The sequence below is a fragment of the Reinekea marinisedimentorum genome (assembly GCF_004341165.1).
GTDB lineage: Bacteria > Pseudomonadota > Gammaproteobacteria > Pseudomonadales > Natronospirillaceae > Reinekea > Reinekea marinisedimentorum.
Window position 1 is genome coordinate 1 of sequence record NZ_SLZR01000022.1, and the last position, 51,962, is coordinate 51,962.

Here is a 51,962-nt window from a genome sequence, read left to right on the forward strand (position 1 = left end):
ACGAGCAAATGTATAACTGAGGAGCCCGGTGCGGTAGTTCCGCACGCCGGGATCTGTATGGGGGCGGTTCGGGTAACTGGCCGTCCTATCATGACCGTGTAGAGTATGAAAGAAATCTATAGGGATTTAATAGTTATCATTGTAGCTGCAATAAGCACTTTGATTTGGATGTTTGGATTTGGAAAAATTCACTACTTGCTATACATCGCAGTTGGTGCACCGGAGCAACCTACTAAATGGCTACATTTAATGTTACTTGCCCAATCCTGCTTAATGGGTTTTCTTCCTAGCATGGCAGTAGGCGGAATTATGCAATCATTAAGGTCTTTTTGGGTTTATGTTATAGCTGTGTTTTCGTGCGTACTTTTTGTTACAGCCTTCATGAATCCAAATGCTGTTTTAGGTCGGCTTTCAAGTTCTGGTTTTTGGTACTTTATTTTAGGTGGTTTGCTGGGTGGCGCTTTGCCACAGCTATGGCTAACTGCACGTAACAAAACGCTGTAGCAATACGGCTTTAGATACACCGCTTCGCGGCAGGCCGTAGGACTCGCATACGCTCGCCGCTAAGCTTGGCGTTAGGTTTTTCTTATGAGTAACCCCTTACAAGCTCTTAAAATTGATTATTGGTATAAAGCAGTCCTTGTAATATGTACCGCTCTACTAATTATTTGCCTGACAGTTCCATTACAAGGTGTCAGTAATCCTATTGCATCGTTGATTTGTATTGGCGGAATTTTTATTGGCTTGGGAGAGTGGATAAATCATCCACTGCAAACCAGTGTCGGAAATGGTTTTCAGATAACCGGTCACCCAAGGCGTTTTAACTTCCTTGGTTCTGTTTTCGTTTTGATCGGCCTAGGGTTAGTAGGTTACGGTGTATATTCTATTGTACCTTAAACCTAACAAACCAAGGCTACTCAGGCCACAACTCCGCTCCGCGGTTGGCCTTGGACTCAAACACGCTATGCGCGTTTTTGCCGTAGCTTAGGAACGTTAGCTCAAGGAAGTGGATAGCTAAATATGAACTCAAGTGATAGTAAGCTTCTAAAGAAAGTTAGCCAATTAGAGCGTAAGTTAGAGAGTGGGATTAGTGAAACTGAGAGAGAAGGATATGTACCCAATAAGTACGGAACATATGACTCACTACTTCTCAGGAATAAACTATTTGAAATGTATTCTGAATTAGTTAATAAGCATCCGTCCGAAGAATACTTTCAGTATCTGCAAGCTAGTTCTTATTGGCGAGCAAAATCCTATGCAGAAGCTCTGAAAATTTATGACCAGGTAATATTAGCAAATGGACTCTATAGAGTAGCCTCTTTGAAAATGCAATCCTGCATTTTGTTTGAAATGGAAGAGTTCGAAGTGGCAGAAGAAAAATATGAACTCTATAAACAAGAAGCCAGAGCTGCAGGTGAAAATGTGTGGCGAGAAAAAGTAAGTGATCTATATCCTGACAGCTAGCAAGCGCAGGCTGTCGGGCTAACGCGCGCCGCTTAGCTTTGCATTAATGCATGGAAATGAACCAGTGGAAATAAAACTCTTTTGGTCTGAATCCTCCGGGAAGACTATACCAGTTTGCCAAACTGATGTTTTTAGCGAAGACGGAACCGATATCTTAGGATGCCTGTTAATGGATGACGGTGGCCTTCCAGAAGAAAGTACTTTCAAATGGGTTGAAGAAGGGTTAATTAGAGTTAGTGCAGTTTTATCTAAAAGTGAGGACTCTCAAGATTGGAATCGAGAATCATGGGGTGCAATTATTAGCTCTACTAATGTTCAGGTTTATTCGCTCTTAGATAAATCGTGTAGCGTACTTTTAGATATCAACACTTTCAATACTGCGTTACAAGAGTGGCAAGGCTTTATTGAATCCAAAGAACGGACTAAAGAAGTAAAGCATGTTGTTTCTCACTAAAGCATTTAATAAGCGCAGTCTGGTATGGGCGAATTTTCCGCTAGCGCTACAAATTTAGGAAAGCTGCAGGCGTTATGGCTAAGGTCTAATTAAGATGTTAATTATCTTTAAAGTCGTAGTTGGTTTTTTGATTCTTTCAACTCTCTATTGGTTTTATCTCTGCAAAAAAATGTATGGCATGCTTGGAACCCGCCATGAGAGTGTATACGAGGAACTAGGAAAACCGACATTATTTCTAAATAATACGATTGAAAATGGACGTAAGTTTAATCGTTTCCTGTTTAAGCGCGAATGGTTAAGTCTCGATGATGTGGAATTGGAAAAGCATGGGGGGTTTATGTATTTCTATTTCTTTGTGCATGGCGCCATATTTGTTTTTCTAATCGTAGGAAATTTCTTTGGGTGGTTTAAGCCTTAGTATCAAGTTTGAATTGAGACACCTCTAGCTAACTTAACCAGAGGTGTTTACGCCAAGGCACAACAACCCACGAAAGACATGGAAATATTCAACTTGGAATTTCTTTTACTGGCATTTGTCATCCATATAGTAGGTTCCTCAATATGTATGTGGTTGGCTACAAAGTTTAGTTTTGTTGATTTAGAGCTTAAGCAAGTAGCTGTAATTGTTATCACCGTAAGCCTATTAGGTTTACTGCCTTATGTAGGCTTCATTCTATGCACAATACTTTTCATTGTATTAGTCATGCGGTTATCGGGTTGTTCCGCATTTGATGCAGCGGCTGTCGGTATATTCACAAATATTTTTGTGTTTTCTGTAGTGGCGATAACAGCTCTTTCTTTGGTTTCGTGAGCTCAACAAGCCAAGCTGTAATGGCCTAAAACGGTTTATCAGCGAATGCCGGGCCTGGGGAAAACCGCGACATCGGCACTGTTATTACCGGTGTGTAAAGAATCAAACTTCCTCTCTGACTATATTGCCAGCTTATCTTTCAGTATATATGATTCGTATATAGATCATATATTAGGGGTTGGCTGTGGGTATTGTTAAAATTGGCGACGAACTGCATGGGGAAATTCGTAAGGCGAGCACAGTGATGGTTCGCTCTATCAACGCCCAGGCTGAGTATTGGATAAAGATTGGCATGCTTGCCGAGGCAAACCCGACGATGTCTTTTTCAGACATTATGCGCGACCAAATGAAGTTGGCCGACGTTGACGTAAGGAAGGCTGTCGGTGGCTAGCGTAAAATTGAAAAGCTCTGAAGAATTGAGCGTAATGCGTGAGTCTGGTCGGCTTCTGGCCATGGTTTTTGATTACCTAGATCGCTCTATCGGCGTTGGCATCTCAACCATGGAGATCAACAACCTGGCGGAACGGTACATTACCGAAGAGCTGAACGCCCGGCCGGCGAGTAAAGGCCAGTATGGGTATCAATATGTTCTGAATAGCTCTGTAAACCGCGTTGTATGCCACGGCATTCCTTCAACCACACAAATGCTGAAATCCGGTGACATCATCAATGTTGATATCACACTAGAGCAGGGCGGTTTTATCGCTGATTCCAGCAAAATGTACATGATCGGTAACGTCACTCCAACCGCTAAGCGTTTGGTTGAAAAAACCTATGAGGCTATGTGGGAAGGAATACGGTGTGTAAAGCCCGGCGCGACCCTTGGTGATATTGGCCATGCCATTCAAAGCCATGCCCAGAAGCATGGCTACTCTGTTGTTCGCGAATATTGCGGGCATGGTATTGGGCGAGAAATGCATGAAGAGCCACAGGTGCTTCATTATGGTCAGGCAGGTAAAGGTTTAGCTTTGAAGGAAGGGATGGTGTTTACCATCGAACCGATGATTAATCAGGGTAAGGCCAAGGTTAAGCTGAAAAAGGATGGCTGGACCGTTGTTACCAGCGATAAGAAATTATCTGCGCAGTGGGAGCATACCATCGCCGTTACTTCCGATGGTTACGAGGTGCTGACGCTTCGGGCCGAAGAACGAACTTAACAGGCTGACAGGCATATCAAAAGGTGAACCTAAAACACAATAACTAGTGGGCCAATTTAGGGCATTGAGCCAAACTTTTTGGTCTATATCGTTATGGCTTTTTTTAATTTGTGTCGGCCTAAAGGCCGACCTACAGGTTGGCTAAATGTGCCGGTTTAATTGGGGTTTGTAGGTCGGGCTTTAGCCCGACAAGTATAAAACTCAATAACTAGTCGGCCAAGTTAGGGCATTGAGCCAAACTTTTTGTCTATATCGTTGTGACTCATTTTAATTTGTGTCGGCCTAAAGGCCGACCTACAGGTTGGCTAAATGTGCCGGTTTCGTTAGGGTTTGTAAGTTGGGCTTTAGCCCGACAAGTATAAAACTCAATAACTAGTCGGCCAAGTTAGGGTATTGAGCCAAACTTTTTGGTCTATATCGTTATGGCTTGTTTTGATTTGTGTCGGCCTAAAGGCCGACCTACAGGTTGGCTAAATGTGCCGGTTTAATTGGGGTTTGTAGGTCGGGCTTTAGCCCGACAATAGCACTCAAATAAACGAAAAACGGAGCCTGCCGGGGCTCCGTTTTTTTGTGCCTAAATAGACCGTAAATGAAACACCTGCTCATCATCCGCAATCGCATCCAGCACGGCTTGTGACGGGGCAGTTTCCAAATCCAGAATATTGTATGCAATGTTATCGCGGCTCTTGTTGAGCATATCCACCACGTTCAGGTTTTGCTCCGCCAGCAGGTTCAGTACATGGCTGAGTACCTTGGGTACGTTCTGGTTGGCAAAACATAGGCGGTGCGCGGTGGTTCGTTCCAGTTCGCAGTTAGGAAAGTTCACCGAGTTGCGAATGTTGCCATGCTCAATAAACTCCACGAGCTGCTGTGCACCCATGATCGCGCAGTTGGCTTCCGCTTCCGAGGTGCTGGCGCCAATGTGTGGCATGGCCAGAACATCGGTACGGTTGATCAGCCCCGGTTCCGGGAAGTCGGTGACGTAACAGGCAACGGTGCCGGCATCCAGTGCTTCAATCATATCGGCGCTGTTCACAATACTGCCGCGGGCAAAGTTGAGCACGCGGGCACCCTGTTTCAGGGTGGCGAGCGTGTCTTTGTTGAGCAGGTTTTGCGTAGCGGGAATGGCCGGCACATGCAGGGTGACATAATCGGAACGGCCCAGCAGCTGCTGAATGTTTTCGGCTTTTTGCACCTGTGAAGGTAGGCGCCAGGCTGCGTCTACGGAAATGGCCGGGTCAAAGCCAATCACGTTCATGCCCATATTCAGCGCCATGTTGGCAACGTTAGAGCCAATCGCGCCCAGGCCAATGACGCCCAGTGTTTTGCCCATCAGCTCCTGACCTTTGAACTGCTTCTTCTGCGCTTCCATCATTGGGCCCATCTCATCAGAGCTGATGTTGGCCATGCCAGCAGCGAAGTTCATTCCGGCATAGATGCCCCGTGATGACAGCAGTAGCCCGGCCATCACCAGTTCTTTAACCGCATTGGCATTCGCACCGGGGCTGTTAAATACCACGATGCCCTGTTCGGTGCAGCGCTGAACCGGCACATTATTGACGCCGGCACCGGCGCGGGCGATGGCTTTTAACCCTTTGGGGAATTCCAGTTCGTGCAGGCTGGCACTGCGCAGCAGAATGCCATCGGGCTCGGCAATTTCGCTGGCCACTTCGTAGCGGTCACGCGGGAACTGATCCAGCCCTTCAATGGCAATGGTGTTATAGGTTCTGATTTTATACATGAGTCTTTCCTGTAGCTTTACCGGCGTGTCCCCGGCATTTTTGTTTTTGTTGGGTACAGTAAAAAAGCGTTCTGTTTTCAGTGCCGCCAGCGCTGGTTCTGGCGGCTTTGTACTAAGGCGTTTTAGGCCACTTCGTTATAGGCCCACTCCAGCCATGGCAGCAGGGCTTCCAGGTCGGCGGCTTCAACCGTCGCGCCAGCCCAGATGCGCATACCGGCCGGTGCATCTTTGTAAGAGCCAATATCGAAGGCTACTTCTTCATCGGCCAGCAGTTTGATCATGGCTTTGACTTTGGCGGCGTCTAAATCGAGGCTGAAGCACACGCTGGTGTTGGAGCGGTTGGCTTCGTTTTCGGCCAGGAAGCTGATCCACGGTGTTTTCTCAACAAAGGCGCTCAATACCGCCAGGTTTTGTTCCGATTTAGTAATGGCCGCTTTGACACCACCGATTTCTTCCACCCAGTTCAGGGCATCCAGATAATCGGCCACACACAGCATGGAAGGTGTGTTGATGGTGGCACCTTCAAAGATACCTTCTATCAGCTTGCCTTTGGCTGTTAAGCGGAAGATTTTTGGCAGGGCGCGATCCGGCACGTAGCTTTCCAGGCGCTCAACGGCACGCGGTGACAGAATCAGCATGCCGTGGCCACCTTCGCCGCCCAGCACTTTTTGCCAGGAGTAGGTGATCACATCGAGTTTTTCCCATGGCATATCCATGGCGAATACCGCCGAGGTGGCATCGCAAATGGTCAGGCCAGTGCGGTCATCGGCGATCCAGTCGGCGTTATCCAGCTTAACGCCCGAGGTGGTGCCGTTCCAGGTGAACACAACGTCGTGCTCCGGGTTCGCCTGGCTCATATCCGGCAACTGGCCGTATTCAGCGGTGACGGAGGTTACGTTTTCCAGCTTCAGCTGTTTGGTGATGTCGGTGATCCAGCCCTGACCAAAGGATTCCCAGCCGAAAACATCGACCGGGCGCTGGCCCAACAGGCTCCACATCGCCATTTCCATCGCACCGGTATCGGAGCCGGGCACCACACCCACGCGGTAACCTTCAGGAAGACCAAGAACCTCAGCGGTTTTGGTGCACGCCAGAGACAATGCGGCCTTGCCAATAGCCGAGCGGTGGGAGCGTCCAAGCAGGCTCAGATCCAGCTTGGAAACATCATAGCCCGGGCGCTTGCTGCATGGTCCTGATGAAAAGTTCGGATTATTGGGTTTAACGCTTGGTTTCATCTTGGCTTTCTTCCTGTTGTAGGTTGATAACGTGATTTGCTGTTTTTGTAACTACTTATGCTAAGTGTTTGATGGGAAATTGAACACTGATGTCGGTGCTATTTTTAGCATATCTATGATGCGAATAGTGCATATATAAGTTGTGATTATTGCCTTGCTGAAAAGAACAACCCCGCACACGGCTGCGGGGTTGTTGTGGGTTTGGCAATGACCGGCTTTTCAAGGCCGGTCGCACCGGTGCAAACCGCTTACTCGTACATCGGCTGGAAGTCTTTTGCCTGCCGCGTTGCCATTTGCTCGTAGTTATCCCAGCGCAGTTGCAGCGCCTCGTTAGCCAGCGCTGTTAAGCGCTCGGCCTCCTCGGGGTGGGAGCGCAGCAGCTGCAGATACCGACCTTCATTCATCCGGTAATCCTTCAGGCTGATGCTTGGCCGCAGGCTATCCAGCGTAAACGGGTTGGTGCCGGATTTGCGCAGCAGCGGGTTGTAGCGCAGCAATGGCCAGTGGCCGCTGTGAACCGCCAGCTTTTGCTGTTTCAGGCCATCGGTCATGTTGATGCCGTGCGCAATGCAGTGGCTGTAAGCGAGGATCAGCGATGGGCCAGGGTAGGCCTCGGCCTCGCGCAGCGCCTGCAAGGTTTGCTGCGGGTTGGCACCCAGAGCGATGCGCGCGACATAAACGTTGCCGTAGGCAATGGCCTGCATGGCCAGATCCTTTTTACCGACCGGCTTGCCACCGGCCGAGAACTTGGCGACTGCACCCAATGGCGTGGCTTTAGACATCTGACCGCCGGTATTGGAGTACACCTCGGTATCCATCACCAGAATGTTGACATCACGGCCGCTGGAAAGAACGTGGTCAAGGCCGCCATAGCCGATATCGTACGCCCAGCCGTCACCCCCGATAATCCAGATGCTGCGGCGCAGCAGGTGGTCGGCAATGGATTCGAGCTGACGTGCCTGTTCGCTGTCGATCTTTTCCAGCTGTTTCTTCAGGCATTGAATGCGGCTGCGCTGCTTGCGCAGTTCCGACTCCAGTGCCTGGGGTGCGTTGAGAATTTCCTCGGCGCTGATGTTGACCAGCTGGTTTTCAATTTCCAGCAGCGATTGAGCGGCATCCTGACGGTGTTGATCCGCCGTTAAACGGAAGCCCAGGCCGAATTCCGCGTTGTCTTCAAACAGCGAGTTCGACCAGGCCGGGCCACGGCCTTCGGTGTTTACACTCCACGGTGTGGTTGGCAGGTTGCCGCCGTAAATGGAGGAACAGCCGGTGGCGTTGGCTACCATCATGCGATCACCAAACAGCGAGGAAATCAGTTTAAGGTAAGGCGTTTCACCACAACCGGCACAGGCACCGCTGAATTCAAATAGAGGCTGTAAGTACTGCGTGCCGCGAACGGTCGAGAAATCAACGCGTGAGCGATCCGGGTAGGGCAGTTTTTCAAAGAATTCGAGGTTAACCTTTTTCTCTTCCAGAACATCGAGCACCGGCACCATGTTAATGGCTTTCTTACCGTTTTCATCCACCGCCGGGCAGGCCTGCACGCAAAGCTGACAGCCGGTGCAATCTTCAGCGTACACCTGCAGGCTGTAGCGCGTTTCCGGGAAGCCTCGGGCTGTGGTTTCGCACGATTTAAACGATTCTGGCGCGCCCTGCAGTTCGCTTTCGTGATAGATCTTGGCGCGAATGGCCGCATGCGGGCAAACGAAAGAACAGTTGCCGCATTGAATGCAGGTTTCCGCGACCCACTCCGGTACTTCCTGCGCAACTAAGCGCTTCTCCCATTGGGTGGTGCCGTTTGGGTAAGTACCGTCGACCGGAATTTGACTGACCGGAATTAAATCACCAAAGCCTGCGAGCATTTTGGCGGTCACATTGCGAACAAAATCCGGCGCTTTTTCAATACGTTTGTCGGTCTGGTTTTCTTTTTGGATAACCTTGCCGGGTTCTACTTTAAACAGTTCGGCCAGGCTGGCATCCACGGCGAGAAAGTTTTGTTCAACCACCTTCTGGCCTTTCTTCGCGTAGGTCTTTTCAATGTACGCTTTGATTTTTTCGATGGCTTTGTCTTTGGGCATGATACCGGAAAGCGCAAAGAAGCAGGTTTGCATTACTGTATTAATGCGGTTGCGCATATTGGCACTGCGCGCCACTTTATAGGCATCAATGACATGCAGCTGAATGTTTTTATCAACAATCTGCTGCTGTACTTCGGTGGGCAGTTTTTCCCAAACGTCTTCAGCGCCGTAGGGCGAGTTTAGAAGTAATACGGCGTCTTGCGCGGCAACATTTAGAATGCCCGGCTGATGAATAAATTTAAACTGATGAATACCAATAAAGTTGGCAGACTGAATCAGGTACGGCAAATCAATTTTGTGTGGGCCAAAGCGTAAATGCGAGACGGTTTGCGAGCCGGATTTTTTCGAGTCATAAACAAAATAAGCCTGCGAAAAATACTCCGGGTCTTCGCCGATAATTTTAATGCTGTTTTTGTTGGCGCCCACGGTGCCATCCGAGCCTAAGCCAAAGAATAATGAGCGAACGATTTCTGACTGTTCAATAACAAAGTTTTTATCAAACGGCAGGTGCGTGAAGGTCACGTCATCTTCAATGCCCACCGTGAAGTGGTTCTTCGGTTTTTTCGCTGCAAGGTTATCGTAAACCGCTTTTACCATCGCCGGAGTAAACTCTTTTGATGATAAACCATAGCGGCCGGCAACAAACTTCGGCAACGTTTCAATCTCACCGTCGTTATAGGCTTCGGTAAAGGCGGTGACCACATCCAGATAAAGTGGCTCACCTAAACTGCCCGGCTCTTTGGTGCGATCGAGTACGGCAATTTTCTGTACGGTTTTTGGAATCGCGTTAATGAAGTGCTCTGCAGAAAACGGCCGGTACAGGTGTACTGCCAGTACGCCGAGTTTTTCGCCCTGAGCATTCAGGTAATCCACGGTTTGCTGCACGGTGGCGACGGCCGAACCCATCAGAATAATGATCTTTTCGGCATCTTCAGCGCCGTAGTAATCGTACAGGCGGTACTGACGGCCGGTTAAGCGCGCGAATTCATCCATGCTGTTCTGAACGATATCCGGTGTTTGTAGGTAGAAGCTGTTTGAGGCTTCACGGCCCTGGAAGTAAACATCCGGGTTTTGTGCGGTACCGCGAATGATTGGGTTTTCCGGTGCCAGCGCGCGGGCGCGGTGTTCGCGAACCCATTCGTCTTTGATCAGTTCACGCAGGGTGGCATCCGGGATCATTGCAATCTTGTTGACCTCGTGTGAGGTACGGAAACCATCGAAGAAGTGCACAAATGGCACTCGTGCTTGCAGTGTGCTGGCGTGAGCGATGGCGGCTAAATCGTGCGCCTGCTGCACCGAGTTGGAGGCCAGCAAGGCAAAGCCGGTGTTGCGTACCGCCATCACATCCTGATGATCACCAAAGATCGAAAGCGCCTGCGCCGCCAGCGAACGAGCAGCAACATGAAATACCGAGGCAGAAAGCTCGCCGGCAATCTTGTGCATGTTCGGGATCATCAGCATCAGGCCCTGCGATGCGGTAAAGGTGGTCGAGAGCGAGCCGGATTGCAGCGCACCGTGAACCGTTCCTGCGGCACCGCCTTCACTTTGCATTTCCATAATGCACGGGGATTGGTTCCACAGGTTTTTGCGGCCTTCGTCTTTCCACTGGTCGGCCAGCTCGGCCATGGTGGAAGACGGCGTAATCGGGTAAATAGCGCACACTTCACTGAGGCGGAAGGCGACATCGGCGGCGGCTTCATTGCCATCCATACTGGCCATAACCGGCGCTGTTTGTTGGTTTTTGCTCATGCTTTTTCCTCCACGTCGGTTCGGTCCATCAGCGAGATGGCGTGTGTCGGGCACTGTGAAATACAGGCACCGCAACCGGTACAGAGTTCATAGTTAATGCGGTAGCCGCGGCCTTTGCCGAGAATCTCAATGGCATCTTCCGGGCAGGCCCCAAAGCAGCTGTCGCACTCAAAACAGTTACCGCACGAATAGCAGCGGCTGGCTTCGTAGCGGGCTTCTTTTTCATCAAAGCCACGCAACACCTCATCGAAGCTGGCGGCGCGCTGATCGGCTGGCAGGGCTTCCTGTTCAAATGATTTTGAATCGGTTTTGTACCACAGCTGCAGTTCTTCAAACGGAATCAGTGGCGGGCTGGGTGGCTTTTGCCAGGTGCGGTCGTTCAGCCAGGCATGAATGCACTGGGCGGCCTTGCGGCCATGGCCGGTGGCGTAGGTGACCGAGCGCGTGCCCGGTGTCATGTCACCGCCGGCAAACAAACCGTTGTAGCCGGTCATGAACTGATCGTTTACCCGAATGGAGCCGTCTTCGGCAAGTTCGATATCCGGTATGTCTTTAAACAGGTCGGCCTCGATCTTCTGGCCCAATGCCAGAATTAAAGAGTCGGCCGCCAGGTATTCGAACTCGCCGGTGGGCTGCGGCTTGCCGTGTTCATCCAGCTGCATTTTTTCCACCTGAATCTGATCCTGTTCAACACCTTTAATGGTGCGCAGCCAGTTGATCTTAATGCCTTCCTGTTCGGCTTCGGTGGCTTCAAAATCGTGCGCCGGCATGTGGGCGCGGTCGCGGCGATAGATGATCAAGGCTTCTTCCGCACCCAATCGTTTGGCTGTACGGGCTGCATCCATTGCGGTATTGCCGCCGCCATAAACCGCAACACGGCGGCCGAGTAACGGCTGAGTGTCGCCGTTTTCCACATCACGCAGATAGGTCACAGCATCGAGCACCTTGCCGGCATCGCGTGAGGGAATATCCACCTGGCTGCCAATATGCGCACCAATGGCCACGAAGACGGCGTCGAAGTAGCCGTTTTTCTTTTCTTCCAGCACGTTTTCGACGCGCCGGTTCAGGTGAATTTTCACACCCAGGCGTTCAATGCGGGCGATCTCTTTATCCAGTACGTTGCGCGGCAAGCGGTACGAGGGAATGCCGAAGCGCATCATACCGCCGGGCTTTTCTGCCGCTTCGTAGATTTCCACGCTGTGGCCCTTTCTGGCCAGATGATAGGCGGCAGAAAGGCCGGCCGGCCCGGAGCCGATAATCAGTACGCGGCGCCCGGAAGGGCCACGGTCGGGTTTGAAATCCCAATTATTTTTAATGGCTTCATCACCCAGAAAACGCTCAATGGCATGCACGCGAACCGGTTCATCGGCCTGAGTCCGGTTACAGCCTACTTCACAGGGGTGGTAGCAAACCCGGCCGTGAATGGCGGGCATTGGGTTTACTTCGGTGAGCGATTGCCACGCCTTGTAGCTGTCGCCTTCCTGAACCAGGGCGATCCATTGCTGAATGTTTTCTCCGGCCGGGCAGGCGGCATTGCAGGGTGGCAGCAGATTTTTGTAACGCGGGCGCAGGTTAGACACCAAGCCAGAGCCTTTTCGGCCGATCAGATCGGGCGGCAGGGTCATATCGAACGACTTCATATGTAGATCCTTTATTTTTTTTATGGGTGGCATAGCTTTAAGGGCTATCAGAACCTAATTAAGTCGATGCTAATTTTTGGAGGGGGGCGTCTAGTTGTTGCAAGTCAAAAAGGGGGGCGGATGAGCACTGTTTGTCAGCGGATATTTACATATTGTATGACAAATACCCGCTTAGGCTTAATTCATGTCACCAACTACTGTTTGCGGGTCGAGCCGCACATCAAACCAGTTGATGCGCCAGTCCAGATGCGGGCCGGTGGATCGCCCGGTGGAACCCACCCGTGCGATCGATTGCCCCTGACTGACCTGTTCACCCGGCTCCACCAGTGCGCCGCTGAGATGAATAAAGGTAGAGCTGACACCAAAGCCGTGATCAATAATCAGTGTACCGCCGGAATAGAACATATCGGGCACCCACAGCGAGACGACACCACTGGCCGGTGCTACAACCTCGGTGCCTTCAGCGGCGGCGATATCGATACCAAAGTGCGGCGTGCGTGGCTCGCCATTGTAGTAACGCTGACTGCCGTAGACGCCGGTAATGGGGCCACGCAGCGGCCAGATAAAATCACTCAGGTAATCCATGCGTTCGGAATCGGTTGCTCTGGCCTCCCAGACCATGGCCGCATCTTTTTTCGCCCGAGCGACATTTTCCGCGCTGGGCTGCATGATTTCCCGGGCAATGCCGTTAACGTACTGAATATCGTAGTCGCGCTTGGTCAGATTGAGGGTCTCTGTTGCTGTGGAGCCATCTGCCTGCGTGACGCTCAGTTCATGCGCCAGCTCGGCATCCCGACTGAAGCCGATGACAAAATCACCTGCCGGGCTAACCCGAATGGGCTCGCCGTTGAGTTCCACTGTTGCGCCGGCTTCCGTTTTGCCGCGCAGTAAACTGCCCTGAGTGAATTCACCAGTCAGCTCCAGTGCATTGGCATGCATTGCTGCCAGTAATACAGGCAGTAACAGTTTTGCACTTAGTTTCATGTCATCCCTTAATGTGGCTTTACAGAATCAGAGTATACGACAGCGAGTGACCTTTTCTGTTCCCGGCTATTTCGGTTTGGCCGTCGCTTGAGTTTAAATCAGGGAGGCGATTTTTGCCGAAGCAAGATAAAATGCGGCCTTTGCCTGTTTAGCGGAAGCCCGTTGTTTTGAATAGTCAGCTTACCTTTACCCGAATCGAGAAGATTCTTGACCACATTCACCAGCATATTCGCGAGCCTCTGTCGCTGGAAGGCTTGGCCGAGCACAGCTGTTGGTCGCGTTGGCAGTTGCAGCGGGTATTTCAGGATTACACCGGCTTCAGCGTAGCCCAGTATGTGCGCGAAATTAAATTGAGCTGCGCGGCCGAAGCCTTGCTGGACAGTAACCGGCGCATCATGGATATCGCCATGGAGTACGGCTTTAGCTCCGAGATTACCTTTTCCCGTTCGTTTAAAAACCAGTTTCAGGTATCGCCTAAAAAGTATCGCGCGAACGGTATTCGCGAGGGCATCACAACACCATTGACGCGCCCGGTGGCAACGCATCAGCAGGTTTGTTTTCCCAGTGAGGCGCTGTATCAGGTGCGACTGGAGCGTAAAAAAACATTCCGCTTTTGTGGAACCTCGGCCGTGGTGAAAGGGCTGTTATCAGAAACTCCGGATTTTACAGCCAGTGTGCCCAAAGCCTGGCAGGCCTTTTTTAGTAAGGTGCCGGTTGAGACGGTGCTGGATGTGCCGCACGTTGCCCTGATTGATGGCTATTCAGAAGCTAACCCCGGTGAGCTGATTTACTGGACCGGGCTGGAAACGAAGCAGGCGCAGCCGTTAAGCCCGGACCTTCATTGCCAGCAAGTACCGGAGCAGGACTATGCCGTGCTGCCGTATCAGGGCCCGGTGGCTGATTTTCATAAATCCATTATCTGGTTGTTAGGCAGCTGGTTACCGGATTCCGGCTATCAGGGTGCAGAGAATGCCTTCGAGGCCGAGGTGTACTACCCGCCGTTCGACCCCTCCCATCAGCGCATTCGCGCCGAGTACTGGCTGCCGATTGTCAGCAATTAATCGTTATATTTCGCAATGTTGCACCAAATTGTTAATTTTTAGGGTAGGGTTGCCTGTATTATCCAAATAATAATGATTCTCATTATTTATTGGGGCGGATTTCCGATCCGCCATGTTAATTTGGCAGGAACCTTATGAACCCTATTTTTAGCACTGGCGTGTTCAAGCGCTCAACCGTGTCGATTGCCGTGGCATTGGCTTCATTCTCAGTCTATTCCGATGCGTTTGCAGAAGAAGTGGAAACCATTGTTGTTCAATCTGAGGGTTACCGGAACACCGCAACCAAAACTGCACTGCAACCGGAAGAAACACCTCAGGGGATAACCATCATTGAAGGTGAGGCCATTGAACAGCGCGATGCAGAGTCGCTCAGCCAGGCACTGCGTTATGCGCCGGGTGTGGTCACCGAGGTGCGCGGTGGCGCAGTGACGCTGTACGACACCTTCACCATTCGTGGCTTTGGGGTCGATAAAAGCTATTACGATGGCCTGGTGCTGAGTTACCTGAACGGCTGGAACCTGCAGGCGCAGATTGACCCAGTCGCCATTGAGCAGATTGAAGTTTTTAAAGGGCCTACGTCGGTACTCTATGGCTCGATGCCACCGGGCGGCATGGTCAACATTATTGCCAAGGCACCGGAAGATGTTGCCTCTACCGAGGTCTCTGTTGCCACCGGCTCGCACAGTCTTGTTGAGGCGTCGGTGGATTCCACCGGGCCACTGGGCGATACCGGGCTGAATTACCGCTTTATTGCCAAGGCCAGTCAGCAGGATGGGCAGGTGGATACCACGGAAGAAGAAACGCTGTTGCTGGCACCTTCTATCGATTGGCATATCAGCGATAAAACACTGGTGAACTTTAACCTTTACTATCAGAACGACCCGGAAATGGGCATGAACTCCTCCCTGCCGGCTTCGGGCATGATTTATGACAACGACGCCGGCTCGACCAGCGCTTCGACCTTTGTCGGTGATAAAAACTGGAGCGAGTTTGAGCGCGAAGTGTTTATGGCGGGTTATAAGATTAACCACGAGCTTTCCGACAGCTGGACCTTCCTGCAGAACTTCCGCTACACCGATGCCAGCCTGTCGCAGAAGAACACCTACCACCTGGCCAGTAACTTCGATGAAGAAACCGGTACGTTGGTTCGCAACATCTACAGCACGGAAGAAGAGGTTAGCGCTGTCGCCATCGATAACCAGCTCTCGGGTGTGATCATAACCGGCGACCTGGAGCACAACGTACTGCTGGGTGTGGATTACCAGAATCTGGAAGGCGATTCTGCCTACAGCGAGTATTACACCACCGATAATGCCTTCTACGAGTTCAACATCTTCAGCCCGGATAACGATCTGCTGGATACCGATACCCTGGTCGAAAGCTACGCGGCTACCGATGATATCGACGTTGAACAGTTGGGCTTCTATGTACAGGATCAGCTGCGCTGGAACCAGCTGGTGCTGATCAGCGGGGGCCGGTTCGATCACTACAAGAGCACCAGTTATTACGAAGATAACTATGCCTACACGGCAGAATCCGACGCCGAGCACAGTCAGTTCTCGTACCGCGTAGGTGCACTGTACGAGCTGAGTAACGGGCTTTCCCCATTCGTCAGTTATGCCACCAGCTTTGAGCCGGTGACCGGTGTCGATGCCGATGGTAACAGTTTCGATCCGGAGCTGGGCAGTCAGGTGGAAGCCGGTGTGAAGTATGTTTCTCTGGATGGCGGCTTGGCTGTTGCCGGCTCGGTTTTTCATATTGTGAAGAGCGATGCCTTGGTTTCCGACCCGGACAGTACCTACGGAGATCAGCTGCAGATTGGTGAGCTGGTTTCTCAGGGTGTTGAAATTGAACTGGCGGCGGCAATTACGCCGGCCTGGCAGCTGAACGCCAGCTACACCTACACCGATATGGAAATCACCGAAGATACCGACAGCGATCTTGAAGGCACCACGCCGATCTGGGTACCGGAGCACAGCTCTAACCTGTGGTCAGACTACTACATTCTGGAGGGCCTGCTCACAGGTGCACGCATCAGTGGCGGTGTTCGCTATGTGGGTGAAATGCAAATGGATGCCTACAACACCGATACCGTGCCGGGCTATACGCTGGTCGATTTCTCCATTGGCTATGATGTGCAGCGTTTCCTGCCGGGTGTTGACAGCGCCTCGCTGAATCTGGCGGTTAATAATGCCTTCAATGAAGAGTATTACAGCTGCTACGACTCGGCCAACTGCTGGTACGGCGCAGAGCGAACCGCAACGGTGAGCTTCAATGCAACCTTCTAAGTTTTAACCTGAAACCCAAACAGCCGGCAAGGTGTAACCCTGCTGGCTGTTTTTATGTAGCAGGAACGATGTGACTAAAGCACCTAACGAAGAGCTGTTTGATCAATTGATGGCGATGTGCCAATCGGTAACGCCTTACCTGAAGGGTGAGCTGGGGTGTTCGAACGATGCCATGATTCGTGCCGAGCCCGCCGATAGTGCTGTTGTTCAGCAATTGTTGGCTGCACTCAAAGCTGCCCACCCGGAGGCAGGCGAAGCCTACTGGCTCACCCGTACCTGGGATTTACTGTGTTGGCAGCCTTTGTACATCAGCATGATCGGTATTTATGGCCTGGGCTGCCTGCCGCAATTCCATGGCTTTGCGCAGCAACGCGTTGAAAGCTACATCATGGGTTTTCGCTTTCAGCAACCGGTGATGCATCAGGGGCCGAGTGCAGAGTTGATCACTCTGGCGGGTGAATATTTAACCGGCCTGTTCGGTCATTACCGGCGGGTGGTTAATGAACTGGCCCGGTGCCCGAAGGGGTTCACCCAATTACTGCTGGCCGATGCGTTGATGGCAAACCTGATGCTGCTGCAAAAACTCAAACCGGAATTCACCGGCGACAGGGTGGCAGAGCAGGCCAAAGCCTGGATGCAGGCATTCCATTTGCCGGAAAAACATCTGTCGGCATTGCAGCTGCAGAACAACGGCAACATCAAATTTGTTCGCCGCAGTTGCTGCCTTGTTTATAAAACCGAGAGCGGGCAGTTGTGCTCCGATTGCCCGCGTTTACACAGGAATGAAAAACGTGCATCGATTAACTGATATCGCAGTCGTCCGCGATGGCCGCACGGTTTTGCAAATAGATGAAATGGCGATCGCGCCTGACCGGCTGACCGTTGTGCTCGGTCACAATGGTTCCGGCAAATCGACGCTGGTGAAGCTGCTGGCGCATCAGATTGCGCCCAGCCGCGGCCAGGTCAGCTGGAAAGGGCGCGCGGTTTCGGACTATTCAAAAAAAGCCCTGGCCAGAGAAATAGCCTATTTGCCGCAAACGCTGCCGGAAGTCGCCGGGCTGAATGTTGAAGAGCTGGTGCGGCTTGGCCGGTTTCCGTGGCGAGGTACGCTGGCCCCCTGGACGGCCGACGATGAGCGCCAGATCAATGCCGCGCTGCAGCAAACCAATATGCAGACACTGGCCAAAGCTATGGCCGATGAGTTATCCGGCGGTGAACGGCAGCGCGCCTGGATCGCCATGCTGATCGCTCAGCAATCTGATTTGCTGATTCTCGATGAGCCCACCTCTGCGTTAGACGTGCAGTACCAGATTCAGGTGATGGAATTGCTCAGCAAACTCAACCGTGAAACCGGCAAGGGCATCATCATTATTCTGCACGATCTAAACCTGGCGCTGCGCTATGCACAGCACATTATCGCCTTAAAAAAGGGCCGTGTTGTGCATCACGGAGACGCTGAAACTGTCTTGACCGAGCCGAATCTGTCATCGCTGTATGACACCGAAATTCGACTGATAAAACACCCGGATCAACCCCGTAAGGTAATCGTATTATGATGAAAACACTGATCACGCCACTCTTGTTTACACTTTCTGCAGCACTGCTGGCCGCGCCGGTTCAGGTTGAAGACAGCCGGGGCAGCCATAGCTTGCCCGATGTGCCGCAAAGGGTCGCGGCACTGAACTGGGATATCGCCGAACAGGTGATTGAGCTGGGTGTAACGCCGGTGGCTATGCCGAATATCGCCGACTATACCGCCTGGGTTGCGCAACCGGCGGTGCCGGAAGGCGTCGAGGATATCGGCACACGCATGGAGCCTAACCTGGAGCGACTGGCGCAGTTGCAGCCGGATGTCATCATCATTGCGTCACCGCAAATCGATCTGGTGCCCAAGCTGGAGCAGATTGCACCGGTGTTGCTGTATCACACCTACAATGAATCGCACGATAACGCTCAGGCCGCGATTGAAAACTTCCGGCGAATGGCTGCTGCCCTGGGAAAAGAAGCTGAGGCCGAGCAGCGGCTGACCGCTATGTCGCAGCGGCTGAATGAACTGAAAGCGCAGCTAAGCGAGGCTTATCTGGGGCAGCTGCCCAGGGTCGTTGCGTTCCGTTTCGCCAGCCTGACTTCCGTTTATGTGTATGGTGATAACTCCATTCCGCAATACGCGCTGGCGCAGCTGGGCGTTGCTCCGGCCTGGCCACAACCGGCAACCCAGTGGGGCGTAACCCAAAAACGCCTGAAAGCCTTAGGCCAGTTGCCGGCTGAAACCGTTGCGCTCTATTACCAGCCGTTTGATGAAGAAGCCAAACTGCAAACTTCGAAGATCTGGCAGGCACTGCCGTTTGTTCGCAATGGCGGGGTGAACTCGGTAGCCCCGGCCTGGAACTATGGCGGCGCGATGTCGATTTTGTACAACGCTGAGGTGCTGGCCGAGGCTCTGCTGGCTGTCGCACCGGAAAAATGAAACTAATCAGTCAATCCACCGCTGGCTTATTGCTGCTTCTTGCCGCCAGCCTGATCGCCCTGCAGGCCGGTGAAAGCCTGCCGCTGGCCGATCAGATCGGCCTGCTTGATCAGCTCTGGCACGGTGTAGCAACGAACCTTAATTACAACGCCATCCTGTTTGTTGAAGGCCGTATACCGAGGTTGTTGATGGCGATGCTTGTGGGCTCGGTGTTAGGGCTGGTGGGCAGCCTGATGCAGCAGCTCACGCAAAACCCGCTGGTCTCGCCGCTTACGCTCGGTACGGCATCCGGTGCTTGGCTGGCGCTGGTGGCGGGGAGCCTTTGGTTTCCGGTGCTGGCGGCGCAATTTGCTGCGCCATTGGCGATGACCGGTGCCATGCTGGCGCTGGCGTTAACGGTATTTATCGCTGGCCTGAGTAACCTCAGCGGTTTGCCGATGGTGCTGGCGGGGCTGGCGGTCAACATCCTGTTTGGCTCCATCGCCACGGCGATGATTCTGTTAAATGATCAGTACGCGCGCGATCTGTTTATCTGGGGAGCGGGCGATCTGGAGCAAAATGGCTGGCAGTTGCTGCACTGGCTGTTGCCAAACCTGCTTCCGGCGCTGTTGATTCCGGCGATAGCGCCTCGGGTGCTGATGTTGCTGCGGCTCGGGCAGGATAACGCCGCCGCGCGTGGCTTAACCCTGTTGCCGCTGTTTTTATTGTTGCTGTGTCTCGGTTTGTGGAGCCTTTCGGCCGCCATTGCGGCGGTGGGCGTGATCAGTTTTGTGGGCTTGCTGGCACCGAATATTGCCCGCCGCCTTGGTGCGCGCCTGCCATTACAAGAGCTGTTATTCAGCAGCCTGCTCGGCGCACTGTTACTGATAGCCACCGATGCCCTGGCCATTCTCATTACCGAGCTCAGCGTTAACCTGGTGCCGACCGGCGTTGCCACTGCACTGATCGGCGCGCCGGCGCTGATTTATTTTTCCCGCAGCCGCTTAAAGGCGAAAGATAATCTGCACCTTGAATTGCCCCTCAGCCGATTCCGTTATTCTTTGTACACGCCACTACTTTTGGTGGCGTTGCTCATCGCCTTATTGCTGCTGACCACGTTGCTCACGGTGGAAACCGCGCAGCTTTCGGACTGGCGCTTACAGTGGCCATCGGATTACAGCTGGTCATTGCGCTGGCCGCGTATGCTGGTGGCCATCGCCGCTGGTGGTGGTACGGCGGTCGCCGGGGTTTTGTTGCAGCGGCTGATTTATAACCCGCTGGCCAGCCCGGATGTCATCGGCGTTTCAGCCGGAGCAACGCTGGCGCTGGTGGCTGCCAGCTTATTTTTCGGTATCAACATTCATCAGGCAGGCCCGTGGCTGGCCTTTTTGGGCAGTGCCATTGCCCTGGTCATGCTTATTGCGCTGGCGAAGCGGCAACATTTTGCGCCATCGGTGGTGGTGCTGATCGGTATTTCGATGACGGCGATGATCGAGGCGCTGGTTCACTTCGCGATGGCGCGGGCGGATGAATCGGCCTTTGCAATTCTCGCCTGGCTGGCAGGCTCAACCTATCGGGTGTCTGCGCAGTCATCGGTGTTGCTCGCCGTGGCCGTGACCGTCATCGTGGCGCTGGTCTTTATGCTGCAGCGCTGGCTGGTGCTGATTTCCGCCGGGCGGGTTTTTGCTCAGGCGCGGGGTTTATCCGTTGGGTACGCCTTTGCCACCTTACTGGGCTGTGTTGCCTTGCTGGTGGCATTGGTGACCAGCCTGATGGGGCCGGTCGCGTTTGTCGGGCTGTTGGCACCGCATATTGGTGTCATGCTGGGCGCACGCAAAGCATCGCAGCAACTTTTGGTGGCCCTATTGACCGGCGCTAACCTGATGCTGTTTGCCGATTTGTTGGGGCAGTACATTGTGTATCCGGCACAAATAGCGGCCGGCATTATCGTCGCGGTTCTTGGCGGCGCTTATTTTATATTCCTTCTCATTCGTACCCGCATGAAAAGCTGAGTCTGCGCTTGTTATTCCAATAGGTAGAGCAAAATGAGTAATTTGTTATTTGAAAATGATAATGATTCGCATTAATGTAATGGTCTGAACAGAGGGAACAGCATGAAACTAGCACAACTAAACGCCGGATTATTTTTCGGAACCGATACCGGCAACACCGAAGAAGTGGGCGAGCGTATTCAAAAAGAATTAGCCAGTCACGGAATTGAAATTGAACTCATCAACATCAATGAATCCAGCCCGGAACTGCTCGAGAGTTTCGACTTCCTGATCTTTGGCATTCCAACCTGGGATTTCGGCGGCATTCAGCAAGACTGGGAAGAACTGGAAGCTGAATTCTTATCCTGCAACTTAAGTGGAAAATTAACCGCACTGTATGGCTTGGGTGATCAGTTCGGTTACGGCGATTACTTTCTGGATGCCATGGGCTGGCTGCACGAACGCGTGCTTAAAACCGGGGCTACCGTGATCGGTGCCTGGCCAACCGAAGGCTATGAATTTACCGAATCGCTGGCGCTGAACGAAGACCGTTCTGCGTTCTGTGGCTTGGCCATTGATGAAGACCAGCAATTTGAACTGACCGATGAGCGCATTAGCAAATGGGTAACACAACTCATTGATGAATGCTCGCAACTACTCGACGAGCAAAGTGCTTAACGGCCGATAACCAGGACGCCATTCATTGAAATTTTTATGCCCACAACACCGCTCAAAATTGAGCGGTTGCCCGCAGCGTGCCATGCAGTTTTGGCAGAAAACTTTTTTCGAAAGCCGGGCATTTATCAACGCAGGCGACTGGAATAAAGCGCTGATTTATTCTGGTAACGCGCTGGAAAGCGCAGAAATTATTTTACAAAACCAACCAACACAGATGAATGCCGAACGCTACCTGCAAACCGCCATAGACTTTGCACTCGTGCTGCGTAACAGCCGTCGTCCGGCAGACCTAATCGCAATGTATTCATTGGTTGCAGACCGCATGCAACCGGTTGGCGGCAGTGCAGAAAGGTTGCAGCCGTTAAAAGATGTGTTGTTTGAACCGCTGGAGCGCGTGAATGAATGGGTGCATCAGTGGCACCAGATGAACGAACTTCGCAGCAGCCCGTTGCACTAATCAGACCGCTGTAACTGCGCCTGATTTTCCTCCCCGTACGTGTACGTCTTTGCCCGGTTGAGCAGATGCGCCTCTCATATATGGAAAATTACTTCCTATCCCTGTAGCCAAAACCGCGAATCGCCCGCGATATACTCCACCCGCTCTTAAAAGCACTCTTTATCCAAAACAATAATTCAATAACAGGAAGAGAAGCGATGGATGCCTTTGATGCCCTGGAACAGCACGGTGTTACCCGACGTACCTTTATGAAATTTTGCGCCGGTTTGGCCGCGACGATGGGAATTTCTCACGCCAGTGCGGCACAAACCGTAGCCGATGCGCTGACCAAAAAGACCCGGCCACCCGTCATTTGGATTGGCGCACAGGAGTGTACCGGTTGCACCGAATCGCTGCTGCGTTCAACGCACCCGACTATTGAGAATCTGATCCTCGATATGATCTCGCTGGAATACCACGAGGTGCTTTCCGCAGCCGCCGGCCATCAGGTGGAAGCCAATAAACATCGCGCCATTGAACAGTATCACGGCCAGTATGTGCTGGTGGTGGATGGTTCCATTCCGGTGAAAGATGGCGGCATTTACTGCATGGTAGCGGGCAAGCCGATTATCGACCACATTAAAGAAGCGGCCGAAGGCGCAGCGGCAATTATTGCCATTGGCTCCTGTTCTTCCTGGGGTGGCGTTGCCTCTATCGGGGTTAACCCTACCGATGCCCGCTCGCTGCAGGATATTCTGCCGGGTAAAACGGTCGTCAATATTCCCGGTTGCCCGCCAAACCCGCATAACTTTTTAGCCACCGTTGCGCACCTGCTGACTTACAACAAGCTGCCGGCGCTGGATGACAAAAACCGGCCGAAGTTTGCGTATGGCCGCCTGATTCATGAGCACTGTGAACGCCGCCCGCACTTCGATGCCGGCCGCTTTGCCACAGAGTTTGGCGATGACGGTCATCGCCAGGGTTATTGCCTGTACAAGCTGGGCTGTAAAGGGCCGGAAACCTACGGCAACTGTTCAACGCTGGAGTTTTGCGATGTCGGTGGTGGCATTTGGCCCGTGGGTATTGGCCACCCCTGCATCGGCTGTAATGAAAAGGATGTGGGTTTCAGTAAGGGCATTCATCAGTTGGCCAACGTGACCCTGGCGCGCCCACCAGAGATGTTGCCCGAAGTGAACAAGGCGGTGGGTAACGATGGCTCTGCCGGGGCTGCGGCCTTGCTCGGTGGCATCGGTGGCCTGTTGGCGGGTGTCAGCCTGATGACCGTTCGTGAACTCTCCCGCGCGCAAACCCGTGAAACCAGCTCTTCTGTGCCTTCCTCTATTCGAACCCTTGAGGAGGACTCGTGAAGCGTCGTGATTTTATCAAACTGGCCGGCAGCAGCGCGGTGATCGCAACCAGCGGCACTGCGGTTGAAGCGCGGCAGTCGCACCCGGCCTCGCCCGATGCCATCGGCATGCTCTATGACTCAACGCTTTGCGTTGGCTGTCAGGCCTGCGTTGTGAAGTGCAAAGAGGTCAACCATATGGCACCAAACCCGGAGGGCGAAGCCCAATGGGAAATGAACAGCCAGCTGTCGCCCTATGCATTAAACGTAATCCGCCGTTACGACAGCGGTGATGGCAGTGTGAAAGACCGCGAGCAGGATGGCTTTGCCTACATCAAGCGCCAGTGTATGCACTGCGTTGATCCAAACTGCGTGTCAGTGTGCCCGGTATCGGCGATGACCAAAGACCCGGTCACCGGCATTGTGTCTAACGACCCGGATATCTGCACCGGTTGCCGCTACTGCATGGTGGCCTGCCCGTATAATGTGCCGAAATACGAGTATCACGACCCATTCGGCCAAATCCAGAAATGCGAGCTGTGTAATCAGCCCGGTGTTGAGCGCATCAGTAACGGGCTGCTGCCCGGTTGCGTAGAGGTGTGCCCGACCGGCGCGATCATTTTTGGCAAGCGTGACGAATTGCTCGCCGAGGCGAAGCGTCGTTTGGCGATGAACGCCGGCGATACCTACAACTACCCCAGAGAAACCCTGACCGCCGGTCGTGAACACGAGAAGGCGATTCCAGAGTACTTCCCCAAGGTTTATGGCGAGCACGAAGGTGGCGGCACGCAGGTGCTGGTGCTGGCCGGGCTACCGCATGAAAAATTGGGCCTGCCGGATTTACCGGATCAATCCTATGGCGCCCGCTCCGAGACCATTCAGCACACCCTCTATCAGGGCATGATTTTGCCGTTTGCTGCGCTGATGGGGCTGACCTACCTGACCCGTAAGAATATGTTTCAGGCCGACGATGCGGCTGAAGACGATAAGGACAATCGCCAGAACAGTCACCAGAACAAGCACCAGAACAAGCACCAGAACGACAAGGGCAACGGAGGTCATCATGAGTGATCATGCCAACATTCGGCCGCTTGGCGGAAGGCTGTTAACCAAGCCGGTTATTTTCTTCAGCTTCTTTGCACTGCTCTGTGTCATCGTTATTTTTAAGCGCCTGATCCTGGGGCTTGAAGATGTCACCAACCTCAACGGCGGTTACCCTTGGGGTATCTGGATCGGCTTCGATCTGCTGGTCGGAACCGGCTTTGCCTGTGGCGGCTGGGCGCTGGCCTGGCTGGTTTATGTGTTTAACAAGGGCGAATACCATCCGCTGGTGCGCCCGGCACTGCTGGCGAGCTTGTTTGGTTATGCGCTCGGTGGGCTTTCCATCATGATGGATATGGGCCGCTGGTGGAACCTGCCGTACTTCTACATTCCCGGTTACTTCAACGCCAACTCGGTGCTGTTTGAAACCGCCGCCTGTATGACCGTTTACATCCTGGTGCTGGTGATGGAGTTCGCACCGGCCATGCTGGAACGCTTCGGGCTGAAAATACCGCTACGCGTACTGAATAAATTTCTGTTTGCGGTGATTGCGCTGGGGGCCTTATTGCCCACGATGCACCAATCTTCGATGGGGTCATTGTTCGTTTCTGCCGGGCATAAGATTCACCCGTTGTGGCAGAGCTGGGAATTCCTGCCGGTGTTCTCGCTGCTGGGTGCTTTGATTATGGGCTGCTCCATCGTCATCTTTGAAGGCGCGCTGGTCACCGCCGGCCTGAAGCAGCGGGTGCCCGACGAACGCCCGCTGATGAACCGGCTGACCGCCTTTATTCAGGTGCTGGTGGGCATGTTTATTATTCTGCGCCTGCACGCCGTCAACATCAGTCACAAGTGGGCGTATGTGTTCGAAGGGGATATCTACAGCTGGCTGTTTATTGCCGAGCTGGCGCTGATTGCCTGGCCGGTGATCTTTATTAAGCGCATCCGTAAAAATGGCCCGCTGCTGTTTATGGCGGCCGTCAGCCTGCTGGTGGGTGCGGCCATGTACCGGATCGATCTGTCGATTGTCGCCTACCACCCGGGGGATGGTTATCAGTACTTCCCGTCGATTGAAGAGGTGCTGCTTTCGTTCGGCCTGGTGGCAATCGAAATCGTTGCTTACATCCTGCTGATTAAGCTGCTGCCTATTTTACCCGGCGCGGCAACGACCAACCGTATTAATGAATTCAATCGTGCTGAACAGGGCTGAGTGGCCTGAGCGAATAAAAATAATTAAGGGATATACCCATGACTCAACGTATTACTATTGATCCAGTCACCCGCATTGAAGGCCACTTACGCATCGATTGCGAAATTGAAGATGGCAAGGTCGTCAACGCCTGGTCTTCCGGCACCATGTGGCGTGGTATGGAAGAAATCTTGAAAGGGCGCGACCCGCGAGATGCCTGGGCCTTTGTACAACGCATCTGCGGTGTTTGTACCACGGTTCACGCCATTGCTTCGGTACGCGCGGTGGAACACGCACTGAATCTGAATATACCGGTCAACGCCCAGCATATCCGTAACCTGATTGCGGCGGCGCACAGCATTCATGATCACGTAGTGCACTTTTATCAGCTTTCGGCACTGGATTGGGTGGATGTAACCTCGGCACTGCAGGCCGACCCGGCCAAATGCGCCGAAATCACCGCGCCGCTTTCAACCTGGTCGCTCAACTCCGCGCAGGAATTCACCAAGGTGAAAGCTAAGCTGCAGGGGCTGGTCGACAGCGGCCAGCTGGGTATTTTCGCCAACGGCTATTGGGGCCATAAAGAGATGAAGCTGTCGCCGGAGGTGAACCTGATTGCCGTGGCGCACTACCTGCAGGCGCTGGAGTATCAACGCAATGCCAACCGCATTGTTGCCATTCTCGGTGGTAAAACACCGCACATTCAAAACCTGGCCGTTGGCGGCGTTGCCAACCCGATTAATCTGGATGGCATCGGGGTGCTCAACCATGAGCGCCTGATGTACGTTAAATCTTTTATTGATCAGCTCGATGAGTTTATTGAGCAGGTTTATAAGGTCGATGTTGCCATTGTGGCCGCGCACTACCCGGAATGGCTCAGCATTGGCGAAGGGGTGACGAATTATCTGTCGATCCCGGATCTGCCAACCGATGGCACCGGCGGCCGCTTTCGGATGCCGGGCGGCTATATTGAAAACGGCGATCTCTCTACCTTCAAGCCGATTACCCGCCACGATGATCCGTTCCTGGTGAACGGTGTCGCCGAGAGCAGCAAGCACGCCTGGTACAAAGAAGAGGGGCCGTTCCACCCCTGGGATGGCATGACCAACCCGGACTACACCGGCTTTGAAGACGACGGCAAGTATTCCTGGGTAAAAGCGCCGACCTTCAACGGTAAACCGATGCAGGTTGGGCCGTTGGCGCAGGTGTTGTGTGGCGTTGCCGCCGGTGATGAAAGTACCACCAAACACCTGAACGATGTGTTGGCCGCCTTTGAAGCCTTAACCGGCATTCAACCGGAGATTAAACACCTGCACTCAACGCTCGGGCGTCATGCCGCACGGGCGGTGCGCTGCGGGGTACTGAAGGATGTATTGCATCAGGAATGGCAGGCGCTGGTGGATAACATCGCCACGGGCGATACCACCACCTATGTGAAGCCGGAATTCCCTGACGGTATTGTCAAGGGTGTGGGCTTCCATGAAGCGCCGCGAGGACTGCTGTCGCACTGGATTGTGATTAAAGACGGCAAGATCGAGAACTATCAGGCGGTGGTGCCCTCCACCTGGAACTCTGGCCCGCGCAACAGCAATGATGAGCTGGGGCCGTATGAGCATTCACTGATCGGTACGCCAATCGCCGACCCGGAGCGGCCGCTGGAGGTGATCCGCACCATTCACTCCTTCGACCCCTGTATGTCGTGTGCGGTGCACATTGTCGATACCCGGGGGACGGACGTCACACAGGTGAAGATTCTCTGATGAAACAGCCAGATATTCTCATCCTTGGCGTCGGCAATTTACTGCTCAGCGATGAATCTGTCGGTGTTCACATCGTCAATCAGCTGGAACGGGACTATGACTTTCCGCCCGGCGTTGAGCTGGTGGATGGCGGCACCGCAGGCATGGAGCTGCTCGATTTTATCGCCAGCCGCGAGCATGTATTGATTGTCGATGCAGTGCTCACCGGGGATGCGCCCGGTACGGTCGTTACGTTGCAAGATAACGAAGTTCCGGCGCTGTTTAATAACAAAGTCTCGCCGCATCAGCTCGGGCTCTGTGATTTGCTCGGTGCCCTGAAACTGACGGACGAATCGCCGCAGAATATTTTTCTCGTCGGTGTGGTTCCGGAATCGGTCGACCCCGGGCTGGATATGACCAGCACCGTCAGCCGTGCCGTTCCGGCAATGAAGCAAGCGCTGCTGGCGCACCTGGCGACACTGGCCGTAACGCCGCGAGCCAAAGCGGAGGCAACATGTGTATAGGTGTTCCGGTTAGGGTTATCAGCGTCAGTGAAGACGGGCTTACGGCACGGGTTTTGTCGCGCGGCGAAGAGCAGCAAATAAACCTGATGATGCTGGAAGAAACCGCCAGTATTAATGACTACCTGCTGGTGCAGGTCGGCGGTTTTGCGGTTGAAAAGATAGAGCCCGAACAGGCGCAAAAAGCATTGGCGCTGATTGCCGCCATCGAAGAGGGGGATTACCACCGTGCCGCAGAACTTTACTGAAAACCCCAGCGCGCTGATTGAGGCGACCTTTAACCAGATTCACGCAGAGCAGATGGTCGGTCTGCCCTTTATTAATGAAAGGCTCCGTGTTTCTGCCGTGGGTTTTACGCTGTTTGAAGGTGACTGGCTGGGTGTACTGCTGACCCCGTGGGCCTTAAACCTGATGCTGCTGCCCGGGCCAGACCGCCATTGGCAGGCGTTTACCGTGGGCGAGAAGATTGGCCTGAAGCTGCCATCCAACGACTATACTTTTATCGTGGGTGAGCATCAGGCGTTGGGCCAGTATCTGGCCTGCAGTGTGCGCTCACCGGTTAAAGATATTCCGGGCCAGAAAGCCGGGCTGCAACTGGCGGGAGATTTAAGCCGCCTGATGACGGCGCTTCCGGCCGTAAATGTGACTGAAGTCGATGAGTCTCGTCGCCGCCTGTTGGGTGGGATGATGAAGCAATCCGCACTGTAGGGGCTGGTTCATGTTAAATGAGGGTGGAGTGTTGTGAGTCTTTCTTCTAATGCCGAAACAACCTGTGCCCCTTCTGCAGGCCATATCCGTGTTCAGCTGGAGTTCGACCGTGACGGCGCTGTCTCGGCAGTGGCGGTTGAAAACCATCGGCCGAAAAATATAGGTGGCTTGTTCACCGGGCTTTCGCCGGAGCAAGCACTGGAGCGCATTCCGAAGCTTTTTCTTTTGTGCTCCCAGGCACAGCAGGTGGCTGCAGTGGGTGCCATTGCAAAACAAAAACAGCTTGAACCGTCCGCTCAGTTTCAGCGTGTTTGCGGCGAACGCTGCGCTCTGGAGTGGCTAAAAGAACACAGCTGGCAGCTATGGCAGATGGAGCGCGAATTATTTGGCGAGCAATTTGCGATGCAGCCCAGTTTAGATTTAACCCGGCTGTTGCTTAAACACCTGCACCAGCCCGCGCTCACGTTGGCGATGCTAAACGCCACGGAACTGCAACCGCTGGATGAAACCCTCTGGCCGGCAGTTTCGCAAAAACTTGCGCAGTTGTTTGGCATGGCTCCGGCGGAATTTCTTGCACTCAGTTGGCCGGGCTTGGTGGATTGGAGCCACAACCAATCGCCTTATGCTCAACTGCTGCAAGCGCTGTTGGCCGATGAGGTAAAAACCTTCGGTGCAAACGAGGCGTTGAGCACAACGGATGAAACCGGTGCGATGCTGCGCCAGCAGCACCCACTGTTGCAGCAGGCCAAAAAGCAATTGGGCGCGAGCATTGCCACTCGCACCCTTGCCCGGCTGCTTGAGCTGGCCTCGGTGTGCATTGAACCACATATCGCAGCAGCAAAAACGCAGGGCCGGGCAGAGGCATCACGCGGCGCTCTTAATCACAAAATAAGGTTAGATCGCCAGGGGGTTATTACTGACTATCAGCTGGATGCACCAACGGACCGTTTGTTCCGCCCGGGTGGGCTGGTTGAGCAAGCGCTGTTGGGCCAGAAGCTGCCGCAGGGCGATGTTAAATGGGTGCGCTTGCTGGTTTGGGCAATCGACCCCTGCGTCGAGTTTTCCGTTCATACAAAACACAAGAATAAGAATTAAGTTATGCACGAGATGTCTATTTGCGAAAGCCTGATCCAAGTGATTGAGGAGCAGGCAAAAACAAAAAAATTTAACCGGGTAAAAACCGTTTTTATTGAGGTGGGCCCGTTTGCCGGTATTGAAATCGACGCGCTGAAATTTTGCTTCGATATTGTTTGCCGCAACACCCTTATTGAATCCGCAAAGCTGGAGGTTCTTGAGTTGCCCGGTAAAGGCTGGTGTTTTGAATGCCAGCAAGAGGTGAATATTTCCGATCGATTCGACCCTTGCCCTATCTGCAACGGCTTTAGCGTGCAAAGCAGGGGTGGCGATGAATTAAGAATTAAAGAATTGGAGGTGTACTAATGTGTACCACATGCGGCTGCGCAGCCGGTAACGTAACCATTGAAGGGGGCGAGCGCGCCCACGATCATCATCACGACCATGACCATGACCATGACCATGACCATGACCATAACCATGAACACAATCACGCCAGTCATGAGCCGGTTGTTCACCATCATCATTACTATGGGCCGGTTCATATTCACTATCAGGCCGGGGTCGCAGAGGCGGGCCGCAGCCATTCACACGATCATGGCCACTCGCATGATCATGGGCACCGTCATTCGCACGACCCTTCCCATGAGCCTAGTCATGAGCACAGTCATCACCACGACCACGAAGCGGCCTTTAAGCCGGAACAGCAGGGCGAGGATTTGCACTTTGGTCAGGGGCCAGCGCGTGCTCATGCCCCGGGGATGACACAAAGCCGCATGGTACAGATTGAGCAAGATATTCTGGCAAAAAACGATGCCATTGCTGAGAAGAACCGTGAATTTCTCAGTGGCCGGAATATCAAAACTCTGAACCTGGTTTCAAGCCCGGGCTCCGGTAAAACCACGCTGTTAACCGAAACACTGAAGCTTCTTAATACCGACCACTGCGCGGTGATTGAAGGTGATCAGCAGACCAGTTTTGATGCCGACCGCATTCGGGAAACCGGCGCTAAAGCCATTCAGATTAATACCGGTAAGGGCTGTCACCTGGATGCGCAGATGATTGCCGAGGCTATCGGCCGCCTGATTCCGGAACAGGGCAGTACCCTGTTTATCGAAAACGTTGGCAACCTGGTTTGCCCGGCTGCATTTGATTTGGGTGAGAGCCATAAGGTGGCCATTCTTTCGGTCACCGAAGGCGAGGACAAACCGCTGAAGTACCCGGATATTTTTGCCGATGCCGACCTGATGATCCTCAATAAAATTGACCTGTTGCCGCACCTCAATTTTGATCTTGATGCCTGCGTTGCCAATGCCAAGCGTATTAATCCAAAGATTCAGCCACTGCTGGTTTCGGCCACCACGGGCGAGGGCATGCAGGCGTGGTTAGACTGGTTGGCGGAGCGATAGCTATGTGCTTAGGGGTGCCGGGAAAGGTCGTCGGAATAACCGATGCAGCAGGTTTGCTCGCCCATGTTGAGGTGAGCGGCATTAAGCGCGAGGTTAACCTGGGCTGTGTGGTCAATGGCGCAACTGATGAACTGGTGGGCAAATGGGTGCTGGTGCATGTCGGTTTTGCCATGTGCGTGATTGATGAAGCGCAGGCCAAAGAAACCCTGGCCGCACTGGAATCTATGCAGGCGCTGGAACACGAACTGGATGATTTCAGTCAGCGTAGCCACTTGGATGCTGGCAATGTTGACGCATCTGAAGGAGGCGCCTGATGCAGTATGTTGATGAGTTTCGCGATCCAACGCTCGCCAAAGCGCTGGTAGCTCAGATAGAAAAAACCCTGGCCGACGTGCCAGACGCACTTAAGCCATTGCAGGTGATGGAGGTCTGTGGCGGCCACACCCATACCCTGTTTAAGTACGGCATTTTGCAGCTGTTGCCTGATGATATTGAGTTTGTGCACGGGCCGGGCTGCCCGGTCTGCGTGTTGCCGAAATCGCGATTGGATCAATGCATTGCCATTGCCGAACAGCCCGAAACTATTTTTTGTACCTTTGGTGATGCCATGCGCGTGCCCGGGTCAAAAGGCTCTTTGCTCGATGCCAGAGCGCGCGGCTGTGATGTACGCATGGTCTATTCGCCGATGGATGCGCTGGAGCTGGCGCAAAAACACCCGGATAAACAGGTGGTCTTCTTTGCCCTCGGCTTTGAAACCACCATGCCGGCAACGGCCATGACCGTTCAGCAGGCACAGCGATTGGGGCTGACCAACTTTAAAATTTTCTGCCAGCACATCACCATCATGCCGACGCTCACCGCACTGCTGAATCAGGACGATGTGCGCATCGATGGCTTTTTGCTGCCCGGGCATTTGTCGATGATTATTGGCACCAAACCGTACCAGCCGCTGGTGGATGACTTTGCCAAGCCCTGCGTCGTTACCGGCTTTGAACCGCTCGATATGTTGCAGGCGTTGCTGATGTTGCTTGTGCAGTTCAAGGAACGCCGTTGTGAAATTGAAAACCAGTATTCGCGCGTGGTTGCTGATGATGGCAACCCTAATGCCTTGAAGGCGATGGCCGAAGTCTATAGCCGCAAACAACAGAGTGAATGGCGCGGGCTGGGCGTGATCGAAGGTTCCGGCATTGCACTGAGCGATGCCTATGCCGCCTTTGACGCCGAAGCCTATTTTCAGCCGCAACAGGTGAGTGCCTGTGACCCGGAAGGCAGCCGCTGCGGTGACGTTCTTTCCGGCCGCTGTAAACCGACCGACTGCCCGCTGTTTGGCAAGCCCTGTTCGCCGCAAAATGCAATAGGCGCGTTGATGGTTTCATCTGAAGGCGCTTGCGCTGCCTACTATCACTACCGAACTGTACCGACAGGAGAGGGCCAATGACTGACCCGGTGACTGAGAGAGTGACCCTGGCCCACGGCAGTGGCGGCCAGAGCATGCAGAAGCTGATCGATGAACTGTTCATGCGGCACTTCAAAAATGACACCCTGTGTCAGCAGGAAGATCAGGCACGGCTACCGCTTAAAGCACTCGCCGAAATGGGCGGCGAGCTGGCCTTTTCGACCGACTCCTTCGTGATTGACCCGATCGAATTTCCCGGCGGCGACATTGGCAAGCTTGCCGTCTATGGCACGGCTAATGACGTCGCCATGAGCGGCGCGAAACCGCTGTACTTGTCGTGCGGCTTTATTTTGGAAGAAGGTCTGGAGCTGGCAACGCTGGCGCGCATTGTCGTCTCGATGGCAAACGCTGCGAATGAAGCCGGCATCCAGATTGTCACCGGCGATACCAAGGTGGTGCCGAAAGGTGCGGCCGATAAAGTCTTTATTAATACCAGTGGCATAGGCGTAATCCCGCCGGGCATTCAGTGGGGGGCCAAACAGATTCAGCCGGGCGACCGCATTATTATTTCTGGCACGCTGGGCGATCACGGCGCCACCATTTTAAACCTGCGCGAAGGCCTGGGGCTGGATGGCACCATGCGCAGTGACTGTCAGCACCTGTACCCGCTGGTTGAGGCATTGCGGCCGATTGCCGGTGTACGTGCGTTGCGCGATGCAACCCGTGGCGGCGTCAATGCTGTGCTGCACGAGTTTGCCAAAAGCTCCGGCTGTGGCTTCCAGATTGATGAAGCCGCGTTACCGGTGACGCCAGAAGTGCGTGGCATCTGTGAGCTGCTGGGTCTGGAAGCGGTGAATTTCGCTAACGAAGGTAAGCTGGTGGCGGTGGTCGCCGAGCAGGCTGCTGAAGCCGCCCTGAGCGCCTTGCGCAAACTGCCCGGAGGCACGTCCGCCGCGTTGATGGGGGATGTGAACAGCAGCGGTCAGGTGACCATTAAAAATACCTTCGGTGGCAGCCGTTGGTTGGATCTGCCAACCAGCGAACCCATGCCCAGAATTTGCTGAGGTCTCACGGATGCAGGGTTTCGAGTTGCAGGTTAAGGGTAAGGTGCAGGGCGTTGGCTTTCGACCATTCGTCTGGCAACTGGCAGAGCGTCTGCAACTTAAAGGTGAGGTGTTGAACTGCGGCGAAGGTGTGATGATTCGCGTTGATCAGACGGCAAACCTGGCGCTGATCAAACAAGCACTGCAGCAACAGTTGCCGCCCTTAGCGCGTATCGATTCTATCGACGTGCGTTCTTATGATTGGCCGCAACCGCCGGCGGGCTTCAGCATTGCGGTGTCACAGTCGTCGAAGATGGATACCCAGGTGGTGCCCGATGCTGCCACCTGCCCGGAATGTTTGGCGGAACTGCTGGACAGCACCGACAGACGCCACCAATACCCCTTTATCAACTGCACACACTGCGGGCCACGCTTTACCCTTATTGAGGCGCTGCCGTATGACCGAGCCAACACGGTGATGAAAAATTTTCCGCTGTGCCCGGCGTGCGCCGCTGAATTTAAAAACCCGGCCGACCGCCGCTACCATGCCCAGCCGGTTGCCTGTGAAAACTGCGGGCCAATGGTCTGGATGGTGAATGCCGCGGGCGAAAAAATAACGGAAGATTGGCTAACGCAAACGTTAGCGGCTTTAGCACAAGGGCAAGTTGTTGCGATTAAATCGGTGGGCGGTTTTCATCTGGCATGTGATGCTACCAACGCCGCGGCCGTTCAGTTACTCAGAGAGCGCAAACGGCGTCAATACAAACCACTGGCGGTGATGGCGGCGAATATTGATGCGGTAAAACAATTCGCAGTTGTGCATGCCGGGCAACAGGCGTTACTGCAGAGCCGTATTGCCCCCATCGTGCTGCTAACGCCAAAAGCGAACAGCGACATCGCCCAAAACCTTGCGCCGAACCTGGCTGAAGTTGGAGTGATGTTACCATCGAACCCGTTGCAGCATTTGATTGCTCACTACTTTAAAAAGCCGGTGGTGATGACCTCGGGCAATGGCAGCGGCCTGCCGCCCGCGCTTGATAACAACACAGCGTTGAACCAGCTCAGTGCTATTGCCGACAGCTTCGTGCTGCACAACCGCTCCATTGTGCAGCGCTGTGATGATTCGCTGATGCGGGTCTCTGAACAGGGTCAGGTTGAGGTGCTGCGCCGCTCGCGTGGCTTAACGCCCGATGCCCTGAACCTGCCCGAAGACTTTCCCGACGCCGAAGGTTATTTAGCCTACGGTGGCGATTTGAAAAATGCCTTTGCCATCGGTAAGGGGCGGCAGATTATCGTCAGCCAGTACTTGGGTGATTTGGCGAATCTGGAAACCCAACAGCAATTTAAAGCGGCCATTGCGCACTATCTGAATTTGTATCAGTTGCCGGTACGTCAGCGCGTTGTCGATTGCCACCCCGGTTATTTCAGTCGCCAACGGGCGCTTCTGGATCATCAACACTCTGATAGCGCAGAGCAGCCAATTGTTGAGGTGCAGCACCATCACGCCCACATCGCCAGCTGTTTGGTTGAGAATGGCTGGCGGGCCGATCAGGGCCAGGTTTTGGCGCTGGCGCTCGATGGCCTCGGCTACGGTGATCATAACGAGCTTTGGGGCGGCGAACTGGTGGTTGCCGACTATCAGGGTTACCGGGTGCTGGGCGGTTTACCGGCGGTCACGTTGGTGGGCGGTGATACCGCGGCCAGACAGCCGTGGCGCAGCTTCTATGCCCACCTGCGCACCTTTATGCCACAACTTAGTGAAGCGAAACTCAACCTACTGTTGCCCGGCAAACCTCTGAAGCAGCTCGATATCTCGATGGCGCGTGGCCTGAATAGCCATAGCGTGCGTTCGGCTGGCCGTCTGTTTGATGCAGTCGCGGCCTCACTTGGCATTGCCGCTGAGCAGATTGAATATGAAGGGCAGGCAGCCTGCGAGCTGGAATCGCTCGCCAGTGCGGCTCAAAGGCGTTTGGCCACGGAGTTAACGATTCCTGTTGATGGGTTGAGCCTTAACCTTGCCGCCTTCTGGCCGGCCTGGTTACAGCACAAAGGCAGCAAAGCTGAGCGCGCCTACAATTTTCATCTGGCGTTAGCCGTTGCCCTGGCGGAACTGGTAAGGCGTGCAAAGCGCCAGACGCAAATTAATCACCTGGTGCTGACCGGCGGCGTTTTTCATAACGCGCTGCTGACCTCATTACTGAAAGCGCAGCTGGGGTCTGAATGTCAGTTGCTTGAACATCAATACTACTCTTGCGGCGATGGTGGTTTGGCTCTTGGGCAGATAGCCATCGCGCTCATTCAAAACGAAAAAACCAATAACAACAAAGCCAATAACATCAAAATTCAAAACAACAAAACCCAATAACAGTCAAAAACAAGGAAATTAAAATGAAGAAAATACTGCCTGCACTCACGCTGTTGCCAACGCTGGCCATGGCGCATACCGGGGTTGAAACGCACAGCAGTTTTATCACCGGCTTGCTGCATCCGTTAACCGGTTGGGATCATCTGGTTGCGCTGGTTCTGTTTGGTATCTTTCTGGCCACAGGTTCTGGCAAAGCAGCAGTGGCTAAGCTTTGCGTAGTTTGTTTGGCGCTGCTGCTGGGGTTTGTTGGCGGCGTTTTCTGGGTGCATGCCGCGATTGAGAATGTGGTGCTGGCGTCGCTGATCGCGCTACCACTGTGCTCAGTCATGTACCGAAAAGCGGGTGCCGTTAAAGCACTGGCCGTGATTGCTGCTGCCGTATTCAGTGCCTGCCATGGTGTCGTGCAGGGGGCAGAGGCCTTTGGCGCGTTGGTTCCTTATGCCGTGGGTACCCTGATATCGAGCCTGCTTACGATGCTTGTTGTGGCCTTGGTTGTGAAAGCATCGGGCTCACTGATTCAGCAGGGTTATAAATTTCAGTGAGCATCCGATTTGTTTGCGATGGCAGTGCGCCTGTTGGTTAGTCAGAAGAGCGCTGCGCTGCTGTTAATCGCTTCGGAACGATCCTTTTCAGGTTTCCGGTCATGGCGATAAGGACAGCGTCCTTTTTTATAAAGTGATGATGCAACGCTGCGGCGATATGAGCGGAAACCAAAAAGATTGCAGCGAAGGTGCCCAGCTCGTGCGCTGTTCTAATTTGGCTGAACAGCTGCTCATTTGCCATAAAGCTTAAATTAAACAGGCCAAAGGGTTTGGTTGGCAGGTGCGAGTACATCGCGGTTATCAGGCCGGTGACCGGCACATAAACCGCCAGAAAGTAGAGGCTGATCTGCGCCGAATTGGCGGCCAACTTCTGCAGCGGTTGCAGGTTGACAGCCGGGCGCGGATCACCGCGTAAGAAGCGTTTGACCAGCAGAATGACAGCACTGAGCAACACAACGAGACCGAGACTGGAATGGTACTGCAAGCCGGATATTTTATAGGCTTCGCTGAGGTTAAGGTTAAATTGCTGGCCGGCGATGAGCAGAGCGGCAAATCCCAGCCCCATAGCCCAGTGAAACAGGCGGTAAGACCGGCTGTAGACAGTATTCTGTTCTGTTTGCTTCAACGTGATGCTTCTCTCTTAATGTTGGTGATTTAAACCCTGTTCCGGGTTTCAGCGGGCGGGGGTTAATGGCTTCCACCGGCTACTGCTTTCGTTGTCTTTAATATTTTGCTCGATAAACCTGTACCAGGCGAACCTGACCCTGTCTTTAAGGCCGGCTCTCAGCGGCAGGTGATGTTGCTGAAAGATTGCAACGATCTGCTGGCTGCAGGTAAGCCGGGCATCAAACACCACTTCAATGCTGTTTTGAATCGGCATAAATGTAACGGAATGAATACCCAGAGCAGAATCCAGCGTCTGAGTGACATGGTTCATGTCATTCAGTGACGACCGATTCAGATAAAACGTTCGCTTAACCCAGGTTCGGCCGGGAATAGTAGCATTGCTTGCCCGATTCATGATTGATATTCCTTCCGTTTTTGCAATGGTTTATTCAGTGAGCAACGCTCAGGCTTTTAATGGCAATAGCCTTGTGCGCTGCTCCATTTGGCCTTTTGCTCTGCGTTCAGGCTGGCCTCAAACTGATCGAACAGGTCGTGATGCGTTTCCATCAGTTCGAAGTTTTCACTCATTACCGACATCATGCCCCGGTGGCTGAGTTCGCCATCGTTTTTGGTTGCTTCAGCGCGCATGAGCTCCTGCATGGCCAGGTGGCCCGACTGGATCTGTGACAGCAGTGTGATTTGCTCATCGTTCAGCTCAAGTTCGGCAGTTAGCTCCTCGACATTGAACATTTGCTGGCTGTAACCCATGCCGCCCATCATGCCGCCCTTGTTCATCATTTTGCCCATTGCGCCGTGGTGATAACCAAAGCCCCGGCCATCGTCAGCAGACGTGCTGTGACCAAAGGCGAATGCGCCTGCAATTAACCCGGCAGAAATCAGGCTTACGGCCATAATCGTTATTCTTTTCATGATCTGTTCCTCCTGTGTTTAAGAACAGCATAGGGCCTTAAGCCTTACCATGATGTTTCCGTAACCTTACCGTTTGTTAATCTTTGCCGGTAAGCTAAACCTTTATACTGGGGGCTGCGGTTAAACCATGAACCTGGCATCTTACGCCCTGTCAGACGATTAACCCGGCAATACCGCAAGCCGGATTAATCACAATTACCGCCGGATAGCGAATGAAAATACTGCTCATTGAAGACGATCAAATTTTGGCTGAGTTCATCAGTAAAGGCTTAAAGGAAGAGGGCTATACCGTTGAGCGGGTCGCCGATGGCCGGGATGCACTGTTTGTTGTGGCATCGGAGGTGTTTGATCTGATCATACTTGATCGCATGTTGCCTAATGTCGACGGCATGACCCTATTGCGAACCTTACGCGCAGCCGACAATGCAACTCCGGTGATTATCCTCAGTGCCTTAGCTGACGTTGATCAGCGTGTGGAAGGGCTGGCCGGCGGTGCGGATGATTACCTGACCAAACCCTTTGCATTTAAAGAATTACTGGCGCGAGTGCAGGTACTGCTTAAACGCCAGTCAGGCCAGGCACAGCCGGTGTCTGTGCTGGATGTCGCCAATGTGCGGCTGGACTTGCGTAAACAGAAGGTGTGGGTGGAGGGCAATGAAGTGTCTTTGCAGCCGCGTGAATTGCGGTTGCTGGAATACCTGATGCGCCATGAAGGGCAGGTGGTTTCCCGGACGATGCTGCTGGAAAACGTCTGGGATTATCACTTCGACCCGCAGACCAATGTCATCGATGTTCACATCAGTCGATTGCGGCAAAAGCTCGATACTCACAAGGGCAGCAGTTTAATTCGCACCGTACGTGGAGCCGGCTATGTCTTTGAAAGCTAATGCGGGTCTGCTGAAAAGCTCCAGCTTCCGGCATACGCTGTTGACTGCTTTTGCCATATGGCTGAGCACCTCCGTTGTTCTGATTCTGGTTTACTTTAATCTGGAAACAGCAATCTGGAACAGCATCAACCATCGGCTGGATGAACAGTCCGAAAGCATTCTTCAGCAGGCTTCAGAGCAGGCTGAGTATGACGCTCAGGCACTGATTGCTGAGATGCATGGCAGCGGTGCGATCAGCCTTCAGGTGACACCGCCTATGAGCCCGGAGATGATGTCGATGCATAACTCGCCGGCAATGCAGGAGATGCATCGCGCTATGGGGCTGGCCAGCCCTTCCCGGCAATTGCTGGGTGAAAACCAGTCTTTGGCTTCCGACCGGGGCCAGCTGGTGCTGTTGCGTAATATTGAGCTACCCGGTGGTGAAACCCTGACACTGAGTCACAATGTTGATTATCTGGCCGATATTCAGAACAGCCTGTGGCACAGCCTGGTATTTGGGTTGGTTATCACCCTGCTGATCGCAGCATTCAGTGCCGCATTGCTTACTCAGCGCAGTTTGCGCCGCATGCATCAGATCAATACTGGCTGTCATGCCATTATGGCGGGCAATCTGGATTATCGGATCCCCTATAAACACCGCGCATCAAAGTTTGATGACTACGACCGAATGGCTCAAACCATTAACCAAATGCTTGATGAGATTAATGAATTGGTGACTAAGGTGCGGCAGGTCTCAGACAACATCGCACACGATTTAAAGTCGCCCCTTGCGCGCTTGCGCACCCGCCTGGAGTCTCTCAATGGCGAGTTGGCCACGGCTGAGGTTGCAGATGGGATTCACGAGCTGGACCGGCTATTGGCCATGATTAACAGCCTGCTGGGTATCAGTCGTCTGGAGAGCGCTAACCGGAAAAGTTTCGGCCCGGTTGAACTGCAGCCATTGCTGACCGATGTTGCTGAAATGTATCAGCCGCTGTTTGAAGAAAAAGGCATTGAGTTTCAGGCTACGGTTTGTAAAGCCGCGTTAACTGCGGATAAAAACCTGCTGTTTCAGGCGCTGGTGAATGTCCTCGATAATGCCCTGAAGTTTACTCCGGAGGCCGGTCGGGTGTCGCTCATAGCTGAACAGCTGAGTGAGGGCTCGGTCAGCATTGAAATACGTGATAGCGGCCCTGGCGTGCAAAATACGGCAAAGATCCTTGAACGCTTTTACCGCGAAGATGCCGCGCGCGATGCCAGTGGCTTTGGCCTTGGGTTGAGCCTTGTACAGGCGATTGTGAAACTGCATGAAGGCCGTATTGAGCTGCAGAATGATAGCGGCCTTGTTGTGCGTCTGACGCTTCCGGTTGCCGGTGGTCGTGCTTTACGGCTCGGCTAACAGATAGATAGCCATGGCGCGGCGGTCTTCTTCGGTTAAGAACTGAGTCCCCCCGAGAATGACTTCTGCCATGCTGCCGCCGAGCACATCGCCCTGCGGGGTGATTCCGGTTTGCAATGCGTACGCCAAATCGGCGACTGTCCAGCCGTTAGCACTCAAGCTGCGGGCATCAATGGCGGGTGCGTTTTCGCCACCGGGTAACAGTGTGGTGCCGGCAAACCAGCTCTGTGTTTTCAGAGCGCCGGCCATGTTTCGGGGGGTGTGACAGGCGGCACAGTGTGCCGGGCCTTCAACGATAAACCGGCCCCGGTTGTAGTCGGCAGATTGGCCGCTGACCGGTGAAGCTGCCACCGGGGCTCCGAACAGCCGTTGCCACGGTTTTAAGCCAGCACGAATACTAAAGGGAAAGCGAATGTCGGTCGCCGGGTCTGGCGCATCGACTACCGGCACCCGTGGCAAAACGGACCACAGGTCGGCGATATCCTGATCGGAAAAGCCGCTGTAAAACTGGTAAGGAAACGCCGGGTAGTATGGGCGGCCCTGCGGTGAAATGCCCTGGCGCACGGCGGTCGCAAAATCATCAATACTCCAGCGACCAAGGCCATGTTCCGGGCTGAGCGTAATGTTCGGTGCGGCAAATACCCCAAAGGGTGATTCCAGCGCCGCGCCGCCAGCCAGGATGCCAGAGGCCTTTTCTTCGTTGGTGTGGCAGGCGATACAGCCGGACATTCTGGCCAGATAAGCGCCGCGTGCCGGGTCACCGGTTAGGGTGATGGCCGGCTGCGAGGCCTGTATTGGCATGAACATCCAGATCAGAAACGCCGCGCCTGTCGCAATAAAGAGTGCGAATACCCCCCAGGCTGAACGCACCGGGTTAGTCCTTTTCCATCCGGAATTTCTTATGGCAGCCAGAGCAGTTTTGGGTCATCTTACCGAAGACCTCCTGCGCGGGCATAGACGCCAGGGCTTCAACCGTCAGTGGCATGGTGGCAGCGGCTGGCGTACCGGGTGCGGCAGTAAGACCAAGCAGGCTGTTGACACCGCCAGCTTCGCTGCTGCCGGTATTGTCAGCCGCCTGCACCAGGCCTTTTGCGGTAATTTCCAGATCCATGGCATAGCGTTCAAACGCCGGCCAGTCCTTCCAGATAGCCAGTGTTGCTTCAGATTCAACACTCAGCGAGTTCTCCGGAAATAACCCGGTAATGTGCTTGCCCGAGGAGGCCGCGATTTTCCCGGCTTCGTTTCGAACGATATTTGCATCGTATGCGGTGTTGCCTTTCATCATTGCAGACAACGTCTTAACCGATTTTGAAAAATTCGACATTAGGTCCATACGTTCCTGAATGACACCCTCAGCACCTTCGTGTGCCAAAGTCAGGGAAGAGGTCATCAGTATGGCCGGTAGGATCAAAAAGCTTGTGATCAGTCTCATTGGCTTGTCTCCATTAACGGGAAAAACCTGAAAAGGTCTTTCACAGTAATAGCAAGAGTAGATGAATTCATTCAACTGAAAAGAAAATCAGTCACTTTTTAATTGTGTGGAAAAAATATTTTTTATCGGGTGTCACCACGCCTTCATAAATACTGTTAGCAGACCTTAATTCTATCTTCCTTCGCGGCAATGGAGGCTATTGGCTTAGCTCACCATTTTTTGCTCTGCAAAGTTACCTATTCTTAATATTTGAATAACCATGTTTGGTAGCCTGTTATTTTTTCGGCTTTTTACCGTGTCATAGATTGCCGGTATAAACTCCAGCAGTGTAATGGTGATGAATATCCAGAGCGGAACAACCTCTTCACTGATGACTTTAATAGCGAAAGCCATGGCAAGGCTTGTTCCGACAATACCGCCAAAAAACAGCCCGGGATTGTATTTTTGGGTGATGACAGTGAGCAGAATATGTTGCAGGCCGTTGATGGTTAAAAATGTTGATAAAATTAAGAAGATCGAAGCGGATATTGCCGGGCTGCTGATCACGGTTGCCAGAATGCAAAAGAACAGCCCCGTTAAGCTTAAAATAAACAACCAAAGCCGTGCACTGAGATTGGACTCATCCAGTGAGTTTTCGTAGTTCTCACTGTGAAATTTAGCGATATTCCATTCTTCCATTTCGTGAAGAAACAAAACCAGTGCCGTGAGGGCATAGAACGCATCTAAATACAGAAAACTTAACATTGAAACCTCTCGTTGAATAAATTACTTTTTGATCATTGATTGCATTGCCGGCATTAATGTAATTCTCTTAAAGGGCGCCGGGCAACGGTACCGCTATAAAATGGCACAAATGGCTTTAATTGAGACAGCTTCAGGGAACCAGGCATGAACAAAATCAGCACAGCTCTAAGTAATCGGGAGTGTTTTATTCAGGCGCTGTATATTTTACTGAAGAGGTATCAGTTTGAAGAACTAACCGTAGAGCAAGTGTCGGCTAAGTCGGGTCTTTCAAGACGCACCTTTTATCGATATTTTGAATCGAAAGATGAGCTGTTAAATGCTGCATTAGCCAACCTGATTGAAGAGTATGCCGAAGATTTAAGTGCGCAAGAAGACCTAAATATTGATAACGTCGCACGAGTATTTTTTAATTTCTGGTCCAGGCATTTGGATTTACTAAGGGTGCTGGATCGATCAGATTTACTGTTCAAATTACTGGATTCGATGAACAAGAAAATTCCGGAAATTTACCGGGCATTAAAAAATGATAAGGATGGCTACGGTGAACATCGCATGTATGTTTTGTGTTTCAGCATCGGTGGGTTCTGGAACACCCTGATACATTGGATGCGAAGTGGGGTTGTTTTAAGCCCGGAGGAATTTGCAGTGATGATGGAGAACATTGTTAACTCAGAAGCTTTGAGGCGCTCCTGAGTTTCAGTTTATAGGTAAAGCTTATTTTGTGTATGGCCCACTAGTGTAAACAGGTTTGCTCTGGCTTACTCCCCAAAAGTGGCGCTGCTTACTCAGTAATTTCCTGCCGTTAAATCGAAGATATTCGTTAGGCTCATGTTTTTGTAGGCCAGAGTTTATACTGGATGCTACCCATTATTTAATATCAATGAACGTTTAAAGACTCAGGCGCTTTCTGCGTAATGCAAGCAGTGGCACAAATGCCACCAGTAGCCAACTGATGCTGCCTGCGGATGTACTGTCGTTATTGGAATCGGAAACGCTATCTGAGTCTGTTTTAGTCGTTGTATCGGAACCGCTGTCTGAATCAGTCTCTGTAGTTGAGCTGGAGTCGCTGTCTGAGTCAGATTCTGTATTGGTGTCGGAATCGCTGTCTGAATCAGATTCTGTATTGGTGTCGGAGTCACTGTCTGTATCAGTGTCGCTATCTGATTCATAGCTAACATCATAGGCAATACCTGTTAACTCACTCGGACAGTCGACTTCCTGGTATTCAAACTTTGGGTTATCGGCCAGTGCAAACCAGTCGACAAACCAGTCGCAGCCGGCTTTCAGGTCTTCCATACCATCCTGACTGAAGACCGTTGTGCACTTATTCTGCACGCAGCTTTTTAGTGAGTCATAATCGTCATAGCCATAGGTGTATTGGCATTCGGTTAAATAGCCACCATATTGCTCTCCCAGATCATCGGTGCTCCATTGAGTGGAGCAGGCATTAAAGGCACCAACGCCCCCGCCCGGGATTAACAGATCAAACTGTGTACCATTGACGTCGTAACCTATGTTGGTGGCCATGAGAATCATTTGCTTCCCTTCAATGGCCACGGAACCCGTATCCGATTCATTGTAATAGCCAGCACCGGTGAAGGTGAGTTGATAGCAGGAGCCGCAGGTGGCGCCATCTGCTGAAACGGCAGCGTAGCCATAAGACAGTGAGTCACTGATTGCCTGCGGTGCCATGTTCCAGCAGGTATAGGCATCGCCACCGTCACAGCTGCTGGCCGTATAGTCATAGGCTGTATCCAGAGGATTCACTTCGTTGTAGAGATTACAGCTTTTGACTGGATTGCCATTGGCATTGGTATACCAGGCACAGTGCGGTTTGCAGCCATCCCAGTATCGCGTGGCATAGCCCTCGGCGGCGTAGGCGGAATGAATCGTCGTTAACAGTAGGAATACTGTGCAGCAGATTGAATTTCGATGGGTAACAATAAACGAATGTAAGCTCACTTGAGACTTCCTTGATTTGCATCGGCAGGGTCTTTGCCGGTAGAAACAGAATGTCGCAATGGTTATTGAATTTGAAAGTGATATCTATGAACGGTCAGGCAATTTTGATAAATGAATTGCCGTTTAGTTTTATTGTTTTGATGGGCCTCTGATCAGCTAAAACTGACAGCCTGAGATTAAATCAATAATTTGCTATTTTTCTGCACATTAGCCATGACACTGCTACTGTTTTATGCAAGTCTAACCTAAGGATTGCTCATTATCGTATGGTGCAGCAAGGAAAAACTCTAATGCATGTCAAGGAGTGCAGGCGTGAAAAAATTATTTATGTTCAGTTGTATTCTATTACCGCTGAACGTTTTTAGTGGTTCAATATACCAATGTAGTAATCAAAAGGGTGACACGATATTTCAAAGTACACCCTGTGCTGAAACCACTGTAAAAGTTATAAAAGAAATACCGAATCATGATACGACCGAATACACGGATGAAATGGTAAAGGCACTATCTAAACTTTCTGGCAAGTCTAAAGAAGACTTAAAGGATCCAGAAGTAAGGAAGGCTGCTGAAATATTAGCAGCTACTGATGCCGCTAAAAGCTACGCATATTCTGAAGTGTATTCTGTTTCGAGTAAGTATTGCGGAAGCGATGTAGAGAATGCACTTGAAGCATACGAGTCTCGTGCGAAGAGCATTATTTCATTAGGTGAGTATTATTATCAGGTAGGAATTCAAGGGGAGATAAAGGGTGAAAGTATTGGGGCTTCAGGTAAGGAATTGAAGGATTCACTTAATGGTCTGATAGGTGATCTGGACCAAAAATATAGCTCTGCTAATGAAACATCCTTAGGTTCGATGTGTCGTGATGCTCTGAGAGACATAAAATCATTGACTATGATGTATGGAGACTAGCAAGCGGTTGTGATTAAAATACACTGTTTCTAACAGCAGCTTTCTAAACGCAGTTTCTTCCAGCTTCGACGCAGTTTGACTACCTGATTCATAAGTGCCCCTTTTCGCGCTTGGAAGTAACAATTGAAATTAGTTCTGTCGGCCTAAAGGCCGGACCTACAAGGGCCGCTGGGCATTGCAGGTCGGGACTTTAGCCCGACGGTTGTAGAACTTAATTGTCCAGCTGTGGTGTGGCTTGGCAGCCTGTATTGCAAGTGCCCCAATTTGAAGCTACCTACCACTGCACAGCTCCAAAGCTAAACGATAGGTTATATGTTTGTGAGCGCGTATTATCAGTAAATCAAATTAACCATTCGGAGTGACGTTAGGAATGGAAATATTAGTTAGAAAAGCACAGGCAAAAGATGCCTTTCGACTTGCAGAACTGAATTTCCTTTTTAATGAAGTAAAGGTCTCTGTTAAATCCTTAATTGAGTCGCTGGAAACAAACAAGTCTGAACATGTATTTGTGGCCTTGATAGACGAGGAGCTTGTTGGGTTTGCTACCATCGATATTCACTACTCATTTTGCTATGAGTTCCCGAATGCTGAAATCACGGAGCTTTATATCATTGAAAGTGGCAGAGGTAAGGGCGCTGCTACAAAGCTGGTTAATGAAGTAATTAATTTCAGTAAAAGCTTAGGCGCTGACGAAATCCATTTACGAGCAAATTCATCAAATTTGGCGGCGAATAAGTTTTATAACCACATTGGATTGAAGCTGGGAAATACTAATACATATTACTCAGTTTAGTCAGTTAATAATAAGTGAAGCCCGGATTAAGTGAACGCCCCATGTTAGTGAGCGACGTTAACTAAAACAGATGCACAACGAACTATTAGAGCGCTAATCTTATGATCCAACTCGTAATCTTTGACCTCGGAGAAACGTTGATTTCTTACCAAGGTGTTCCGCTAAACTGGAGCAGTCACTATAGAAGCGCAATAAATAGGGCGTTAGACAACATGGCCTTGAGCGCTGACGGTGATCAGTTACTGCTTGCTACCTCAATCTTAAGTTTCTACAACACGCGTACCTCACCCCGCCAATTCGAAGTCAGTGAGAGCGAGGTGATCTCTAAAGTGGCTAGTGTGTTTAATGCTGATGATGCCGAATTTGAAGCTCAGTTTTTTGGTTATTTTCAGCGTAAAGCTTATCCTGAGCCAAGCGCCGAAGCGACGTTATCAAAGCTCAAGAGCTGCGGTGTTAAGCTATCCGTGCTTTCTGATGTGCCATATGGAATGCCGAAGCAAATGCTTCTTGATGATCTTGGTTCATTGAAACAATGGTTTGACGATGTTAGCAGCTCCTGTGAGGTCGGCTTTCGAAAGCCACATCCTGTTGGTTTGCTTAACCAAATCAGGAAGCATGGAGTATCAATAAGTACAACTGCATTCGTTGGCAATGAAGCCAAAGACATTGAGTGTGCTTTAAATGCGGGTGTAAGGAGTATCTTGTTGGACATAACTGGTGAGAAACAGTTCGGTCAAGACTACTCCATTAAAACGCTCGATGAACTATTAAGCATCGTACTTTAACTAGCGATTGTGTTAGAAAGGTGCGGCTCTGAATAGTAGTTTTCTAAATACGTTTCAGTCCAGGTTCGACTGAGCCTGGAGGTCGGAATCAGAATTGCCCCAAAGCAACGGATATACCACTGTTCAACTTTCCGATTAATCCGATCTTTGTTGTTTGTGATATGCAGACCCGAGGGTCCGTACTATTAACAAGGAATTGCTTTAACTCCTATTGCTAAGATTTTGAATTTAGGCAATATTAGGTGAAATTTTAAACAATATAAAAAGTAATGTAAGGACCCGGCTTTACCGGCTCGGTCCGTACATTGCACTGTTATGAGGAGAATGAACTCATTGTCTAAGTTCGACGATTTACCTCTACATGACGGTGTAATAAGGTATATAGACTTGTCTTGGTCAGACTTCAAAATCGATATTTTGCTATCGGCCTTCCTACGATCTGGGCAGAATGCCAAGCCTTGCAAGCTGAGTTTTTACGGGGTTGCTAATTTTGAAGCTCCACATAAGTCGCCTTGGGGTGAGTCAGCTAGCATTAGTAACGCTCGCGAGGTTGCTGGGGGATTTGAAGTCGAGATGCAGAGCGGCGACGTTTTGCTAATTGAAGCTGAAGGTTTCGACTTTATCGGGGCAAGATCATTAGTTTCTGCTTCGCGCCAACTAACCTCAAACGGAAACGTTAGGCAAATATGAAGATTACTGAGCAGCAACTCATTAGAGCAATTTACTCCGTATGGGACTTTCAGCAGGCTCTATCTGCTTTAACTTTCTTACTTGAAGGCTGTGATTTTAATGAGAGCTACAGCAAAGTGGACCTCCGTCGCTTCAGATGTTACGAGTCAACCCTTATTGTTTCTATGGCAAGACCATTTGAAACAACTAGAGGTGGTACAACAATTGGCCTAAGAGCATTAGGCATAAGTTTATCAAAAGACCAAAAGGATCTAGTTGAAAGGATACTTGATCTGAGGAGAAAAATAATTGCTCATTCTTCTGAAGAGGAGATGCATTTTAGGGCAAGCACTTTTACCATTTTAGATGATGAATATAATCTACCGCATTTTCAGTTTAATGAAGGCCTACACCTAAACGAACAAGAACTACTAAAGCTAGAGCTATTTTTGAGAGAGCTAAGACAGAAGATGGCGACGTTTTTCTTTAAAGTCGCTCAAGAACAGCCTGAGATGATTCAAAAATATAAAGAACCTGAATCTTTTAAGGTGGAGAAAAATGGGATTGCCTAATCGGGTCAAAATTTTCGCTACGCTGCAATGTTCCTCGTGCTACGGACGTTTATCCCAGTTTTCTAACATCGTTTAGTCAAACGCGTTTTTGTCCAGGTTCGACTGAGCCAGGATGGCTAAGTTATCAATGCCCCAAGACGTGACATATAACACTGTTCATTTTCAGGTTTGTTTCGCTGGCTTTAGTTAGTGGAGCGCCAGCGATATTATCGAAGTTGTTCTTTGACCTATTTAAGACTCAAACTGATACTCTACCGTGATCGGATTTTTACCTCGACCACAGCGCATCCCCCATTCACCGCACTCCTTCTCGACTGCGTTTTTTAACCGCCGAAAACAATCATCTAAATTAAAACCATCAGAATCGATATCTTTACCGGTTATAGAGATAACGCCATTAAAATGCTTATTGTGAGCCAGGCCTCGGCCTTCATTACCTTCACGTTCAGCTAGCTCCAATGCAGTAAATTCCACGTAGCGTAGGAGGTCTCCGATATATTCGCTATCTGTGGCTATGGTGATTGGGCTGTAGCCTTCATTGGGTATGGTTACTTGTAGGCTAGGTTGGTGCTCTTCTTCGAAGGTTAAGTCGAGAGTGTCGAGATTGATTTCAGCTATAAGCTCTTGGAACCCACTTGCATTAAAACGAAAATGCACATTTCTACCAATCTTAAGTGGTTCACTATGATTGCCGAATGCAAGCTTGTGGGCAGCTAAATCTAAAGTATCTACAATACAAAAGTTATCGAGTTGAACGATCAGAGCAATTCGCTCTTTTGTATTTACAACAAAACAAAACTCATCCGCTAAAAACAGATAATGACTCTTGACCAAATTAGCAAAACCAGTATTCAGTTCAGCTATGATATTCCCCGTTTTGGCATTTAGGCGGTATAATTTACTTGAAGATAGCACTAAGACCGTTTCTTCATTTTCTTTTTGTATGCTATCGACTTGATGCGGAAACACCTGTGACCAAATCAATGAGCCACCGGAAGTTGATAGGCAGCGAAGCTCACCATTTGAGGTTTGCTGTGACTTTCGTTCCATCGTCCAATTCATAATTAGGTTGTCCTGTACCTCAACAACCCAATCAAACAAATGCATTAATGGTTTGTTACGGGCTCCTATGAAAGACCATTGCTCCTCCCAATTTAAGTCATAATAACTAAAGCAATCCTTGCCTTCACCGATTAACGCACGGCTAGAAAAAATCCCGTTTCTGAAAATACGAAAATTTGGTGGAAATCGTGGATCGCCTGCTGCTCTGAAAGGAGATACCGATTGTTTATCTAAGTTGGCATAAAGATGAGTCGTATTAGGTGTGGTTTTGTCTAAAAATACGTTATGGCGTTTGTTTAGTCTCGAAAGCCAAAAAAAGGCGTGCTTTGCGGCCGTTGAGAGGCTTTCAAACTGAGGAGGTGCTCCTTTGAATAACACCTTACCATCATTAATACTTGCCTCTGTAACCGGAATGCTTGCTTCTGCATAAACAGATATGGCCTGACCGTCAAAATCAATTTGACCTTCTGAACTCCAGTCACCTGAGTAAACCAATCGCATATGATTTTGCTTACTAATATCGAATAAATTACCTTTCGCATCGGAAATTTGAAGTGATCCAGTCTTATAATTAGGCCGCAATGCTGCAATTCTATGTTTTGTTATCCTCATACCTAACCACTTTTACCTTCAATAGTCTGAGTGTCGCCCGTTACAGGTGAGCTTCGAGCTTCCAATAATATTGCTTCAATTCGAGCACATTTAAATCATTAACATACTTGGAATTTTAGTGTTTTGTACAATGGTTGGTCAAAACTGTTTATGTCCAGCTTCGACGCAGCCCCAGGTAGCCTGAATCATAAGTGCCCCAAAACGATTTACTTCAGGGTGATTCGAGGCTCAGTTCATATCAATAGTATGTAGCGTTTTCTTTACCGTCTTATCTATTGACCATTACTCCTGCATTGCTTCCGTTAAAATAATGAGTTGTGTCACTTAATTACTGTTGAGTTGCAGTAAAACTAGAGGAAATCCCAGCATATACCGCACGACGGGTAAAAATCGGAAACGGCTTGAGAAGTGAATATTAGGTTAAAGCGCAAAGTCCATGTCAACACTGGGCTAGTGGAGCGGTCATTTTCCTGTATATACTGCACGAGCGGCTTTTGATGGGTATGAAAAATCAGTAAATCGCTCTGAGAGAGCCTAAATACAGGGTCTACAAAGGGATGTGTGGTAAAAGTAAAACCTGTATATACCGCACTGGGAAAAGCCGCTTATGCGGTTAATTAAACTGTTAGCTCAAGGAATTGGATAGCTAAATATGAACTCAAGTGATAGTAAGCTTCTAAAGAAAGTTAGCCAATTAGAGCGTAAGTTAGAGAGTGGGATTAGTGAAACTGAGAGAGAAGGATATGTACCCAATAAGTACGGAACATATGACTCACTACTTCTCAGGAATAAACTATTTGAAATGTATTCCGAATTAGTTAATAAGCATCCGTCCGAAGAATACTTTCAGTATCTGCAAGCTAGTTCTTATTGGCGAGCAAAATCCTATGCAGAAGCTCTGAAAATTTATGACCAGGTAATATTAGCAAATGGACTCTATAGAGTAGCCTCTTTGAAAATGCAATCCTGCATTTTGTTTGAAATAGAAGAGTTCGAAGTGGCAGAAGAAAAATATGAACTCTATAAACAAGAAGCCAGAGCTGCAGGTGAAAATGTGTGGCGAGAAAAAGTAAGTGATCTATATCCTGGCAGCTAACAAGCGTAGGCTGTCGGAAAAATTACACGCTGCGCGCACAATCTCCCGCAGCTCCGAACGTTAGAGCGCCGAAATTAAGGATTAATCTATGACCAAAGCTTTGAATATTATCGGATTCATACTATTGGTTGCTTCAATCTTCGTGTTTGGATTGAAAAGTATGGCGGCCGAGATGGGTATTGCAGTAGCGGCTAGTGGAGTGTTCTTGGCATTCGCTAATTTGGACAAATTCTCTGAGTTCAAAGGGGCCGGATTTGAAGCTAAACTTCGCGAGGCTGTCGACGAAGCAAATGCAACCATTGAAAATCTAAAGTCAGTCGCTGCCCCATTGTTGACCACTACAATAGATTTGCTGGCTAAAGACGGAAGATTGTGCGGAGATTCGGCCTTCGATAAAAATCATGCTCTATATGATAAGTTGATTGCTTTGCAGGCGGATATTGATATTTCAGATTTCTCCCTTGAGAAAGCACAATCCCAATATTTAAATATTCACGCATGGGACATGATCTCAGATTTGGCATCTGACATTGAGCGTGCTGGCAAAGAGAAATTTACGGTGGAGGTCAGGGAAACGCTGGGCAGTCATAGCTTTGATGAGCCGCCAAGTTTAGAAAAATTCTTGTCGTTGCTGGACGAGGTTGAACTGCAGGATAAAGAGGGGCAGAAGCTTGAGAGAATCAGGCAGTACTACCAGACCTATAAGCTCTAACAAGCAGGCAGGGCGAAGCCAAAAAGCGGTGCGCCTGCTTCGACCGTTAGTTTCATGGTGGCTGCTATGTCTTTGAATATAATTAGAGCAGTAGGTTTGATAATAGCTGCCATAGCAATGCTATACATTACCTCCTGTGCTGAGTTGTATCCCTATAAGGAAGTCCAAAAATATCAGTCCTCAAGAGGAATTGTTGACCTGGTAAGAACCGAACAGTTTGAAGGACGT

At 51.3% G+C, this 51,962-nt stretch carries 53 protein-coding genes; 40 read left to right on the plus strand and 13 right to left on the minus strand.

Annotation, left to right across the window (positions count from 1 at the left end; genetic code table 11):
- The first annotated feature begins 105 nt into the window (after positions 1-105).
- From BCF53_RS17045 to map, 8 genes are all read left to right on the plus strand, one after another.
- Positions 106-504 carry a hypothetical protein gene (locus tag BCF53_RS17045; RefSeq protein ID WP_132703597.1) on the plus strand — a complete coding sequence of 133 codons (399 nt, stop codon included), beginning with the start codon at positions 106-108 and terminating at the stop codon, positions 502-504.
- 84 nt (positions 505-588) lie between these two features.
- Positions 589-897 carry a hypothetical protein gene (locus BCF53_RS17050; RefSeq protein ID WP_132703599.1) on the plus strand — a complete coding sequence of 103 codons (309 nt, stop codon included), beginning with the start codon at positions 589-591 and terminating at the stop codon, positions 895-897.
- Positions 898-1,020: 123 nt separating this feature from the next.
- Positions 1,021-1,464: a hypothetical protein gene (locus BCF53_RS17055; protein ID WP_132703601.1), complete on the plus strand. Its 444-nt coding sequence runs from the start codon at positions 1,021-1,023 to the stop codon at positions 1,462-1,464.
- A gap of 64 nt (positions 1,465-1,528) precedes the next feature.
- The gene (locus BCF53_RS17060; protein WP_132703603.1) at positions 1,529-1,918 is read left to right on the plus strand and encodes a hypothetical protein; all 390 of its coding nucleotides are present in this window, start codon (positions 1,529-1,531) and stop codon (positions 1,916-1,918) included.
- 94 nt (positions 1,919-2,012) lie between these two features.
- A complete protein-coding gene (locus BCF53_RS17065; RefSeq protein ID WP_132703605.1) occupies positions 2,013-2,336 on the plus strand; it encodes a hypothetical protein in 324 nt (107 codons plus the stop codon).
- A gap of 93 nt (positions 2,337-2,429) precedes the next feature.
- On the plus strand, positions 2,430-2,729 hold the full coding sequence (locus BCF53_RS17070; protein ID WP_132703607.1) for a hypothetical protein: 300 nt from the start codon (positions 2,430-2,432) through the stop codon (positions 2,727-2,729).
- A gap of 184 nt (positions 2,730-2,913) precedes the next feature.
- Positions 2,914-3,120 carry a ParD-like family protein gene (locus BCF53_RS17075; protein WP_132703609.1) on the plus strand — a complete coding sequence of 69 codons (207 nt, stop codon included), beginning with the start codon at positions 2,914-2,916 and terminating at the stop codon, positions 3,118-3,120.
- Positions 3,113-3,886, plus strand: a complete 774-nt coding sequence (gene map / locus BCF53_RS17080; protein WP_132703611.1) for a type I methionyl aminopeptidase — start codon at positions 3,113-3,115, stop codon at positions 3,884-3,886. The genes BCF53_RS17075 and map overlap by 8 nt, the downstream gene beginning before the upstream one ends.
- A 574-nt stretch (positions 3,887-4,460) precedes the next feature.
- On the opposite strand, the gene BCF53_RS17085 is transcribed toward map, so the two are convergent.
- The 5 genes from BCF53_RS17085 to BCF53_RS17105 all read right to left on the minus strand — a co-directional run bounded on the left by BCF53_RS17085 (position 4,461) and on the right by BCF53_RS17105 (position 13,313).
- Positions 4,461-5,627 (minus strand): 3-phosphoglycerate dehydrogenase family protein, encoded by a 1,167-nt coding sequence (locus BCF53_RS17085; RefSeq protein WP_132703613.1) that lies wholly within the window; start codon positions 5,625-5,627, stop codon positions 4,461-4,463.
- A gap of 122 nt (positions 5,628-5,749) precedes the next feature.
- The gene (locus BCF53_RS17090; protein ID WP_132703615.1) at positions 5,750-6,862 is read right to left on the minus strand and encodes a phosphoserine transaminase; all 1,113 of its coding nucleotides are present in this window, start codon (positions 6,860-6,862) and stop codon (positions 5,750-5,752) included.
- A 248-nt stretch (positions 6,863-7,110) separates the two neighbouring features.
- Positions 7,111-10,689, minus strand: a complete 3,579-nt coding sequence (nifJ, locus tag BCF53_RS17095; protein WP_132703617.1) for a pyruvate:ferredoxin (flavodoxin) oxidoreductase — start codon at positions 10,687-10,689, stop codon at positions 7,111-7,113.
- Positions 10,686-12,329 carry an NAD(P)-binding protein gene (locus BCF53_RS17100; protein WP_207902770.1) on the minus strand — a complete coding sequence of 548 codons (1,644 nt, stop codon included), beginning with the start codon at positions 12,327-12,329 and terminating at the stop codon, positions 10,686-10,688. Before BCF53_RS17100 ends, nifJ begins: the two co-directional genes overlap by 4 nt.
- 177 nt (positions 12,330-12,506) lie before the next feature.
- Positions 12,507-13,313 carry a M23 family metallopeptidase gene (locus BCF53_RS17105; RefSeq protein WP_132703619.1) on the minus strand — a complete coding sequence of 269 codons (807 nt, stop codon included), beginning with the start codon at positions 13,311-13,313 and terminating at the stop codon, positions 12,507-12,509.
- 167 nt (positions 13,314-13,480) lie between these two features.
- Here BCF53_RS17105 and BCF53_RS17110 point away from each other — a divergent pair, with 167 nt between their 5' ends.
- The 23 genes from BCF53_RS17110 (at position 13,481) to BCF53_RS17220 (ending at position 36,582) form a co-directional block, all read left to right on the plus strand.
- Positions 13,481-14,374 carry a helix-turn-helix domain-containing protein gene (locus BCF53_RS17110; protein ID WP_132703621.1) on the plus strand — a complete coding sequence of 298 codons (894 nt, stop codon included), beginning with the start codon at positions 13,481-13,483 and terminating at the stop codon, positions 14,372-14,374.
- 134 nt (positions 14,375-14,508) lie between these two features.
- Entirely contained in the window at positions 14,509-16,662 is a 2,154-nt protein-coding gene (locus BCF53_RS17115; protein WP_132703623.1) for a TonB-dependent siderophore receptor, read from the plus strand.
- A gap of 70 nt (positions 16,663-16,732) precedes the next feature.
- Positions 16,733-17,470, plus strand: a complete 738-nt coding sequence (locus BCF53_RS17120) for a siderophore ferric iron reductase (RefSeq protein WP_132703625.1) — start codon at positions 16,733-16,735, stop codon at positions 17,468-17,470.
- Positions 17,454-18,218 (plus strand): ABC transporter ATP-binding protein, encoded by a 765-nt coding sequence (locus BCF53_RS17125; RefSeq protein ID WP_132703627.1) that lies wholly within the window; start codon positions 17,454-17,456, stop codon positions 18,216-18,218. The genes BCF53_RS17120 and BCF53_RS17125 overlap by 17 nt, the downstream gene beginning before the upstream one ends.
- Positions 18,215-19,129: an iron-siderophore ABC transporter substrate-binding protein gene (locus tag BCF53_RS17130; protein WP_132703629.1), complete on the plus strand. Its 915-nt coding sequence runs from the start codon at positions 18,215-18,217 to the stop codon at positions 19,127-19,129. Before BCF53_RS17125 ends, BCF53_RS17130 begins: the two co-directional genes overlap by 4 nt.
- The gene (gene fhuB, locus BCF53_RS17135) at positions 19,126-21,120 is read left to right on the plus strand and encodes a Fe(3+)-hydroxamate ABC transporter permease FhuB (protein ID WP_132703631.1); all 1,995 of its coding nucleotides are present in this window, start codon (positions 19,126-19,128) and stop codon (positions 21,118-21,120) included. Before BCF53_RS17130 ends, fhuB begins: the two co-directional genes overlap by 4 nt.
- Positions 21,121-21,222: 102 nt before the next feature.
- Positions 21,223-21,777: a flavodoxin gene (locus BCF53_RS17140; RefSeq protein ID WP_132703633.1), complete on the plus strand. Its 555-nt coding sequence runs from the start codon at positions 21,223-21,225 to the stop codon at positions 21,775-21,777.
- 82 nt (positions 21,778-21,859) lie between these two features.
- On the plus strand, positions 21,860-22,234 hold the full coding sequence (locus tag BCF53_RS17145; protein ID WP_132703635.1) for a hypothetical protein: 375 nt from the start codon (positions 21,860-21,862) through the stop codon (positions 22,232-22,234).
- Positions 22,235-22,431: 197 nt separating this feature from the next.
- Positions 22,432-23,580, plus strand: a complete 1,149-nt coding sequence (gene hybO, locus BCF53_RS17150) for a hydrogenase 2 small subunit (protein ID WP_132703637.1) — start codon at positions 22,432-22,434, stop codon at positions 23,578-23,580.
- Positions 23,577-24,629 (plus strand): hydrogenase 2 operon protein HybA, encoded by a 1,053-nt coding sequence (gene hybA, locus BCF53_RS17155; protein WP_132703639.1) that lies wholly within the window; start codon positions 23,577-23,579, stop codon positions 24,627-24,629. Before hybO ends, hybA begins: the two co-directional genes overlap by 4 nt.
- Positions 24,622-25,806 (plus strand): Ni/Fe-hydrogenase cytochrome b subunit, encoded by a 1,185-nt coding sequence (gene hybB / locus BCF53_RS17160; protein WP_132703641.1) that lies wholly within the window; start codon positions 24,622-24,624, stop codon positions 25,804-25,806. The genes hybA and hybB overlap by 8 nt, the downstream gene beginning before the upstream one ends.
- A gap of 38 nt (positions 25,807-25,844) precedes the next feature.
- The gene (gene hybC, locus BCF53_RS17165) at positions 25,845-27,545 is read left to right on the plus strand and encodes a hydrogenase 2 large subunit (RefSeq protein WP_132703643.1); all 1,701 of its coding nucleotides are present in this window, start codon (positions 25,845-25,847) and stop codon (positions 27,543-27,545) included.
- On the plus strand, positions 27,545-28,048 hold the full coding sequence (locus BCF53_RS17170; protein ID WP_132703645.1) for a HyaD/HybD family hydrogenase maturation endopeptidase: 504 nt from the start codon (positions 27,545-27,547) through the stop codon (positions 28,046-28,048). The genes hybC and BCF53_RS17170 overlap by 1 nt, the downstream gene beginning before the upstream one ends.
- Positions 28,039-28,293: a HypC/HybG/HupF family hydrogenase formation chaperone gene (locus BCF53_RS17175; protein WP_132703647.1), complete on the plus strand. Its 255-nt coding sequence runs from the start codon at positions 28,039-28,041 to the stop codon at positions 28,291-28,293. The genes BCF53_RS17170 and BCF53_RS17175 overlap by 10 nt, the downstream gene beginning before the upstream one ends.
- Positions 28,274-28,753 (plus strand): [NiFe]-hydrogenase assembly chaperone HybE, encoded by a 480-nt coding sequence (gene hybE, locus BCF53_RS17180; protein ID WP_165901968.1) that lies wholly within the window; start codon positions 28,274-28,276, stop codon positions 28,751-28,753. The genes BCF53_RS17175 and hybE overlap by 20 nt, the downstream gene beginning before the upstream one ends.
- Before the next feature lie 33 nt (positions 28,754-28,786).
- Positions 28,787-29,848 (plus strand): hypothetical protein, encoded by a 1,062-nt coding sequence (locus BCF53_RS17185; protein WP_132703651.1) that lies wholly within the window; start codon positions 28,787-28,789, stop codon positions 29,846-29,848.
- Positions 29,849-29,851: 3 nt separating this feature from the next.
- Positions 29,852-30,193 carry a hydrogenase maturation nickel metallochaperone HypA gene (gene hypA / locus BCF53_RS17190; RefSeq protein WP_132703653.1) on the plus strand — a complete coding sequence of 114 codons (342 nt, stop codon included), beginning with the start codon at positions 29,852-29,854 and terminating at the stop codon, positions 30,191-30,193.
- Complete coding sequence (gene hypB / locus BCF53_RS17195; RefSeq protein WP_132703655.1) at positions 30,193-31,236, plus strand: hydrogenase nickel incorporation protein HypB; 1,044 nt, start codon at positions 30,193-30,195, stop codon at positions 31,234-31,236. The genes hypA and hypB overlap by 1 nt, the downstream gene beginning before the upstream one ends.
- 2 nt (positions 31,237-31,238) lie before the next feature.
- Positions 31,239-31,550: a HypC/HybG/HupF family hydrogenase formation chaperone gene (gene hypC, locus BCF53_RS17200; RefSeq protein ID WP_132703657.1), complete on the plus strand. Its 312-nt coding sequence runs from the start codon at positions 31,239-31,241 to the stop codon at positions 31,548-31,550.
- Positions 31,550-32,674 (plus strand): hydrogenase formation protein HypD, encoded by a 1,125-nt coding sequence (gene hypD / locus BCF53_RS17205; protein WP_132703659.1) that lies wholly within the window; start codon positions 31,550-31,552, stop codon positions 32,672-32,674. Before hypC ends, hypD begins: the two co-directional genes overlap by 1 nt.
- Entirely contained in the window at positions 32,671-33,696 is a 1,026-nt protein-coding gene (gene hypE / locus BCF53_RS17210; protein ID WP_132703661.1) for a hydrogenase expression/formation protein HypE, read from the plus strand. The genes hypD and hypE overlap by 4 nt, the downstream gene beginning before the upstream one ends.
- 10 nt (positions 33,697-33,706) lie before the next feature.
- A complete protein-coding gene (hypF, locus tag BCF53_RS17215) occupies positions 33,707-36,040 on the plus strand; it encodes a carbamoyltransferase HypF (RefSeq protein ID WP_132703663.1) in 2,334 nt (777 codons plus the stop codon).
- Positions 36,041-36,063: 23 nt separating this feature from the next.
- Positions 36,064-36,582, plus strand: coding sequence for a HupE/UreJ family protein (locus BCF53_RS17220; protein WP_132703665.1), 519 nt, complete (start codon positions 36,064-36,066; stop codon positions 36,580-36,582).
- Between the two features lie 37 nt (positions 36,583-36,619).
- On the opposite strand, the gene BCF53_RS17225 is transcribed toward BCF53_RS17220, so the two are convergent.
- The 3 genes from BCF53_RS17225 to BCF53_RS17235 are packed head-to-tail and all read right to left on the minus strand — an operon-like array spanning position 36,620 to position 38,118.
- Positions 36,620-37,207, minus strand: coding sequence for a cytochrome b (locus BCF53_RS17225; protein ID WP_132703667.1), 588 nt, complete (start codon positions 37,205-37,207; stop codon positions 36,620-36,622).
- Between the two features lie 48 nt (positions 37,208-37,255).
- Complete coding sequence (locus tag BCF53_RS17230) at positions 37,256-37,603, minus strand: hypothetical protein (protein ID WP_132703669.1); 348 nt, start codon at positions 37,601-37,603, stop codon at positions 37,256-37,258.
- A 56-nt stretch (positions 37,604-37,659) separates the two neighbouring features.
- Complete coding sequence (locus BCF53_RS17235) at positions 37,660-38,118, minus strand: Spy/CpxP family protein refolding chaperone (protein ID WP_132703671.1); 459 nt, start codon at positions 38,116-38,118, stop codon at positions 37,660-37,662.
- A gap of 212 nt (positions 38,119-38,330) precedes the next feature.
- On the opposite strand from BCF53_RS17235, the gene BCF53_RS17240 reads away from it, so the two are divergent.
- Complete coding sequence (locus tag BCF53_RS17240) at positions 38,331-39,005, plus strand: response regulator transcription factor (RefSeq protein WP_132703673.1); 675 nt, start codon at positions 38,331-38,333, stop codon at positions 39,003-39,005.
- Entirely contained in the window at positions 38,989-40,383 is a 1,395-nt protein-coding gene (locus BCF53_RS17245; RefSeq protein ID WP_132703675.1) for a sensor histidine kinase, read from the plus strand. The genes BCF53_RS17240 and BCF53_RS17245 overlap by 17 nt, the downstream gene beginning before the upstream one ends.
- On the opposite strand, the gene BCF53_RS17250 is transcribed toward BCF53_RS17245, so the two are convergent.
- From BCF53_RS17250 to BCF53_RS17260, 3 genes are all read right to left on the minus strand, one after another.
- Complete coding sequence (locus BCF53_RS17250; RefSeq protein ID WP_132703677.1) at positions 40,369-41,253, minus strand: cytochrome c; 885 nt, start codon at positions 41,251-41,253, stop codon at positions 40,369-40,371. The genes BCF53_RS17245 and BCF53_RS17250 overlap by 15 nt on opposite strands.
- A gap of 4 nt (positions 41,254-41,257) precedes the next feature.
- Positions 41,258-41,815 carry a c-type cytochrome gene (locus BCF53_RS17255; protein ID WP_132703679.1) on the minus strand — a complete coding sequence of 186 codons (558 nt, stop codon included), beginning with the start codon at positions 41,813-41,815 and terminating at the stop codon, positions 41,258-41,260.
- A gap of 204 nt (positions 41,816-42,019) precedes the next feature.
- Positions 42,020-42,559 carry an HXXEE domain-containing protein gene (locus BCF53_RS17260; protein ID WP_132703681.1) on the minus strand — a complete coding sequence of 180 codons (540 nt, stop codon included), beginning with the start codon at positions 42,557-42,559 and terminating at the stop codon, positions 42,020-42,022.
- 144 nt (positions 42,560-42,703) lie between these two features.
- On the opposite strand from BCF53_RS17260, the gene BCF53_RS17265 reads away from it, so the two are divergent.
- On the plus strand, positions 42,704-43,252 hold the full coding sequence (locus tag BCF53_RS17265) for a TetR/AcrR family transcriptional regulator (RefSeq protein WP_132703683.1): 549 nt from the start codon (positions 42,704-42,706) through the stop codon (positions 43,250-43,252).
- Between the two features lie 195 nt (positions 43,253-43,447).
- Here the strand turns inward: BCF53_RS17265 and BCF53_RS19315 are convergent, their stop codons facing one another.
- On the minus strand, positions 43,448-44,521 hold the full coding sequence (locus BCF53_RS19315) for a GlyGly-CTERM sorting domain-containing protein (RefSeq protein WP_207902771.1): 1,074 nt from the start codon (positions 44,519-44,521) through the stop codon (positions 43,448-43,450).
- 312 nt (positions 44,522-44,833) lie between these two features.
- Between BCF53_RS19315 and BCF53_RS17275 the strand changes: the two genes are divergently transcribed.
- From BCF53_RS17275 to BCF53_RS17290, 4 genes are all read left to right on the plus strand, one after another.
- Complete coding sequence (locus tag BCF53_RS17275) at positions 44,834-45,433, plus strand: hypothetical protein (RefSeq protein WP_132703685.1); 600 nt, start codon at positions 44,834-44,836, stop codon at positions 45,431-45,433.
- A 370-nt stretch (positions 45,434-45,803) separates the two neighbouring features.
- Complete coding sequence (locus tag BCF53_RS17280) at positions 45,804-46,226, plus strand: GNAT family N-acetyltransferase (protein WP_132703687.1); 423 nt, start codon at positions 45,804-45,806, stop codon at positions 46,224-46,226.
- A 101-nt stretch (positions 46,227-46,327) separates the two neighbouring features.
- Positions 46,328-47,011, plus strand: coding sequence for an HAD family hydrolase (locus tag BCF53_RS17285; RefSeq protein WP_132703689.1), 684 nt, complete (start codon positions 46,328-46,330; stop codon positions 47,009-47,011).
- Positions 47,012-47,697: 686 nt separating this feature from the next.
- Positions 47,698-48,252: a hypothetical protein gene (locus tag BCF53_RS17290; RefSeq protein ID WP_132703691.1), complete on the plus strand. Its 555-nt coding sequence runs from the start codon at positions 47,698-47,700 to the stop codon at positions 48,250-48,252.
- Between the two features lie 231 nt (positions 48,253-48,483).
- Here the strand turns inward: BCF53_RS17290 and BCF53_RS17295 are convergent, their stop codons facing one another.
- A complete protein-coding gene (locus BCF53_RS17295) occupies positions 48,484-49,926 on the minus strand; it encodes a hypothetical protein (protein WP_132703693.1) in 1,443 nt (480 codons plus the stop codon).
- A gap of 652 nt (positions 49,927-50,578) precedes the next feature.
- Here BCF53_RS17295 and BCF53_RS17300 point away from each other — a divergent pair.
- The gene (locus tag BCF53_RS17300; RefSeq protein WP_132703695.1) at positions 50,579-51,022 is read left to right on the plus strand and encodes a hypothetical protein; all 444 of its coding nucleotides are present in this window, start codon (positions 50,579-50,581) and stop codon (positions 51,020-51,022) included.
- Between the two features lie 88 nt (positions 51,023-51,110).
- Positions 51,111-51,734 carry a hypothetical protein gene (locus BCF53_RS17305; protein ID WP_132703697.1) on the plus strand — a complete coding sequence of 208 codons (624 nt, stop codon included), beginning with the start codon at positions 51,111-51,113 and terminating at the stop codon, positions 51,732-51,734.
- The last annotated feature ends 228 nt before the right edge of the window (positions 51,735-51,962 follow it).

Coding starts and splice junctions, on each gene's coding strand:
- BCF53_RS17045 (WP_132703597.1), top strand. CDS start 106: ATGAAAGAAATCTATAGGGATTTAATAGTTATCATTGTAGCTGCAATA.
- BCF53_RS17050 (WP_132703599.1), top strand. CDS start 589: ATGAGTAACCCCTTACAAGCTCTTAAAATTGATTATTGGTATAAAGCA.
- BCF53_RS17055 (WP_132703601.1), top strand. CDS start 1,021: ATGAACTCAAGTGATAGTAAGCTTCTAAAGAAAGTTAGCCAATTAGAG.
- BCF53_RS17065 (WP_132703605.1), top strand. CDS start 2,013: ATGTTAATTATCTTTAAAGTCGTAGTTGGTTTTTTGATTCTTTCAACT.
- BCF53_RS17085 (WP_132703613.1), bottom strand. CDS start 5,627: ATGTATAAAATCAGAACCTATAACACCATTGCCATTGAAGGGCTGGAT.
- BCF53_RS17090 (WP_132703615.1), bottom strand. CDS start 6,862: ATGAAACCAAGCGTTAAACCCAATAATCCGAACTTTTCATCAGGACCA.
- nifJ (WP_132703617.1), bottom strand. CDS start 10,689: ATGAGCAAAAACCAACAAACAGCGCCGGTTATGGCCAGTATGGATGGC.
- BCF53_RS17100 (WP_207902770.1), bottom strand. CDS start 12,329: ATGAAGTCGTTCGATATGACCCTGCCGCCCGATCTGATCGGCCGAAAA.
- BCF53_RS17105 (WP_132703619.1), bottom strand. CDS start 13,313: ATGAAACTAAGTGCAAAACTGTTACTGCCTGTATTACTGGCAGCAATG.
- BCF53_RS17115 (WP_132703623.1), top strand. CDS start 14,509: ATGAACCCTATTTTTAGCACTGGCGTGTTCAAGCGCTCAACCGTGTCG.
- BCF53_RS17130 (WP_132703629.1), top strand. CDS start 18,215: ATGATGAAAACACTGATCACGCCACTCTTGTTTACACTTTCTGCAGCA.
- fhuB (WP_132703631.1), top strand. CDS start 19,126: ATGAAACTAATCAGTCAATCCACCGCTGGCTTATTGCTGCTTCTTGCC.
- BCF53_RS17140 (WP_132703633.1), top strand. CDS start 21,223: ATGAAACTAGCACAACTAAACGCCGGATTATTTTTCGGAACCGATACC.
- BCF53_RS17145 (WP_132703635.1), top strand. CDS start 21,860: ATGCAGTTTTGGCAGAAAACTTTTTTCGAAAGCCGGGCATTTATCAAC.
- hybO (WP_132703637.1), top strand. CDS start 22,432: ATGGATGCCTTTGATGCCCTGGAACAGCACGGTGTTACCCGACGTACC.
- hybB (WP_132703641.1), top strand. CDS start 24,622: ATGAGTGATCATGCCAACATTCGGCCGCTTGGCGGAAGGCTGTTAACC.
- hybC (WP_132703643.1), top strand. CDS start 25,845: ATGACTCAACGTATTACTATTGATCCAGTCACCCGCATTGAAGGCCAC.
- BCF53_RS17170 (WP_132703645.1), top strand. CDS start 27,545: ATGAAACAGCCAGATATTCTCATCCTTGGCGTCGGCAATTTACTGCTC.
- BCF53_RS17175 (WP_132703647.1), top strand. CDS start 28,039: ATGTGTATAGGTGTTCCGGTTAGGGTTATCAGCGTCAGTGAAGACGGG.
- hypA (WP_132703653.1), top strand. CDS start 29,852: ATGCACGAGATGTCTATTTGCGAAAGCCTGATCCAAGTGATTGAGGAG.
- hypB (WP_132703655.1), top strand. CDS start 30,193: ATGTGTACCACATGCGGCTGCGCAGCCGGTAACGTAACCATTGAAGGG.
- hypC (WP_132703657.1), top strand. CDS start 31,239: ATGTGCTTAGGGGTGCCGGGAAAGGTCGTCGGAATAACCGATGCAGCA.
- hypD (WP_132703659.1), top strand. CDS start 31,550: ATGCAGTATGTTGATGAGTTTCGCGATCCAACGCTCGCCAAAGCGCTG.
- hypE (WP_132703661.1), top strand. CDS start 32,671: ATGACTGACCCGGTGACTGAGAGAGTGACCCTGGCCCACGGCAGTGGC.
- hypF (WP_132703663.1), top strand. CDS start 33,707: ATGCAGGGTTTCGAGTTGCAGGTTAAGGGTAAGGTGCAGGGCGTTGGC.
- BCF53_RS17220 (WP_132703665.1), top strand. CDS start 36,064: ATGAAGAAAATACTGCCTGCACTCACGCTGTTGCCAACGCTGGCCATG.
- BCF53_RS17230 (WP_132703669.1), bottom strand. CDS start 37,603: ATGAATCGGGCAAGCAATGCTACTATTCCCGGCCGAACCTGGGTTAAG.
- BCF53_RS17235 (WP_132703671.1), bottom strand. CDS start 38,118: ATGAAAAGAATAACGATTATGGCCGTAAGCCTGATTTCTGCCGGGTTA.
- BCF53_RS17240 (WP_132703673.1), top strand. CDS start 38,331: ATGAAAATACTGCTCATTGAAGACGATCAAATTTTGGCTGAGTTCATC.
- BCF53_RS17245 (WP_132703675.1), top strand. CDS start 38,989: ATGTCTTTGAAAGCTAATGCGGGTCTGCTGAAAAGCTCCAGCTTCCGG.
- BCF53_RS17255 (WP_132703679.1), bottom strand. CDS start 41,815: ATGAGACTGATCACAAGCTTTTTGATCCTACCGGCCATACTGATGACC.
- BCF53_RS17260 (WP_132703681.1), bottom strand. CDS start 42,559: ATGTTAAGTTTTCTGTATTTAGATGCGTTCTATGCCCTCACGGCACTG.
- BCF53_RS17265 (WP_132703683.1), top strand. CDS start 42,704: ATGAACAAAATCAGCACAGCTCTAAGTAATCGGGAGTGTTTTATTCAG.
- BCF53_RS17280 (WP_132703687.1), top strand. CDS start 45,804: ATGGAAATATTAGTTAGAAAAGCACAGGCAAAAGATGCCTTTCGACTT.
- BCF53_RS17285 (WP_132703689.1), top strand. CDS start 46,328: ATGATCCAACTCGTAATCTTTGACCTCGGAGAAACGTTGATTTCTTAC.
- BCF53_RS17290 (WP_132703691.1), top strand. CDS start 47,698: ATGAAGATTACTGAGCAGCAACTCATTAGAGCAATTTACTCCGTATGG.
- BCF53_RS17295 (WP_132703693.1), bottom strand. CDS start 49,926: ATGAGGATAACAAAACATAGAATTGCAGCATTGCGGCCTAATTATAAG.
- BCF53_RS17300 (WP_132703695.1), top strand. CDS start 50,579: ATGAACTCAAGTGATAGTAAGCTTCTAAAGAAAGTTAGCCAATTAGAG.
- BCF53_RS17305 (WP_132703697.1), top strand. CDS start 51,111: ATGACCAAAGCTTTGAATATTATCGGATTCATACTATTGGTTGCTTCA.